General features: G+C 56.7%; 49 protein-coding genes and 1 riboswitch (2 of these 50 running past the window's edge). Of the genes, 27 read left to right on the top strand and 22 right to left on the bottom strand.

The annotated features are described in order from the left end of the window. The 9 genes from murE to leuO all read right to left on the bottom strand — a co-directional run. A protein-coding gene (murE, locus tag CRO87_RS10365; protein ID WP_097162863.1) for a UDP-N-acetylmuramoyl-L-alanyl-D-glutamate--2,6-diaminopimelate ligase crosses the window boundary here: on the bottom strand, nucleotides 1-1399 show its 5' portion. It extends 89 nt beyond the left edge of the window; the window shows 1399 of its 1488 coding nt (coding positions 1-1399); the start codon lies at nucleotides 1397-1399; its stop codon lies beyond the left edge, outside the window. Continuing rightward, nucleotides 1386-3152: a peptidoglycan glycosyltransferase FtsI gene (locus tag CRO87_RS10360; RefSeq protein WP_097162862.1), complete on the bottom strand. Its 1767-nt coding sequence runs from the start codon at nucleotides 3150-3152 to the stop codon at nucleotides 1386-1388. The genes murE and CRO87_RS10360 overlap by 14 nt, the downstream gene beginning before the upstream one ends. A 31-nt stretch (nucleotides 3153-3183) precedes the next feature. Next, on the bottom strand, nucleotides 3184-3549 hold the full coding sequence (gene ftsL / locus CRO87_RS10355) for a cell division protein FtsL (protein WP_097162861.1): 366 nt from the start codon (nucleotides 3547-3549) through the stop codon (nucleotides 3184-3186). Beyond that, nucleotides 3546-4487, bottom strand: a complete 942-nt coding sequence (rsmH, locus tag CRO87_RS10350) for a 16S rRNA (cytosine(1402)-N(4))-methyltransferase RsmH (protein WP_097162860.1) — start codon at nucleotides 4485-4487, stop codon at nucleotides 3546-3548. Before rsmH ends, ftsL begins: the two co-directional genes overlap by 4 nt. Nucleotide 4488: 1 nt before the next feature. Then, on the bottom strand, nucleotides 4489-4947 hold the full coding sequence (mraZ, locus tag CRO87_RS10345) for a division/cell wall cluster transcriptional repressor MraZ (RefSeq protein WP_097162859.1): 459 nt from the start codon (nucleotides 4945-4947) through the stop codon (nucleotides 4489-4491). 601 nt (nucleotides 4948-5548) lie between these two features. Beyond that, entirely contained in the window at nucleotides 5549-6553 is a 1005-nt protein-coding gene (cra, locus tag CRO87_RS10340; RefSeq protein ID WP_097162858.1) for a catabolite repressor/activator, read from the bottom strand. A gap of 180 nt (nucleotides 6554-6733) precedes the next feature. Next, nucleotides 6734-7225: an acetolactate synthase small subunit gene (gene ilvN / locus CRO87_RS10335; protein WP_097162857.1), complete on the bottom strand. Its 492-nt coding sequence runs from the start codon at nucleotides 7223-7225 to the stop codon at nucleotides 6734-6736. A 2-nt stretch (nucleotides 7226-7227) separates the two neighbouring features. Then, the gene (gene ilvI / locus CRO87_RS10330; RefSeq protein ID WP_097162856.1) at nucleotides 7228-8952 is read right to left on the bottom strand and encodes an acetolactate synthase 3 large subunit; all 1725 of its coding nucleotides are present in this window, start codon (nucleotides 8950-8952) and stop codon (nucleotides 7228-7230) included. 382 nt (nucleotides 8953-9334) lie between these two features. Beyond that, nucleotides 9335-10285, bottom strand: coding sequence for a transcriptional regulator LeuO (gene leuO, locus CRO87_RS10325; RefSeq protein ID WP_176504292.1), 951 nt, complete (start codon nucleotides 10283-10285; stop codon nucleotides 9335-9337). A 625-nt stretch (nucleotides 10286-10910) separates the two neighbouring features. On the opposite strand from leuO, the gene leuL reads away from it, so the two are divergent. The 5 genes from leuL (at nucleotide 10911) to leuD (ending at nucleotide 15771) form a co-directional block, all read left to right on the top strand. Then, nucleotides 10911-10997: a leu operon leader peptide gene (leuL, locus tag CRO87_RS22315; RefSeq protein WP_101706271.1), complete on the top strand. Its 87-nt coding sequence runs from the start codon at nucleotides 10911-10913 to the stop codon at nucleotides 10995-10997. Between the two features lie 92 nt (nucleotides 10998-11089). Further along, nucleotides 11090-12661 carry a 2-isopropylmalate synthase gene (leuA, locus tag CRO87_RS10320; RefSeq protein ID WP_097162854.1) on the top strand — a complete coding sequence of 524 codons (1572 nt, stop codon included), beginning with the start codon at nucleotides 11090-11092 and terminating at the stop codon, nucleotides 12659-12661. Next, nucleotides 12661-13752 carry a 3-isopropylmalate dehydrogenase gene (leuB, locus tag CRO87_RS10315; protein ID WP_097162853.1) on the top strand — a complete coding sequence of 364 codons (1092 nt, stop codon included), beginning with the start codon at nucleotides 12661-12663 and terminating at the stop codon, nucleotides 13750-13752. The genes leuA and leuB overlap by 1 nt, the downstream gene beginning before the upstream one ends. Before the next feature lie 2 nt (nucleotides 13753-13754). Continuing rightward, the gene (leuC, locus tag CRO87_RS10310; protein ID WP_097162852.1) at nucleotides 13755-15155 is read left to right on the top strand and encodes a 3-isopropylmalate dehydratase large subunit; all 1401 of its coding nucleotides are present in this window, start codon (nucleotides 13755-13757) and stop codon (nucleotides 15153-15155) included. A 10-nt stretch (nucleotides 15156-15165) separates the two neighbouring features. Then, nucleotides 15166-15771, top strand: coding sequence for a 3-isopropylmalate dehydratase small subunit (leuD, locus tag CRO87_RS10305; protein ID WP_097162851.1), 606 nt, complete (start codon nucleotides 15166-15168; stop codon nucleotides 15769-15771). Nucleotides 15772-15816: 45 nt separating this feature from the next. On the opposite strand, the gene CRO87_RS10300 is transcribed toward leuD, so the two are convergent. Continuing rightward, the gene (locus CRO87_RS10300; RefSeq protein WP_097162850.1) at nucleotides 15817-16995 is read right to left on the bottom strand and encodes a sugar efflux transporter; all 1179 of its coding nucleotides are present in this window, start codon (nucleotides 16993-16995) and stop codon (nucleotides 15817-15819) included. A gap of 101 nt (nucleotides 16996-17096) precedes the next feature. Further along, entirely contained in the window at nucleotides 17097-17252 is a 156-nt protein-coding gene (sgrT, locus tag CRO87_RS10295; RefSeq protein WP_097162849.1) for a glucose uptake inhibitor SgrT, read from the bottom strand. Nucleotides 17253-17339: 87 nt separating this feature from the next. On the opposite strand from sgrT, the gene sgrR reads away from it, so the two are divergent. The 4 genes from sgrR to thiQ all read left to right on the top strand — a co-directional run bounded on the left by sgrR (nucleotide 17340) and on the right by thiQ (nucleotide 22407). After that, a complete protein-coding gene (gene sgrR / locus CRO87_RS10290) occupies nucleotides 17340-18995 on the top strand; it encodes an HTH-type transcriptional regulator SgrR (RefSeq protein ID WP_097162848.1) in 1656 nt (551 codons plus the stop codon). Between the two features lie 35 nt (nucleotides 18996-19030). Then, nucleotides 19031-19126, top strand: a riboswitch (TPP riboswitch). A 32-nt stretch (nucleotides 19127-19158) separates the two neighbouring features. Next, nucleotides 19159-20142 (top strand): thiamine ABC transporter substrate binding subunit, encoded by a 984-nt coding sequence (gene thiB / locus CRO87_RS10285; RefSeq protein ID WP_097162847.1) that lies wholly within the window; start codon nucleotides 19159-19161, stop codon nucleotides 20140-20142. Further along, nucleotides 20118-21728 carry a thiamine/thiamine pyrophosphate ABC transporter permease ThiP gene (thiP, locus tag CRO87_RS10280; protein ID WP_097162846.1) on the top strand — a complete coding sequence of 537 codons (1611 nt, stop codon included), beginning with the start codon at nucleotides 20118-20120 and terminating at the stop codon, nucleotides 21726-21728. The genes thiB and thiP overlap by 25 nt, the downstream gene beginning before the upstream one ends. Next, nucleotides 21712-22407 (top strand): thiamine ABC transporter ATP-binding protein ThiQ, encoded by a 696-nt coding sequence (thiQ, locus tag CRO87_RS10275; protein ID WP_097162845.1) that lies wholly within the window; start codon nucleotides 21712-21714, stop codon nucleotides 22405-22407. Before thiP ends, thiQ begins: the two co-directional genes overlap by 17 nt. Before the next feature lie 44 nt (nucleotides 22408-22451). Here thiQ and CRO87_RS10270 read toward each other — a convergent pair whose 3' ends face one another. Then, the gene (locus CRO87_RS10270; RefSeq protein ID WP_097162844.1) at nucleotides 22452-23219 is read right to left on the bottom strand and encodes a DedA family protein; all 768 of its coding nucleotides are present in this window, start codon (nucleotides 23217-23219) and stop codon (nucleotides 22452-22454) included. Nucleotides 23220-23573: 354 nt separating this feature from the next. Here CRO87_RS10270 and CRO87_RS10265 point away from each other — a divergent pair, with 354 nt between their 5' ends. Beyond that, nucleotides 23574-24509 carry a reverse transcriptase family protein gene (locus tag CRO87_RS10265; RefSeq protein ID WP_097162843.1) on the top strand — a complete coding sequence of 312 codons (936 nt, stop codon included), beginning with the start codon at nucleotides 23574-23576 and terminating at the stop codon, nucleotides 24507-24509. A 3-nt stretch (nucleotides 24510-24512) separates the two neighbouring features. Here the strand turns inward: CRO87_RS10265 and araC are convergent, their stop codons facing one another. Next, nucleotides 24513-25358: an arabinose operon transcriptional regulator AraC gene (gene araC, locus CRO87_RS10260; RefSeq protein WP_097162842.1), complete on the bottom strand. Its 846-nt coding sequence runs from the start codon at nucleotides 25356-25358 to the stop codon at nucleotides 24513-24515. 215 nt (nucleotides 25359-25573) lie between these two features. Here araC and araB point away from each other — a divergent pair, with 215 nt between their 5' ends. The 6 genes from araB to rluA all read left to right on the top strand — a co-directional run bounded on the left by araB (nucleotide 25574) and on the right by rluA (nucleotide 35703). Then, a complete protein-coding gene (gene araB / locus CRO87_RS10255; protein ID WP_097162841.1) occupies nucleotides 25574-27271 on the top strand; it encodes a ribulokinase in 1698 nt (565 codons plus the stop codon). A 10-nt stretch (nucleotides 27272-27281) separates the two neighbouring features. Next, nucleotides 27282-28784 carry an L-arabinose isomerase gene (gene araA, locus CRO87_RS10250; RefSeq protein WP_097162840.1) on the top strand — a complete coding sequence of 501 codons (1503 nt, stop codon included), beginning with the start codon at nucleotides 27282-27284 and terminating at the stop codon, nucleotides 28782-28784. A gap of 83 nt (nucleotides 28785-28867) precedes the next feature. Beyond that, nucleotides 28868-29563: an L-ribulose-5-phosphate 4-epimerase gene (gene araD, locus CRO87_RS10245; protein ID WP_097162839.1), complete on the top strand. Its 696-nt coding sequence runs from the start codon at nucleotides 28868-28870 to the stop codon at nucleotides 29561-29563. 75 nt (nucleotides 29564-29638) lie between these two features. Then, nucleotides 29639-31996, top strand: coding sequence for a DNA polymerase II (gene polB / locus CRO87_RS10240; protein ID WP_097162838.1), 2358 nt, complete (start codon nucleotides 29639-29641; stop codon nucleotides 31994-31996). A 130-nt stretch (nucleotides 31997-32126) separates the two neighbouring features. After that, on the top strand, nucleotides 32127-35033 hold the full coding sequence (gene rapA / locus CRO87_RS10235; RefSeq protein ID WP_097162837.1) for an RNA polymerase-associated protein RapA: 2907 nt from the start codon (nucleotides 32127-32129) through the stop codon (nucleotides 35031-35033). Nucleotides 35034-35043: 10 nt separating this feature from the next. Further along, nucleotides 35044-35703 (top strand): bifunctional tRNA pseudouridine(32) synthase/23S rRNA pseudouridine(746) synthase RluA, encoded by a 660-nt coding sequence (gene rluA / locus CRO87_RS10230; protein ID WP_097162836.1) that lies wholly within the window; start codon nucleotides 35044-35046, stop codon nucleotides 35701-35703. Nucleotides 35704-35751: 48 nt separating this feature from the next. Here rluA and djlA read toward each other — a convergent pair whose 3' ends face one another. After that, on the bottom strand, nucleotides 35752-36570 hold the full coding sequence (djlA, locus tag CRO87_RS10225; protein WP_097162835.1) for a co-chaperone DjlA: 819 nt from the start codon (nucleotides 36568-36570) through the stop codon (nucleotides 35752-35754). Nucleotides 36571-36831: 261 nt separating this feature from the next. On the opposite strand from djlA, the gene lptD reads away from it, so the two are divergent. The 6 genes from lptD to apaH are packed head-to-tail and all read left to right on the top strand — an operon-like array spanning nucleotide 36832 to nucleotide 43568. Then, nucleotides 36832-39183 carry an LPS assembly protein LptD gene (lptD, locus tag CRO87_RS10220; protein WP_097162834.1) on the top strand — a complete coding sequence of 784 codons (2352 nt, stop codon included), beginning with the start codon at nucleotides 36832-36834 and terminating at the stop codon, nucleotides 39181-39183. 54 nt (nucleotides 39184-39237) lie between these two features. Next, nucleotides 39238-40524 carry a peptidylprolyl isomerase SurA gene (gene surA, locus CRO87_RS10215; RefSeq protein ID WP_097162833.1) on the top strand — a complete coding sequence of 429 codons (1287 nt, stop codon included), beginning with the start codon at nucleotides 39238-39240 and terminating at the stop codon, nucleotides 40522-40524. After that, nucleotides 40524-41513 (top strand): 4-hydroxythreonine-4-phosphate dehydrogenase PdxA, encoded by a 990-nt coding sequence (gene pdxA, locus CRO87_RS10210; RefSeq protein ID WP_097162832.1) that lies wholly within the window; start codon nucleotides 40524-40526, stop codon nucleotides 41511-41513. Before surA ends, pdxA begins: the two co-directional genes overlap by 1 nt. Next, a complete protein-coding gene (rsmA, locus tag CRO87_RS10205; protein ID WP_097162831.1) occupies nucleotides 41510-42334 on the top strand; it encodes a 16S rRNA (adenine(1518)-N(6)/adenine(1519)-N(6))-dimethyltransferase RsmA in 825 nt (274 codons plus the stop codon). The genes pdxA and rsmA overlap by 4 nt, the downstream gene beginning before the upstream one ends. Before the next feature lie 3 nt (nucleotides 42335-42337). Next, the gene (gene apaG / locus CRO87_RS10200; protein WP_097162830.1) at nucleotides 42338-42715 is read left to right on the top strand and encodes a Co2+/Mg2+ efflux protein ApaG; all 378 of its coding nucleotides are present in this window, start codon (nucleotides 42338-42340) and stop codon (nucleotides 42713-42715) included. 4 nt (nucleotides 42716-42719) lie between these two features. Then, on the top strand, nucleotides 42720-43568 hold the full coding sequence (gene apaH / locus CRO87_RS10195; protein WP_097162829.1) for a bis(5'-nucleosyl)-tetraphosphatase (symmetrical) ApaH: 849 nt from the start codon (nucleotides 42720-42722) through the stop codon (nucleotides 43566-43568). A gap of 98 nt (nucleotides 43569-43666) precedes the next feature. Here the strand turns inward: apaH and folA are convergent, their stop codons facing one another. From folA to CRO87_RS10155, 8 genes are all read right to left on the bottom strand, one after another. Next, nucleotides 43667-44146 carry a type 3 dihydrofolate reductase gene (gene folA / locus CRO87_RS10190; RefSeq protein WP_097162828.1) on the bottom strand — a complete coding sequence of 160 codons (480 nt, stop codon included), beginning with the start codon at nucleotides 44144-44146 and terminating at the stop codon, nucleotides 43667-43669. 113 nt (nucleotides 44147-44259) lie between these two features. Then, nucleotides 44260-46125, bottom strand: a complete 1866-nt coding sequence (kefC, locus tag CRO87_RS10185) for a glutathione-regulated potassium-efflux system protein KefC (RefSeq protein WP_097162827.1) — start codon at nucleotides 46123-46125, stop codon at nucleotides 44260-44262. After that, nucleotides 46118-46648, bottom strand: a complete 531-nt coding sequence (kefF, locus tag CRO87_RS10180) for a glutathione-regulated potassium-efflux system oxidoreductase KefF (protein WP_097162826.1) — start codon at nucleotides 46646-46648, stop codon at nucleotides 46118-46120. Before kefF ends, kefC begins: the two co-directional genes overlap by 8 nt. Before the next feature lie 104 nt (nucleotides 46649-46752). After that, the gene (locus CRO87_RS10175) at nucleotides 46753-46986 is read right to left on the bottom strand and encodes a YgdI/YgdR family lipoprotein (protein WP_097162825.1); all 234 of its coding nucleotides are present in this window, start codon (nucleotides 46984-46986) and stop codon (nucleotides 46753-46755) included. A gap of 191 nt (nucleotides 46987-47177) precedes the next feature. Beyond that, nucleotides 47178-50402, bottom strand: a complete 3225-nt coding sequence (carB, locus tag CRO87_RS10170) for a carbamoyl-phosphate synthase large subunit (RefSeq protein WP_097162824.1) — start codon at nucleotides 50400-50402, stop codon at nucleotides 47178-47180. Between the two features lie 18 nt (nucleotides 50403-50420). Further along, nucleotides 50421-51569: a glutamine-hydrolyzing carbamoyl-phosphate synthase small subunit gene (carA, locus tag CRO87_RS10165; protein WP_097162823.1), complete on the bottom strand. Its 1149-nt coding sequence runs from the start codon at nucleotides 51567-51569 to the stop codon at nucleotides 50421-50423. A gap of 455 nt (nucleotides 51570-52024) precedes the next feature. Further along, the gene (dapB, locus tag CRO87_RS10160) at nucleotides 52025-52846 is read right to left on the bottom strand and encodes a 4-hydroxy-tetrahydrodipicolinate reductase (RefSeq protein ID WP_097162822.1); all 822 of its coding nucleotides are present in this window, start codon (nucleotides 52844-52846) and stop codon (nucleotides 52025-52027) included. Nucleotides 52847-52978: 132 nt separating this feature from the next. Further along, nucleotides 52979-53986 carry a LacI family DNA-binding transcriptional regulator gene (locus CRO87_RS10155; RefSeq protein ID WP_097162821.1) on the bottom strand — a complete coding sequence of 336 codons (1008 nt, stop codon included), beginning with the start codon at nucleotides 53984-53986 and terminating at the stop codon, nucleotides 52979-52981. 187 nt (nucleotides 53987-54173) lie between these two features. On the opposite strand from CRO87_RS10155, the gene CRO87_RS10150 reads away from it, so the two are divergent. The 5 genes in view from CRO87_RS10150 to CRO87_RS10130 are tightly spaced (at most 10 nt apart) and all read left to right on the top strand, a layout consistent with a single transcriptional unit that may run on beyond the window. Continuing rightward, complete coding sequence (locus CRO87_RS10150; RefSeq protein ID WP_097162820.1) at nucleotides 54174-55919, top strand: class I mannose-6-phosphate isomerase; 1746 nt, start codon at nucleotides 54174-54176, stop codon at nucleotides 55917-55919. Nucleotides 55920-55921: 2 nt separating this feature from the next. Further along, complete coding sequence (locus tag CRO87_RS10145; RefSeq protein ID WP_097162819.1) at nucleotides 55922-56350, top strand: PTS sugar transporter subunit IIA; 429 nt, start codon at nucleotides 55922-55924, stop codon at nucleotides 56348-56350. 10 nt (nucleotides 56351-56360) lie between these two features. Beyond that, nucleotides 56361-56855: a PTS sugar transporter subunit IIB gene (locus tag CRO87_RS10140; RefSeq protein WP_097162818.1), complete on the top strand. Its 495-nt coding sequence runs from the start codon at nucleotides 56361-56363 to the stop codon at nucleotides 56853-56855. A gap of 10 nt (nucleotides 56856-56865) precedes the next feature. Further along, nucleotides 56866-57663 (top strand): PTS sugar transporter subunit IIC, encoded by a 798-nt coding sequence (locus CRO87_RS10135; RefSeq protein WP_097162817.1) that lies wholly within the window; start codon nucleotides 56866-56868, stop codon nucleotides 57661-57663. Continuing rightward, on the top strand, nucleotides 57663-57671 hold the start of the coding sequence (locus CRO87_RS10130; protein WP_097162816.1) for a PTS system mannose/fructose/sorbose family transporter subunit IID. The gene runs 807 nt beyond the window's last position; 9 of the gene's 816 nt are visible here — the first part of the coding sequence; its start codon is at nucleotides 57663-57665; its stop codon lies off the right edge, out of view. Before CRO87_RS10135 ends, CRO87_RS10130 begins: the two co-directional genes overlap by 1 nt.

Here is a 57671-nt window from a genome sequence, read left to right as displayed (position 1 = left end):
CTTTACCGGCCAGCAGCACCACGTCATTTTCTTTTGCCTGCATGATGGCTGCCGTGACAGCTTCCGCACGGCCTTCCATCACTCTGGCGTGACCCGCATCAAGCATGCCCGCCAGAATGTCGTTAATGATGGCGCGAGGCTCTTCAGTACGCGGGTTGTCATCCGTCACCACGGCGATATCGGCGAACTCCTCGGCAATGGCACCCATCAGTGGACGTTTGCCTTTGTCACGGTCACCGCCGCAGCCAAACACGCACCACAGCTTACCGGCACAGTGCAGGCGCGCCGCTTCCAGAGCCTTTTCCAGCGCATCTGGCGTGTGGGCATAATCAACCACCACAGTCGGCTTGCCTGGCGCGGTAAACACTTCCATACGGCCACAAACGGGCTGTAAACGCTCTGCGGTTTTCAGCAAATCCACCAACGGATAACCGAGCGCCAGCAGCGTGGCCAGCGCCAGCAGCAGGTTGCTGACGTTAAACGCGCCCATCAGGCGGCTTTCGATTTCACCCTGACCCCAGCTGGAGTCAAACTGAATGGTCGCGCCGCTGTCGTGATAGTTCACGGCGGTGGCTTTCAGCCAGCGGCCATGACAGTTCGGATTGATATGATCTTCCATTGCGACGGCGACGGCGTCCGGCAGCTTTGTCAGCCAGCGGCGGCCCACTTCGTCATCGGCGTTGATGATCGCCTGACCACAATGGTGCGTGGAGTAGAGCATCCATTTCGCGGCTTCGTAGTGTTCCATATCGCCGTGATAATCGAGGTGATCGCGGCTGAGGTTGGTGAACACGGATGCGACAAAGTTCAGCGCCGCCACGCGATGCTGCACCAGACCATGGGACGAAACTTCCATCGCCGCAAAGCTTGCGCCCTGCCCTGCCAGGCCGTTCAGCACATGCTGAACATCCACCGCAGAACCGGTGGTGTTTTCGGTTGGCACAACTTTGCCCAGCAGGCCATTGCCGACCGTCCCCATCACCGCGCTGGTTTCGCCCAGCAGCTGCGCCCACTGCGCCAGCAGTTGCGTGGTGGTGGTTTTGCCGTTGGTACCGGTTACGCCGACCAGACGTAGCTGTTCGGAAGGCTGGTTGTAGAAACGCCCCGCCAGCGCGGATAAGCGTTCGTTCAGTTGGCTGAGATAGATAACCGGCACGCCGTGCATTTCACGGATTTCGCCATCGGCGGCCTCATCTTTTGCTTCAGCAATAATGGCAGCAACACCTTGCGCTATCGCCTGCGGGATATAACGACGCCCGTCCGCCTGATGACCTGAAACAGCCACGAAGAGATCGCCCGACGCCGCTACACGGCTGTCGAGAGTCATCTCCCGCAGCGCCCGCTCCGGTGCGCCTGGCACCCACGGAGCAAGAAGGTCGCGCAAATTACGATCTGCCACCTGTTCCCTCGCCTTGATTAGTCACAAATTCACTTTTTTCGCCCGTCGACAGCGCATCCGGCTCGATGTTCATGGTGCGCAGCACGCCGCCCATGATGGCACCGAAGACCGGGGCTGAAACGGCACCGCCGTAGTATTTACCTGCCTGCGGATCGTTAATCACCACCACCAGCGCAAAACGCGGCTGGCTGGCTGGTGCGACGCCCGCGGTGTAAGCAATATATTTATTGATGTATTTGCCATCCGGACCCACTTTCTTTGCCGTACCGGTTTTGATGGCGATGCGATAGCCTTTAATCGCCGCCTTCACGCCGCCGCCGCCGGGCAGCGCCACGCTTTCCATCATGTGCACCACGGTACGTACAATCGGTTCCGGGAAGATGCGTTCACCCGGCACCGGAGGATCCACTTTAGTGATCGACAGCGGGCGATAGACCCCGTAGCTGCCAATCGTGGCGTAGACTCGCGCTAACTGTAACGGCGTTACCATTAGCCCGTAGCCGAAAGAGAAGGTGGCCCTCTCTATGTCAGACCACCGTTGTTTTTGAGGATATAAGCCACTGCGTTCTCCGACCAACCCCAAATTGGTCGCCTTTCCCAGCCCAAAACGAGAGTAAGTATCTACTAACGCTGAGGACGGCATCGCTAACGCCAGCTTGGAGACACCGACGTTACTCGACTTCTGTAGTACCCCGGTCAGGGTTAATTCGCTGTAGCGCGCCACGTCTTTGATTTCGTGGCCGTTAATTCGATAAGGGATGGTGTTCAGCACCGTACTTTCGCTGACGATACCGCGCTGCAGGGCGGTCATCACCACCATCGGTTTCACCGTCGAGCCCGGTTCGAAGACGTCCGTGATTGCGCGGTTACGCATTGCGTCTTTCGCCGTGCCGGTAAAGTTGTTCGGGTTGTAGGACGGGCTGTTCGCCATGGCCAGCACTTCGCCGGTGCTGACGTCCACCAGCACCGCACTGCCCGACTCCGCCTTGTTAAAGGCCACGGCGTTGTTCAGTTCGCGATAAACCAGCGCCTGCAGACGCTCATCAATGCTCAGCGCCAGGTTGTGCGCCGCCTGGCTGTCCGTGGAGGAGATATCTTCGATCACGCGACCGTAGCGGTCTTTACGCACGATACGTTCGCCTGGCTGGCCCGTCAGCCATTTGTCGAAGCTCTTTTCAACGCCTTCGATGCCCTGGCTGTCGACGTTGGTGAAGCCAATGAGGTGAGCGGTTACTTCCCCTGACGGGTAGTAGCGACGAGACTCTTCGCGCAGATAAATGCCCGGCAGTTTGAGCTTTTTGATGTAGTCGGCCAGATCGGGGTTCACCTGACGCGCCAGATAGATAAAGCGCATTCTCGGGTTGGTGTTAATGCGCGAGGCCAGCTGATCGAGCGGCATATTCAGCGCATCGGCCAGCGCCTTCCAGCGATTATCAATACTTACACCGCCCGCTTCGTGCAGCTCTTTCGGGTCGGCCCAGATGGCTTTCACCGGCACGCTCACCGCCAGCGGACGACCTGAGCGGTCGGTGATCATGCCGCGGGAGGTGGACACTTCCTGCACGCGCAGAGAACGCATGTCGCCCTGACGCACCAGCATGTCAGGATTGATGATTTGCAACCATGCCACGCGACCCAGCAGGAATGTGAGAGCCAGCAGAATGCAACCGCAAAGCAACGCAAAACGCCAACTGATAAAGTTGGCCTGACCTTCCTGACGTTTTGGTTTAAGCGTCTTTGCCGCTGCTTTCATTGCGTTACGATCATCCTTTTTTCTGTACCGTTTATTTTTGAACGACGATGTTTTCCTGCGAAGGATCGACATGCTGCATTTGCAGCTTCTCCGTCGCGATCCGCTCAACCCGGCTATGATCGCCGAGCGCATTTTCTTCAAGAATCAGGTTACGCCACTCGATATCCAGTGCATCGCGTTCCAGCACCAGCTGCTCGCGCTGAGCAGTTAACAGGCGCGTATGGTGCGCTGTGGTAACAACCGTAACGGCGGATAAAATGATGCAAATGAACAGACAGAGTGGCAGCTTCCCAAACCGCAAAAGGTCGTCGCCGATCACGCCAGGCAAGGCATGGCGCTCGTTGCTTCCTAACGACCCTTTCACTTTGCTTAAGGCTTCTGTCACTCTGCCGATCATGCGTTCGTCCTCTCTGCAATACGCAGCACTGAACTACGGGCACGTGGATTCTCTGCCACTTCATCTTCGCCCGGCATCAACTTGCCTAGTGCCCGCAGCTGACGGCCACCCAGTTTCCTGAGTTGCTCTTCGGTCATCGGTAACCCGGCCGGAACCTGCGGACCGCGGCTTTGCTCACGCATAAAGCGCTTCACAATGCGGTCTTCCAGCGAGTGGAAACTGATGATGGAGAGCCGCCCACCCGGGGCAAGCACGTCGAGCGAGCTTTTTAGCGCCTGCTCTATCTCCTCAAGTTCACTGTTCACCCAGATGCGCACCGCCTGGAAAGTACGGGTCGCAGGATGTTTGAATTTGTCCTTCACCGGCATCGCGGCGGCAATGACCTGCGCCAACTCTTTGGTGCGGGTCATGGGTTCAACGCGATTACGCTCCACGATGGCACGGGCAATGCGCTTGCCAAAACGTTCTTCGCCGAAGGTTTTGATCACCCAGGCAATGTCCGCTTCTTCCGCGTTCAGCAGCCATTCGGCTGCCGACTGACCGCGCGTTGGGTCCATGCGCATATCCAGCGGCCCGTCTCGCATAAAGGAGAAGCCGCGTTCTGCATCGTCCAGCTGAGGTGAAGAGACACCAAGATCGAGCAGAATACCGTCGATCTTGCCAATCAGATTGCGCTCGGCGACATAGTCACCCAGCGCGGAAAAAGGTCCATGCACAATGGAAAAACGAGGATCGTCAATGGCGTTCGCCACAGCGATGGCTTCTGGATCTCTGTCGATAGCCAGCAACTGCCCTTGCGCACCCAGCTGCGAAAGAATCAGGCGTGAGTGACCACCACGACCAAAAGTGCCGTCAATATAGATACCGTCGGGACGAATGTTCAGACCGTTTACAGCCTCGTCCAGCAGTACCGTTGTATGTTTAAAATTTTCCATCATTTTATAAGGACAAGTCCTGCAACCGCTCCGACAATTCTCCGGAGGCGGACTGCTCAGCGTCGATATCTTCCTTGACCCGTTGATACCAGATCGTTTCATCCCACAGTTCAAATTTATTGAACTGTCCGACCAGCATCACTTCTTTGGTCAGTCCGGCGTGTTGCCGTAAAACCGGCGCAATCAGCAAACGACCGGCGTTGTCCATTTGACATTCGCTGGCATGTCCCAGCAGCAGACGCTGTACGCGGCGTTCTGCGGGGTTCATGCTCGACAGTCGCGACAATTTTTGCTCGATGATTTCCCATTCGGGCAGAGGGTAAAGCAGCAGGCATGGGTGATGGATGTCAATGGTGCACACCAATTGACCAGCAGCGTTCTCAAGCAGCAAATCCCGGTAGCGGGTTGGAACGGCTAAACGCCCTTTGCTGTCGAGATTGACTAACGTAGCTCCACGGAACATGCCAGCCTCACCCCCTTTTCTCCACTTTCACCCACAAATTCCCACATAAAGGAGTTTACGGAGCGGAGGAAAAGCTTGTCAAGCCAGCACTGATGCTCAATGAGTCCTAAAACTCTATTGAGAGCACCAATATTCGCCCTGTTTAAATTCTGTCCAGCGAACGAGGCAAAATAACGTCATGAATAGTGGCAAGAAAAAAACCAACACCTTCGTAACGTTTTTGAACAACCCAATTTCACAAAAGTGAAAATATAAAGTGTCAGTTTGCGACGTGCGCGGCATTTTAGGACATTCTTTAGCGCGTTAATAGCCCTTGCAGGAACTGTTTCTGCCAGCCCGCGGCCCGGAAAGCGTGAGGAATTGTGAGATCGTGAATGAAGTGGCTGTTAATTCTGCAAAAGGCTGCCTGAATGTAACAAAACAATACAAAAATAGCCGTTCTTTACTTTTCATTAACCTAAATTAATATCGCTGAGCGCTTTTAAATGGGTAATTAATAGTTAACTTAAGAATTTTAAGGAATTGTCCGAATAAGATTTTTCGGTATATCCCATAAGAAAAGCGGAGAGGCCATTGAGAATATTGCCTCTCCAGCAGACGATTAGCGGCGGCTCAGGCTACCGCGGCGATAGAGGTTACGGCGGATCCGGCTGAGGCCTGGTTTTGGCTTACGCGGCTCGTCCAGGCTTGCCAGGACGATTTCAAGCACGCGCTCTGCCACATCGCGATGGCGCTGCGCCACCGCCAGCACCGGGCACTGGAGGAAGTCGAGCAGCTCATGATCGCCGAAGGTGGCAATCGCCAGTTCTGACGGCAATTTCCCTTCGCGACGCAGCGTGACGTCCATGACCCCTTGCAGAAGAGCAAAAGAGGTGGTGAACAGCGCCTGCGGCATCGGATGGGTTTCCAGCCATTTTTCGAACAGCTGCGCCGCTGCTTCTCGCTCGTAGCTGTTTGCATAAAGGAAATTCACCTCGCGCGGATCGTCTTTCCAGGCAGTACGGAAGCCCTGCTCGCGCAAGAAGCTGACCGAAAGCTCAGGCAATGCTCCCAGGTAGAGCACCGTTTCCGCAGGGAATTTACGCAGCTCTGCAGCCAGCGCTTCCGCATCGTCCTGATCGGCACCGACGACGCTGGTGAAATGTTCCCGATCCAGGGCACGATCGAGCGCCACGATCGGGAAAGGATCGTTGGCCCAGCGCTGGTAGAAAGGATGTTCCGGCGGTAACGACGTGGAGACGATAATCGCATCAACCTGGCGCTGGAGCAGATGCTCAATACAGCGCATTTCGTTATCAGGCTGGTCTTCTGAGCAGGCAATCAGCAGCTGATAGCCACGCTGGCGTGCCTGGCGCTCGAGATAGTTGGCAATGCGGGTGTAACTGGTATTTTCAAGATCGGGAATGACGAGGCCAATGGATCGCGTGCGGCCTGCGCGTAAACCTGCAGCGACGGCGTTGGGATGATAGTTATGCTCGCGCACAACGGCCATGACCTTTTCGACAGTTTTATCGCTGACGCGATACTGTTTTGCTTTTCCATTGATCACATAGCTCGCCGTGGTGCGTGACACGCCGGCAAGCCGGGCGATTTCATCCAGTTTCACAATTGCCCCTTGCTTAAAATGTACAATCCATAACCATTGTTAAATCATGGAATAAATTCCATAACATCTAAGCGCAGATTGCGCAGAGCGGCAACCGCTTTTATCCGCACTGACCGACGATTTTGCAAAAAAAAGCCCGACGTCTGAAGTCGGGCTGTGATTTTCGGATGAAGGCCAGGCTTAACGCATTATCTTGTCGCCGCGCGACAGCCCGACCACGCCAGAACGCGCCACTTCAACAATTCTTGCCACGTCACGCAGCGAGGCCAGGAAAGCATCGAGCTTGTCGCTGGTGCCTGCCAGTTGAACGGTGTAAATAGAAGGCGTGACGTCGATTATCTGCCCGCGGAAAATTTCGGTGTTGCGCTTCACTTCTTCGCGCCCGTATCCACTTGCCTGAACCTTCACCAGCATGATTTCACGCTCAACGTGTGCGCCCTGCCCCAGCTCGCTGACGCGCAGCACGTCTACTAACTTGTGCAGCTGTTTTTCGATCTGCTCGATCACCTTCTCATCGCCCACGGTCTGGATCGTCATGCGTGAAAGCGTGGGATCGTCGGTCGGTGCCACGGTGAGGCTTTCAATGTTGTATCCGCGCTGAGAGAACAGCCCGATCACACGCGACAGCGCGCCCGATTCATTCTCCAGTAAAACCGATAATATCCGGCGCATAATCAGGTTCTCTCCGTTTTGCTCAGCCACATTTCATCCATACCGCCCCCGCGAATATGCATCGGATAGACGTGCTCGCTGCCGTCGACGATAACATCCACAAACACCAGACGATTGTTTCGCACCTGCTCCAGCGCTTCGCCAAGTTTTGCTTCAAGCTCTGCGGGATCGCTCACGCGAATCCCCACGTGACCATATGCTTCAGCCAGACGCACAAAATCAGGCAGTGAGGACATATAGGATTGTGAGTGGCGGCCGGAATAAATCATGTCCTGCCACTGTTTCACCATCCCCAGATAGCCGTTATTCAGGTTCAACACCAGCACTGGCAGCTCGTACTGCAATGCCGTGGACAGCTCCTGAATGTTCATCTGAATGCTGCCATCACCGGTCACGCACACGACCGTTTCTTCCGGCAAGGCCATTTTAACGCCCAGCGCGGCAGGCAGGCCGAAGCCCATCGTGCCGAGGCCGCCGGAGTTGATCCAGCGGCGTGGCTTATCGAACGGATAGTAGAGCGCGGCAAACATCTGATGCTGGCCGACGTCCGAGGTTACGTAGGCTTCGCCCTTCGTCAGCTTCCAGATAGTTTCAATCACCGCCTGTGGCTTGATGTGTTCACTCTGGGTGTCATATTTCAGGCACTGACGCGCACGCCATTGTTCGATTTGCTGCCACCAGTCGCGAATATCATCGAGCGGCTGCGAAGTGGTTTCCTGGTCGAGCAGCTCCAGCATCTGTTCCAGCACATGACGCGCATCACCGACAATGGGCACATCTGCCGAGACGGTTTTAGAGATTGATGTTGGATCGATATCAATGTGCAGCACCGTCGCATTCGGACAGTATTTGGCGAGATTGTTGGTTGTGCGATCGTCAAAACGCACCCCGACGGCAAAAATCACATCGGAGTTATGCATCGTCATATTGGCTTCATAAGTGCCGTGCATACCCAGCATACCCAGCGCCTGGCGGTGGCTGGCCGGAAATGCGCCCAGCCCCATTAACGACGACGCGACCGGCAGGTTCAGCTTTTCAATCAGCGTTTTAAGCACGTCTTCGCAGGCAGAGTTAATCGCACCACCGCCCACGTAGACCACCGGTTTCTTTGCAGCAATAAGCGTTTGCAGGGCGCGTTTGATTTGACCTTTGTGCCCCGTCGTTGTCGGGTTATAAGAACGCATGCTGACTGATTCCGGCCAGCTGTAGGGCAGCTTATTGGCAGGATTCAGAATGTCTTTCGGCAAATCCACAACCACCGGACCCGGGCGACCGCTGGCGGCGAGCCAGAACGCTTTTTTCAGCACGCCTGGAATGTCTTCCGTCTGCTTCACCAGGAAGCTGTGCTTCACCACCGGGCGGGAAACCCCCACCATGTCACACTCCTGGAATGCGTCGTAGCCAATCAGCGATGTCGCCACCTGGCCTGAGAGGACAACCAGCGGGATAGAATCCATATACGCCGTAGCAATACCGGTGATCGCGTTTGTCGCACCCGGGCCGGAAGTCACCAAAACGACCCCCACTTCACCGGTGGCGCGCGCCAGACCGTCGGCCATATGGACGGCAGCCTGCTCGTGGCGAACCAGGACGTGATCGATTCCGCCCACGGTATGCAGCGCATCATAAATATCGAGAACGGCACCACCAGGATAGCCAAACACCTGTTTTACACCCTGATCGATAAGCGATCGAACGACCATCTCAGCGCCAGACAACATCTCCATGGTTTGCCTCCAGGCTTAGTTAATGACGGCGGAACTCATTTCCGCAGCGTCATACAACAGGGTTAAACCATCCTGTTGATTTCGGAATGACAGCATTTCCTTAACATAACCGCTCGCCATCGGGCAGGCAATCGGCAGCTGGACGACGCTGAAAATGCAGGACAGCAGAAAAAGGAGGTGTCAGGAAAGTTAATAGTGGATTACTTCAGAAATAAGAAAAGAGAATGAAAGAAATTCGAGAGAACAGAGACATCACAGGCAATCATGCATTTTTAGTCCCTGATGCATCGCCCCGCGGATCCAGAATTAGAGCAAAATATCGAAATGACTGAGATAACCAGAATAAACCAGATGCAAATGCACCTGGCTTAGGCTCTGGGGTTTAACGACGACAAACAGAAACCAGTAGCTCTTCCATCCACTGGTGTCCTTTATCGCGCCCCGCCGCTTCATGCCATGACAGGAAACAGGTCCTGCTGTTTAATTTCATCGGCAGGGGCAGCATTTTAACATTCAATTTTTCGGTAAATTCAGCTGCCAGCCGGCGTGGGGCAATAGCCACCAGCTCCGTTTGTGACACAACATTCAGCACGCTGATTAATGCCATTCCCTGATAGGCAATACAGGCCTGCTTTTCTGGCGTATCGTACCAGGGCTGGCTGAAAGAAGCATAACGATCCAGGGAAACCACCGCATGCTCTTCCTGATAAATATCGCTTTCTTTCAAGGGGCCCACCACTCGCGGATGGTTTTCGCTGACAACTAACACCATCTCATCGCGAAATAATGGCACACAGGAAAATTCAGGCCGACGAAACTCTTCATACCCAATAACAAACTCGAGTTCCTGGTAACGCAACTGATGCTCGGTATTTTGATTTAAGCTGGACTTAAATATTAAATGGATATTGGGCGCAACTTTATTCACATGATTAAGAATTAATGAGATCAGAGAATTATCCAAAGGGCTGCAAACACACAGGTTGAACACCCGCTCGCTGCTGACCGGTTCGAACCCCGAGCCCGGCAGTTCATTTTGCACAAGCTGCAGAGCCTGGCGAATAGAGCCAAACAGCTGTGACGCTCTGGCAGTAGGCTGAATACCCCGACCATAGCGCACGAACAACTCGTCATTGAACATCACTTTCAGGCGCGAAACTGCATTACTGACGGCGGGTTGTGACATGCCCAGAATATGTGCCGCGCGCGTAATATTCTGCTCCTGCATAACCGCATCAAACACGGTCAGTAAATTCAGATCAACTGAACGGAGTTGGGGGCGAACCGGCTCCTGACCTGAACCTGTTGGAGGGGCTTCTTTTTCGACGATCATAGTAGACTCCACTGTCACACGTAACTCCCTTTATCCGGCCACAGCTCTTAATACTGAAAACACGATTAACATGCATATTCCGTGAAGAACATATGCAAAGAAAATGAGACTGTTAAAAACTCGACGAGTCAGTCATGGATGAACAGCATGTTGCCCAAGGCTCACTTCATGGTCGAATCATAAACGATACTTTATAGACAAATTTTAATCATAAACCAGGAAAATAAACAACAGCACGTTGCATCAAGAATACTTTTAAAAATCTGATTTTTATTTTTAAAAAAGCCTAATCGCATAACAAAACAGCATCAATTATCTGTGAAAATTCTTAAATATGGAAAACATGCTAATTTAACCACCGCTATATCATCGCGTTAGCGCAGCGCCTGCAAAGTAAAAATGCATTACCAGATAAGAGTAATCATGAAAAGATGATTCATTTCATTAAGTCAATGAAGATGAGCTAAAACAATCTGCGAGAAAAAAAAGGTTAACCAGCACAATTAGCTAAGGAATATTCTTATTATGACAACCGCGCACGTGGCTTTTTCCTCAGAAAAGGTTGACATCGATCTGCGTATCCAGTACCACTAAAAGCATCACGAATTCATCTGGGGCATGACAAATGATCCGTACCACTCGTTTCACCGGTCTACTACTACTAAACGCATTCACTGTGCGCGGTAGACTGGTGGGCGACGTTTTACGTTAAGTCATCCTCTGGTAAGACTAAAAACCCGCGCCTTAGCGCGGGTTTTTTTATGCTCGTAGCAAGGCGACCTAAGACTGACAAGGACCAAAACCATGAGCCAACAAGTCGTTATCTTCGATACCACCTTACGTGACGGTGAACAGGCATTACAGGCAAGTCTGAGCGTGAAAGAGAAACTGCAGATCGCACTGGCCCTCGAACGTATGGGTGTCGACGTGATGGAAGTCGGTTTCCCTGTCTCCTCACCGGGCGATTTTGAATCCGTTCAGACCATTGCTCGCACCATTAAAAACAGCCGCGTCTGCGCCCTGGCACGCTGTGTCGAAAAAGATATCGATGTGGCCGCCGAGTCCCTGAAAGTGGCTGAAGCGTTCCGTATTCATACCTTTATTGCGACTTCTCCGATGCACATCGCCACCAAGCTGCGCAGCACGCTGGATGAAGTCATTGAGCGCTCAATCTATATGATTAAACGCGCCCGCAATTACACCGATGACGTTGAATTCTCCTGTGAAGATGCAGGCCGCACGCCGATTGAAGATTTGTCCCGCGTCGTCGAAGCCGCCATCAACGCTGGCGCGCGCACCATCAACATCCCGGACACCGTTGGCTATACCATGCCGTTCGAGTTCGCCAATATCATTTCGGGCCTGTACGAGCGTGTGCCGAACATCGACAAAGCGATTATCTCCGTTCACACCCATGATGATTTAGGCCTGGCCGTTGGCAACGCCATCGCCGCCGTCCACGCAGGCGCACGTCAGGTTGAAGGCGCGATGAACGGCATCGGCGAGCGCGCAGGTAACTGCTCGCTGGAAGAAGTGATCATGGCGATCAAGGTCCGCAAAGACATTATGAACGTGCAGACCCGCATCAATCACAACGAAATCTGGCGCACCAGCCAGACCGTCAGCCAGATTTGCAACATGCCGATCCCGGCGAATAAAGCGATTGTCGGCACCGGCGCGTTCGCACACTCCTCCGGTATTCACCAGGATGGCGTGCTGAAAAATCGTGAAAACTACGAAATCATGACCCCGGAATCCATCGGCCTGAACCAGGTCCAGCTGAACCTGACCTCCCGCTCTGGCCGTGCTGCTGTGAAGCACCGCATGGACGAAATGGGTTACAAAGAGACGGATTACAGCCTGGACAATCTGTACGACGCCTTCCTGAAGCTGGCCGATAAAAAAGGTCAGGTGTTCGATTACGATCTGGAAGCGCTGGCCTTCATCAATAAGCAGCAGGAAGAGCCAGAGCATTTCCGCCTGGACTACTTCAGCGTGCAGTCCGGCTCCAACGATATCGCCACCGCTTCTGTCAAACTGGCCTGCGGTGAAGAAGTCAAAGCCGAAGCGGCAAACGGCAACGGCCCTGTTGATGCCGTTTACCAGGCCATCAACCGCATCACTAACTTCAACATCGAACTGGTGAAATACGGCCTGACCGCCAAAGGCCACGGTAAAGACGCACTGGGCCAGGTGGATATCGTGGCGAACTATAACGGCCGTCGCTTCCACGGCGTGGGTCTGGCGACAGACATCGTTGAATCGTCCGCCAAAGCGATGGTGCACGTGCTGAACAGCATCTGGCGTGCCAATGAAGTAGAAAAAGAGTTGCAGCGCAAAGCGCAGAATAACGAGAACAAAAAGGAAACCGTGTAATGTCGAAGAATTACCATATTGCTGTGTTGCCGGGTGACGGTATTGGCCCGGAAGTGATGACACAAGCCCTGAAAGTCCTGGAAGCTGTGCGTAACCGTTTCGCTATGCGTATCACCACCAGCCACTACGACGTGGGCGGCATCGCCATTGATAAACACGGCCAACCGCTGCCGCAGGCGACGGTAGAAGGCTGTGAGCAGGCCGATGCCATTCTGTTTGGCTCCGTTGGCGGCCCGAAATGGGAAAACCTGCCGCCAGCCGAGCAGCCGGAGCGCGGGGCGCTGCTGCCATTGCGTAAGCATTTCAAACTGTTCTCTAACCTGCGCCCGGCGAAGCTGTATCAGGGGCTGGAAGAGTTCTGCCCGCTGCGTGCCGATATCGCCGCTAACGGCTTCGATATTCTGTGCGTGCGTGAACTGACCGGCGGCATCTACTTCGGTCAGCCAAAAGGCCGTGAAGGCAGCGGCCAGCACGAAAAAGCCTTTGATACCGAGGTGTATCACCGTTTTGAAATCGAGCGTATTGCACGCATCGCGTTTGAATCGGCTCGTAAGCGCCGTCACAAAGTGACCTCCATCGACAAAGCGAACGTGCTGCAGTCATCCATTTTGTGGCGTGAAATCGTCAATGAAATCGCCAAAGAGTACCCGGACGTCGAGCTGGCGCACATGTACATCGACAACGCCACCATGCAGCTGATTAAGGATCCGTCCCAGTTTGACGTGCTGCTCTGCTCTAACCTGTTCGGCGACATTCTCTCTGACGAATGCGCGATGATCACTGGCTCCATGGGCATGCTGCCGTCTGCAAGCCTGAACGAAGTGGGCTTTGGCCTGTACGAGCCAGCGGGCGGCTCAGCGCCGGATATCGCAGGTAAAAACATCGCCAACCCGATTGCGCAGATCCTGTCGCTGGCGTTGCTGCTGCGCTACAGCCTGGATGCAAACGACGCGGCAACTGCTATCGAAAATGCGATCAACCGCGCATTAGAGCAAGGCGTTCGTACCGGTGATTTGGCTCGCGGCAACGCAGCGGTCAGCACTGATGAAATGGGCGACATCATCGCCCGCTATGTCGCAGAAGGGGTGTAATCATGGCGAAGACGTTATATGAAAAATTGTTTGATGCGCACATCGTGCATGAAGCGCCAGAGGAAACCCCACTGCTGTACATCGACCGCCACCTGGTCCATGAAGTGACTTCCCCGCAGGCATTTGACGGCCTGCGTGCGCATCACCGCCCGGTGCGCCAACCGGGTAAAACTTTCGCCACGATGGATCACAACGTGTCGACGGAAACCAAAGACATTAACGCGTCCGGCGAAATGGCCCGCATTCAGATGCAGGAACTGATTAAAAACTGCAATGAATTCGGCGTGGAGCTGTACGACCTGAACCACCCGTATCAGGGCATTGTGCACGTGATGGGGCCTGAACAAGGCATCACCCTGCCTGGCATGACCATCGTTTGCGGCGATTCTCATACCGCCACCCACGGCGCATTTGGCGCGCTGGCTTTCGGTATCGGCACCTCCGAAGTGGAGCACGTGCTGGCGACGCAGACCCTGAAGCAGGGCCGCGCGAAGACCATGAAGATTGAAGTCAAAGGCAAAGCGGCACCGGGCATTACGGCGAAAGATATCGTGCTGGCCATTATCGGTAAAACCGGCAGCGCGGGCGGCACCGGGCACGTGGTTGAATTCTGCGGCGACGCCATTCAGGCGCTGACGATGGAAGGCCGCATGACCCTGTGTAACATGGCGATTGAAATGGGCGCCAAAGCGGGCCTGGTCGCGCCAGACGAAACCACTTTCAACTACGTCAAAGGCCGCCTGCACGCACCGAAAGGCGAGGACTTTGAAGCCGCAGTGGCTTACTGGAAAACCCTGAACACCGACGCCGATGCGAAATTTGATACCGTCGTCACTCTGCAGGCCGAAGAGATTGCCCCGCAGGTGACCTGGGGCACCAACCCGGGCCAGGTGATTTCCGTCAATGACAGCATCCCGGACCCGGCCTCATTCGCCGATCCGGTAGAGCGCGCAAGTGCTGAAAAAGCGCTGGCGTACATGGGCCTGAAGCCTGGCGTCCCGCTGACGGAAGTGGCTATCGATAAAGTGTTTATTGGCTCCTGCACCAACTCACGTATTGAAGATTTACGCGCCGCAGCAGAAATTGCCAAAGGCCGTAAAGTGGCACCAGGCGTGCAGGCGCTGGTCGTGCCAGGGTCCGGCCCGGTCAAAGCGCAGGCGGAAGCGGAAGGTCTGGATAAGATTTTCATCGAAGCGGGCTTTGAATGGCGTTTACCGGGCTGCTCTATGTGCCTGGCAATGAACAACGATCGCCTGAATCCGGGCGAGCGCTGCGCCTCCACCAGCAACCGTAACTTTGAAGGCCGTCAGGGCCGCGGGGGCCGTACGCACCTGGTGAGCCCGGCGATGGCCGCTGCGGCAGCCGTGACCGGCCATTTTGCCGATATTCGTGGAATGAAATAAGGAGACCATCATGGCAGAGAAATTTACCCAACACACCGGCCTGGTTGTCCCTCTGGATGCGGCTAACGTCGACACCGATGCCATCATTCCGAAGCAGTTTTTGCAGAAGGTGACCCGCACAGGTTTTGGCGCGCACCTGTTCAACGACTGGCGCTTCCTTGATGATAAAGGTGAGCAACCTAACCCTGAATTTGTGCTCAACTTCCCGGAATACAAAGGCGCGTCCATTCTGCTGGCACGTGAAAACTTTGGCTGCGGCTCTTCTCGTGAGCACGCGCCCTGGGCACTGACCGATTACGGCTTCAAAGTGGTGATTGCGCCGAGCTTCGCCGACATTTTTTACGGCAACAGCTTTAACAACCAGCTGCTGCCGGTGACGCTGAGCGATGAGCAGGTCGACGAGCTGTTTAAGCAGGTGCAGGCAAATCCAGGAATGAAGTTTGAAGTGGACCTGGAAGCGCTGGAGGTGAAAGCGGGCGATAAAGTTTACCGCTTTACCCTCGACGCCTTCCGCCGTCACTGCATGCTGAACGGCCTCGACAGTATCGGCCTCACGCTGCAGCATGAAGACGCGATTTCAGCTTACGAAAGTAATCAACCTGCATTTATGGGTTAATCCTTCTACCCGGCGGAGGCGACGCCACGCCGGGCATCTCATCAATTAAACGTCCTTCACTTTACAGGTCAGTCCAAACGCCGCCAGCGAAATCGCCGCAATCACCCAGTAAACATAATGGTGTCCGAAACTCTGCGATACCGCACCCTGAATCACCCCCGCCAGAATCACGCCAGTCGAAATACTGTTCGTAAACAGCGTCGTTGCCGCTCCTGCGCGCCCTGGCATCAGATCCTGGAACCACAGCATGCCGATCCCGGCGACAATCCCGATAAACACCGCGTTGAACAACTGAAGGATCAGCAGCGCCTCGCGGCTGTGAAACAGAATGAGCCCAATGTAAAACAGCACACCCGCAGCCACGGCGGTGATCATCATCCGACGCTTGCCGAAATGTTTGACGTAGTAGCCCGCGAGGATCATCGCCGGGATCTCAAGCCCCGCCGCCGTGCCCATCAAAATGCCCGCGAGGCTGTCCGGTAGCCCTAAATCGCTGCTGATCCACAACGGCATGTCGATGATATACATGGTGTTGCAGGTCCACATCAGCGTGGAAGCGATAAACAGCATGCGCACGTTTTTATCACCCCAGCCGCTGACTTCGGTCAGCGCCACCGTGGCAGGCTGTTCCACACGCGCCACCGACGGTAGCGCAAAAGCAATCAGCGCCAGGCCGAGCACAAAAATCCCGGCGGCAATGGAAAACATCACGGTGAAGCCGTAATTCAGCGCCAGCATAAAGGCCAGCGGCGGGCCAATCACCCACGCCAGCGATAGCTGCGCACGCATGACCGAGCTGAACATCACCACTTCGCGGGCGGAGCTGTCGGCATATTCACGCGCCAGGGCAAAAAGCTGCGGCATCGCGGTGTTGGCAAGTGAAGCCAGCAGCACACCGCAGGTTATCAGCGTCAGATAGTGACGATTAAAGGCGAACAGCAGCGCGTTGCCCACAGCCATCAGGCAGCAGAACATAATGAGCTTACGCCGGTCGCCCTTGCGGTCCGAACGTTTCGCCAGGCCGAGGCTTACGGCGATCCCGGCGATGGCGTTAACGGTGTAAAACAGGCCGACCCAGAACGGCTGCGCACCAACTTCACGGCTGAGAAAAAGGCTCAGCGTCGGCGCCTGCAAAGCCCCGGCCACGCCAATCATGAACGCCACCAGCATAAAAGCCGCGTACACCCCGTTCAGGCGTCGTCCCATCGTCATCAGCCAGAGCATGATCCTTCCTTATGCACAAAAGAGAAACGAAAAAAGCCAGCAGAAGCTTTCTGCTGGCGGGTGATTTTACACCAATACTCAGTCACACATGATTTGGCAAGTTAATGAGATCCAGAAGCCGGGTTCGTAACATCCCACTGCATCAATTCTTCCAGCATTTTCAGGCGCAATCCTGCGACCAGGCGGGCCAGCCATGACGCTCCCTGCGTCGCCAAAAAGTACTGTTGGTAAAACTGACGGACAGATGGCTTCGACATATTCACCTCCTCACTTCATCGGAGTTGATTATTGGCTTAATATGAGGATTAATAAATTGCTGAGTTTTTACCGGGAGTTCCTCTTTTATGTCCTCTGGTCGCCTGCAACAACAGTTCATCCGCCTGTGGCAATGCTGTGACGGAAAATCCCAGGACACCACGCTCAACGAGCTGGCGGAACTGCTTAGCTGCTCACGCCGCCACATGCGCACGCTGCTAAATACCATGGAGTCACGTGGCTGGCTGACCTGGCAGGCAGAGGCTGGGCGAGGTAAGCGCTCGCACCTCACCTTCCTCTACACGGGCCTCGCGCTCCAGCAGCAGCGGGCTGAGGACTTGCTCGAACAGGACAGAATCGATCAGCTTGTGCAGTTGGTTGGCGACAAGGCCACGGTGCGCCAGATGCTGGTGTCGCATTTAGGGCGCAGCTTTCGCCAGGGGCGGCATATTCTGCGGGTGCTCTACTACCGGCCAATGCGTAACCTGCTGCCCGGCACGCCGCTGCGCCGCTCGGAAACCCATATTGCCCGGCAGATATTTAGCGCCCTGACGCGCATAAATGAGGAAAACGGGGAACTGGAAGCGGATATCGCCCACCACTGGCAGCAAATTTCCCCTTTACACTGGCGCTTCTACCTCCGCCCCGGCATCCATTTCCACCATGGTCGGGAGCTGGAAATGGAGGATGTTATCCACACCTTGCAGCGCATCAACACCCTGCCGCTTTATGCGCACATCAGCCAGATTGTTTCCCCGACGACCTGGACGCTGGATATTCACCTGGCGCGCCCGGATCGCTGGCTGCCCTGGCTGCTTGGCCACATCCCGGCGATGATCCTGCCGTGGGAGTGGGAAACCATGCACAATTTTTCCAGCCTGCCGGTGGGCACCGGGCCTTACGCCGTCGCGCGCAACAACCAGAATCAGCTCAAGATCCATGCCTTCGACGATTTCTTTGGTTTTCGGGCACTTATCGATGAGGTGAACGTCTGGGTGTTACCGGAAGTGGGTGATGAGGTCACCTGCGGCCTGACGCTGGAAGGCTCCACCGAAGGTGAAAAAGCGGTGGAAAGCCGCCTTGAAGAGGGCTGTTATTACCTGCTGTTCGACGCCCGCAGCCAGAAAGGCTTATCGGACGACGTCCGCCGTTGGGTCAGCGAGATCCTCTCCCCGGCCAATCTGCTCTATCACGCCGACGAGCAGTATCAGGGCTACTGGTTCCCGGCGTATGGCCTGCTACCGCGCTGGCACCACGCCCGCCCCGGCAAAGGGGACAAGCCCGCCGGGCTGGAAACGCTCACCCTCACCTATTATCGGGAACATCTGGAACATAAAAACATAGCGCTGATCATGAGCCGCCTGCTGGCTGAGCATCGGGTGAAACTGGAAATTCAGGAACTCGACTACGATGAATGGCACCGCGGTGAAGCGCAAAGCGATATGTGGCTCAACAGCGCCAATTTCACGCTACCGCTGGACTTCTCGCTGTTCGCACACCTGTTTGAAGTCCCGCTGATTCAGCACTGCATCCCGCTGGACTGGCAGCAGGCCGCCGCCGACTGGCAGGCGGGTGAAATCAACCTCGCCAACTGGTCGCAGCAGCTGATCGCCCAGCGCGCCATCGTGCCGCTGATCCACCACTGGCTGCGCATCCAGGGACAGCGCAGCATGCGCGGTCTACGCATGAATACCCTCGGCTGGTTTGACTTTAAGTCAGCCTGGTTTGCGCCGCCCGATCCGTAGGACTTCCTGAAAAGTCACAAACTCATTACAATGGCGCGTTCTCAACGGGGTGCTGCGTAACGCGGCTGAGATAATACCCGTCGAACCTGATCCGGATAACGCCGGCGAAGGGATTTGAGGCTCACTCAAAATCCTTTGCCACCCCTAATTTTTGAGGTGCAAAGTGCTGAAAAAACTCCTGCCGTTACTGGCGCTGGTTAGCGTGCCTGTTTTCGCCAAACCTGTTCTCACCGTTTATACCTACGACTCTTTCTCTGCCGACTGGGGCCCTGGCCCGGCGGTGAAAAAAGCCTTTGAAGCAGACTGCAACTGCGAGCTGAAATACGTGGCGCTGGAAGACGGCGTATCGCTGCTCAACCGTCTGCGTATGGAAGGCAAAAACAGCAAAGCCGACGTAGTGCTTGGGCTCGATAACAACCTGCTGGAAGCGGCGACCCAGACCAAACTGTTCGCCAAAAGCAACGTTCAGGCCGATAACCTGACGGTCCCTGGCGGCTGGAAGAACGACACCTTTGTGCCGTTCGACTACGGTTACTTCGCCTTTGTGTATGACAAAAACAAACTGAAGAACCCGCCGAAAAGCCTGAAGGATCTGGTGGAGAGCCCAACCAAATGGCGCGTGATCTATGAAGATCCGCGCACCAGCACCCCGGGCCTTGGCCTGCTGCTGTGGATGCAGAAAGTGTACGGCGATAAGGCACCGGAAGCCTGGCAGAAACTGGCGGCGAAAACCGTCACCGTCACCAAAGGCTGGTCTGAGGCCTACGGCCTGTTCCTGAAAGGGGAAAGCGACCTGGTGCTGAGCTACACCACTTCTCCGGCCTACCACATCATCGAAGAGAAAAAGGATAACTACGCCGCCGCCGATTTCGCCGAAGGGCATTATTTGCAGGTGGAAGTGGCCGCACGAACCGCCGCGAGCAAACAACCCGCGCTTGCCGAACAGTTCCTGAAATTTATGGTCAGCCCTGCGTTCCAGAAAGCGATCCCGACGGGCAACTGGATGTACCCGGTGACGCAGGTTGAATTACCAGAAGCATTCAACAGTCTGGTGAAACCGCAAACCACGCTGGAATACACCCCGCGCGAAGTCGCCACCGAACGTCAGGGCTGGATTGCCGCATGGCAACGCGCCGTCAGTCAGTAATCCCCGGCTGGCTGCTGCCGGGCGTCACGGTTGCCACGCTGATGGTGGCCGTGGCGCTGGCCGCCTTTCTGGCTTTATGGCTTAACGCCCCGGCGGGAAGCTGGGGCGAATTCCTGCACGACAGCTATCTGTGGCACGTGGTGAGATTCTCCTTCTGGCAGGCATTTCTTTCCGCCCTGCTGTCGGTTATTCCTGCCATCTTCCTTGCCCGTTCGCTCTATCGCCGCCGCTTTCCCGGGCGACAAATCCTGCTGCGGCTGTGCGCGATGACGCTCATTCTGCCGGTGCTCGTGGCGGTGTTCGGCATCCTCAGCGTTTACGGACGCCAGGGCTGGCTGGCGCAGCTGTTTGCGCTGCTTGGCTGGCACTGGTCATTCTCGCCCTACGGTTTAAAAGGCATTCTGCTGGCCCATGTCTTCTTCAATATGCCGATGGCTACGCGTCTGCTGCTTCAGGCGCTGGAGCAAATCCCTGGTGAACAACGCCAGTTAGCGGCGCAGTTAGGGATGCGCGGCTTCGCCTTTTTCCGCTTCGTTGAATGGCCGTGGATGCGGCGGCAAATTCCCGCCATCGCCGCGCTGATTTTCATGCTCTGCTTCGCGAGCTTCGCCACCGTGCTGTCGCTGGGCGGCGGGCCGCAGGCGACCACCATCGAACTGGCCATCTATCAGGCGCTGAACTTTGATTACGATCCGGGCCGCGCGGCGATGTTGGCGATCGTCCAGATGGTCTGCTGCCTCGGGCTAATGCTTACCAGCCAGCGGCTGAGCCAGTCACTCGCGCCGGGCAATACACAACATACGGGCTGGCGCGATCCGGACGATCGTCTGCACAGCCAAATTATCGACACGATGCTTATCGCTTGTGCGCTGCTGTTGCTGCTGCCACCGCTCCTGGCAGTGATCGTCGATGGTCTGAATCGCAATCTGCCACAGGTGCTGACGCAGCCCGAACTGTGGCAGGCCATCTGGACTTCGCTGCGCATCGCCGTTGCCGCCGGTTTCCTCTCCGTCGCCCTGACGCTGATGCTGTTGTGGAGCAGCCGCGAACTGCGCGCCAGAAACCGGCATCTCGCCGGGCAGGCGCTGGAGCTGAGCGGCATGTTGATCCTCGCCATGCCGGGCATCGTGCTGGCGACCGGCTTCTTTTTACTGCTCAACAGCAGCGTCGGGCTGCCCGCTTCCGCCGACGGCATTGTGATATTCACCAACGCGCTGATGGCCATTCCCTATGCGCTCAAGGTGCTGGAAAGCCCAATGCGCGATGCCACGTCGCGCTATAGCCTGCTTTGCCAGTCGCTGGGGATGCAGGGCTTCACACGTTTCCGCGTGGTGGAGCTGCGGGCGCTGAAGCGTCCGCTGGCCCAGGCGCTGGCATTTGCCTGCGTTTTATCGATTGGTGATTTTGGCGTGGTGGCGCTGTTCGGCAATGAAGATTTCCGCACACTGCCGTTCTATCTTTATCAGCAGATTGGGGCCTATCGCAGCCAGGACGGGGCGGTCACCGCTTTTATTCTGCTGCTGCTCTGCTTCCTGTTATTCACCCTGATTGAAAAACTTCCGGGCCGCGATGCTAAAACTGAATGATGTCACCTGGCTGTACGAGCATCTGCCGATGCGTTTCACCCTGTCCGTTAAGCAGGGCGAGCAGATTGCCGTGCTCGGCCCAAGCGGCGCGGGTAAGAGCACCTTGCTGAACCTGATTGCCGGTTTTTTGACACCCGAAAGCGGCACCATTTCTATTGAAAATCAGCCGCATACCCGGACGCCCCCTGCCAGACGTCCGGTGTCGATGCTGTTTCAGGAGAACAACCTGTTCAGCCATTTGACGGTGCGTCAGAACATTGGTCTCGGGATGCATCCGGGACTGAAGTTGAACGATGCTCAACGGCACAAGTTAAGCGTGATCGCCAGCCAGATGGGCATCGAGTCGCTGCTGGAACGTCTGCCGGGTGAACTATCGGGAGGCCAGCGCCAGCGTGCGGCACTGGCACGCTGTCTGGTGCGGGAGCAGCCGGTGCTGCTGCTCGATGAACCGTTCTCCGCCCTCGACCCGGCGCTGCGTCAGGAGATGCTGGAGTTGGTCAGGGACGTCTGTCGTCGTCAGCACTTAACGTTGCTGATGGTATCCCACAGCGTGGAAGATGCGGCCCGCATTGCGCCACGTTCGCTGGTCATTGCCGACGGGCGTATCGTCTGGGATGGCGCCACCGATGAACTGCTGAGCGGTGAAGCGACCGCGTCGCATTTGTTGGGGATCGGTTAAGGTTTCCTCCCTCTCCCTTTGGGAGAGGGCCGGGGAGAGGGAAATTACCGACTCACAACCTTACCTAAAATATCCAGATAGACCGGCATCAGCGGGTGTTTAAACAGAACATACAGTGACACCACCGTCCCGAGAGTGAGCACAGGCGTCAGCCAGATAAGACACGCGCGCGGCAGATAGCGCGTCAGCCTGTCGGTTCCTGATTTGCCGCTGCGCCACAGTCGCCAGCCGAGCCACGCCGTCAGCCACACCAGCCCCACCGCCAGCAACAACAGCCATTTGAAGCTGCCGCTTTGCGCATCGGCAGGAATGTCGATCGCCGCCCCGGCAAGGATCCCCGGCAGGAAATAGACCGGCGGCCAGAGCAGGCAGCCAATAAGATTCGGCACAATGAATTTGGAAACGGGCAGGTCCAGCATCCCGGCGACCATCGGCACCAGAGGCCGCGTCGGGCCAACAAAGCGGCCAATCAGCACGGTAATCATGCTGTGCTGGTGCAGCGCATGTTCGGTTTTATCGAGCAGCGCTTTGTTTTTCTTCATAAACGACCAGCGGTGCAGCGGCTTTTTGAAGCGCCAGCCAATCCAGAAGGAGATCCAGTCGCCCAGCAGGCAGCCGATGATGCCTGCCAGCCACGCCTGCCAGAAGTTCACTTCCCCGCTGCCGATGAGCGCCCCAAGCGCGGACATCATAATGGTGCCCGGCAGGATCAGACCCACCAGCGCCAGCGATTCCAGAAACGCCACCAGCGCGACGGCAATCAGTGAATACATCACCGACTGGGTAATGAAATGTTCCAGTAACGCTTGCATAGAGTATCCGGTCAGATAATGAGTCAGGGATTCTCAGAGGGTCCCGATCGGGAGTCAAGAAAACAGATAACGAACCTGTAACAAAATGATACACCATTGGCGCCGTTTTTTGCGCCACGCCCTCTTCCGTGGGTATACTTAAAACGCCAGCAGCAGAAGCAGCTTTCCCGGTTGAAACAACTGGCGGAGCGGCGAGTCGCCGTTCTGTACTGACTACCTGCAACGCTGACCCTAAGGTGCTCCGGAGTACGGCTGTACACGTTGTGTACCCGCTTCGCGAATGTACACCTTCGCACCTTAAGGAATCATTTTGTGGTGCTCTGCTGCTGGCACAGATAAGGAGCATCGCCAATCATGAACGCTGCACAGCTAAGCCTGATATCACTGGAACTGACCGGTCACCCGCACTGGAGCCCCGCTAAACAGCTGCGTTGCCTGTACGCGCTGAGCAACCACAGCGACCGTCATTACCGTGAATTACAGCTGCCGAAACGCAGCGGCGGGATCCGCACGATTCATGTGCCCGCTCCTCTGCTGAAAAGCGTTCAGCGCAACATCCTTCGCCATGTGTTAAGTCTGCTGCCGTTGTCCGATTACGCCACCGCCTGGCGGCCTGGCTATACCCTGCTGAACAACGTGTTGCCGCACGTCAGACAGAAGCAGGTGCTCAAGATGGACATAGACAATTTCTTCCAGCGGATTATTTTTCCTCAGGTTTGGCAACAGGCGTTTGCCAAAACCCGCCTGCCGCAAGCCACCATCACGCTGCTCAGCCATTTATGTTGTTATCGCGACAGGCTGCCGCAGGGGGCCCCCACTTCACCGACCATCGCCAATCTGGTGCTGCGTGATTTTGATAATTACATAGGACGCTGGTGCGCTGAGCAGGAGATTGCCTATACCCGCTACGGCGACGACATGACATTCTCCGGGGATTTTGACGCTCGCAGAGTCAGGAATAAGGTGAAGGGTTTCCTTGCGGAACTGGGGTTCGAACTTAACCACGATAAGACCCGGCTGATGAGCCAGGGACAGCGACAGATTGTCACAGGTATAGTGGTCAATGGCCCCTATCCGCAGGCGCCAGCCACGCTGCGTCGGGAGCTACGTCAAACGCTCTACTATTACGAAAAATTTGGCTGGTCCCCTGCGCACAGCGAGATGACAGAACGGCACTGGCTGCAGACCATGCAGGGAAAAATTGAATTCATTCTGCAAATTCGCCCTAACGACAGCGAATTCCTGCATGCGCGACACAACGTGCGCCGCTGGCTTAAACGCTGCGCCTGAGCCCTATTCACATCCGGCCCGGAACTCGCTGGGGCTCGCGCCTGTGCATTTTTTGAATACCCGGGAGAAGTAGAGCTGATCTTCGAAGCCTACGTTCCGGCCGACGCTGGCAATCGGCATTCTCGTGGTGCTCAGCAGGAGCTTCGCCTGGCTGATTCGCTGATCTTCACGCCAGCTCAGCACGCTGACGCCGAGCTGCTGGCGGAACAGGTGCGAAAGCCGCGACGGCGACAGGCAGACGTGCTGGGCCACGCTTGCGATATCAAACTGGCTGTCGGCGAGATGGTCACTAATATACTGACAAGCGTCGCGCACCCGGTTATCCATCGGCGGATGCAGCGATGCGTTGATGACCTCCATGCGCCGCAGCAGTAACTGCTCCAGCAGGTTGATTGCTAACAGTTCGGAATAGCGCCCCACGCCCTGCCCGGCGTCGATAATCTGTCCGAACAGCTCGGCGAACAGCGCCTGATGCGCTTCGTCCGGGCGATAAAAACCGGTTTGGGCGAACAGCGTCGGCCAGCTCAGCCACTCATGCCAGTAGGCGCGAGGGCGGAAATAAACCCACTGGTGATACCATTCGCTGGCCTCGGGATGGCGACCATAGTGATGAATTTCACCTGGCGGAAACAGCACAATATCCCCGGGGCGACAAACAAACTGGTGCCCATGATTGTTGATCACTCCTTCCCCACGCACCGTCAGGTTGAGGATATAGCCCTTCATACCGAGCGGGCGATCGACAAAAAAATCGAGATACCCTTCGGCCTCGATAGGCGTCAGTCCCGCCACCAGGTGGGCATTAAAAGAGTAGCCAGGTAACAGCGGATCGTTCTGGAGTTCAGGCATAAAAAACGCTCGCTCAGCAGGTCTGTCAGGAAAGCATTTGTCCATATTGCCAGCGAAGCGAAAAAGCAGAAAATGGCCTGTGAGAATATTTGCACGGCGTCACACTTTGTTATGCCACAGCATTATTATCCATAAGATTAGCGCTTCACGCCTGACGCTTTTTTTCGCCAAAAACTACTGTTGCTCCATACCCGATACTCTTATGGAGCAACACGATGGCAATAACAATTGGCCTCGACTTTGGCAGTGACTCAGTGCGAGCGCTGGCGGTGGACTGTGCCAGCGGAAAGGAAATCGCCACCCGCGTGGAGTGGTATCCGCGCTGGCAGGAAGGTCGCTACTGCGACGCGCCGAACAACCAGTTTCGCCATCACCCGCGGGATTACATGGAATCCATGGAGTCTGCGCTAAAAGATGTGCTGAACGATCTGGGCGAACGCCGCGCAGAAGTCGTCGGCATCGGCGTCGACAGCACCGGTTCCACTCCGGCACCCATTGATTCTGACGGCAACGTGCTGGCGCTGCGCCCGGAGTTCGCCGATAACCCCAACGCCATGTTCGTGCTGTGGAAAGATCACACCGCGGTTGAAGAAGCCGAAGCCATCACTCGCCTGTGCCACCAGCCCGGCAAAACCGACTACTCCCGCTACATCGGCGGCATTTACTCCAGCGAATGGTTCTGGGCCAAGATCCTGCATGTCACCCGCGCAGACAGCCGGGTAGCGCAGGCTGCAGCCTCGTGGATTGAATTATGTGACTGGGTTCCCGCCCTGCTCTCTGGCACCACACGTCCGCAGGATATTCGCCGCGGGCGCTGCAGCGCAGGACATAAATCCCTGTGGCATGAGAGCTGGGGCGGCCTGCCACCCGCCAGCTTCTTCGACGAACTCGATCCGCTGCTCAATAAACATCTGCCGAATCCGCTCTTCACCGACACGTACACCGCTGATATTCCCGTTGGCACGCTGAGCGCCGAATGGGCGCAGCGCCTGGGTCTGGCGGAAAACGTGGTGATTTCAGGCGGCGCGTTCGACTGCCATATGGGCGCGGTTGGCGCAGGCGCACAGCCAAATGCGCTGGTGAAAGTCATCGGCACCTCCACCTGCGACATTCTGATTGCGGACAAAAACAGCGTCGGTGAGCACACCGTGCAGGGCATTTGCGGCCAGGTGGACGGTAGCGTCACGCCAGGCTTCATCGGCATGGAGGCGGGCCAGTCCGCCTTTGGCGATATTTACGCCTGGTTCGGCCGCATCCTCGGCTGGCCGCTGGAACAGCTGGCGGCGCAGCATCCTGAACTGAAAGAACAGATCAAAGCCAGCCAGAAGCAGCTTCTTCCGGCGCTGACCGCCGCCTGGGCGCGGAACCCCTCGCTGGAACACCTGCCGGTGGTGCTCGACTGGTTTAACGGCCGCCGTACGCCGAATGCGAACCAACGCCTGAAGGGCGTGATTACCGACCTGAACCTGGCTACCGATGCGCCCGCGCTCTTCGGGGGACTGGTGGCGGCCACCGCGTTCGGGGCGCGCGCCATTATGGAGTGCTTCACCTCGCAGGGCATTCCGGTGAACAACGTGATGGCCCTTGGCGGCATCGCCCGTAAAAACGTGGACATCATGCAAGCCTGCTGCGACGTGCTCAACCGTCCATTGCAGATTGTGGAGTCGGATCAGTGCTGCGCCCTGGGTGCAGCCATTTTCGCCGCCGTGGCCGCGGGCGTTCATGCCGATATTCCTGCGGCTCAGCAAAAGATGGCCAGCCGAGTCGAACACACCCTCGAGCCGCGACCTTTGCAGGCCCAACGTTTTGAACAGCTTTATCAGCGCTACCAGCAATGGGCAAAAAGCGCCGAACAGCATTACCTCCCTTCCGCCACTCGCACGGAAAAACCGGCGGCAGTACTGACGCATTAAGGAAATGACGATGACGATTTTCAACAATTATGAAGTGTGGTTTGTGATTGGCAGCCAGCATCTGTACGGCCCGGAAACCCTGCGTCAGGTGACGCAGCACGCTGAACACGTGGTCAATGCGCTGAACGCCGAGGCCAAACTGCCGTGCAAACTGGTGCTGAAACCGCTCGGCACACGTCCTGACGAAATTACCGCTATTTGCCGCGACGCTAACTACGACGACAAATGTGCCGGGCTGGTCGTCTGGCTGCACACCTTCTCGCCTGCGAAGATGTGGATTAACGGCCTGACGATTCTCAATAAGCCGCTGCTCCAGTTCCACACCCAGTTCAACGCCTCCCTGCCGTGGGACAGCATCGACATGGACTTTATGAACCTGAACCAGACGGCACACGGCGGCCGCGAGTTCGGCTTCATCGGCGCACGTATGCGCCAGCAGCACAGCGTGGTGACGGGCCACTGGGAGGACAAACGTGCCCACGAACGCATCGGCTCGTGGATGCGTCAGGCGGTGTCAAAACAGGATACTCGTCATCTGAAAGTGGTGCGCTTCGGCGACAACATGCGCGAAGTAGCAGTGACCGACGGCGATAAGGTTGCGGCGCAAATCAAATTCGGCTTCTCCGTAAATACCTGGGCCGTGGGCGACCTGGTGCAGGTGGTCAATGAGGTCAGCGACGGCGACGTCAGCGCACTGGTCGATGAGTATGAAAGCAGCTACCGCCTGACAGACGCCGCGCAGGTTCACGGCGACAAACGTCAGAACGTACTTGATGCAGCCCGCATTGAACTTGGCATGAAGCGCTTCCTCGAACAGGGCGGCTTCCACGCCTTTACCACCACCTTTGAAGATTTGCATGGCCTGAAGCAGCTACCGGGCCTGGCGGTGCAGCGCCTGATGCAGCAAGGTTACGGCTTTGCGGGCGAAGGCGACTGGAAAACGGCGGCGCTGCTGCGAATCATGAAGGTGATGTCCACCGGACTTGCGGGCGGCACCTCCTTTATGGAGGACTACACCTATCACTTCGACAACGGCAACGATCTGGTGCTCGGCTCGCACATGCTGGAGATCTGCCCGACCATCTCCACGGCTGAGAAACCGATCCTCGACGTGCAGTACCTCGGCATCGGCGGTAAAGCCGACCCGGCCCGCCTGATCTTCGACACCAAAACGGGCCCGGCGCTGGTGGCAAGCCTGGTCGATCTCGGAGATCGTTTCCGCCTGCTGGTCAACACCATTGAAACGGTGAAAACGCCTCACAACCTGCCGAAGCTGCCAGTTGCCAATGCGCTGTGGAAGGCTCACCCGAGCCTGGAAGTGGCTTCGGAAGCCTGGATTGTCGCAGGCGGCGCGCACCACACCGTCTTCAGCCATGCGCTGACCCTCGATGACATGCGCCAGTTCGCCGAACTGCACGATATTGAACTGACCGTCATCGACAACGACACGCGCCTGCCGGCCTTCAAGGACGCGCTGCGCTGGAACGAAGTGTATTACGGGTCAAAACGCTAAGCATTGCCCGGCGACACTCCGCTTGCCGGGCCTACGGTTTTGTAGGCCGGATAAGCGAAGCGCCATCCGGCAGGGAGACACGAATGTTAGAAGATCTCAAACGTCAGGTGCTGGAGGCCAACCTCCAGTTGCCAAAGCACAACCTGGTGACGCTGACCTGGGGCAACGTCAGCGCGGTTGACCGCGTAACGGGCCTGTTTGTCATCAAACCGTCCGGCGTGGATTATGACGTGATGACGGCAGAAGACATGGTGGTCGTCAGCCTCGCCACAGGTGAAGTGGTGGAAGGCAGTAAAAAGCCCTCCTCCGATACGCCCACGCATCGTCTGCTGTATCAGGCGTTTCCGACCATTGGCGGCATAGTCCACACCCACTCGCGCCACGCGACTATCTGGGCGCAGGCCGGGCAGTCGATTCCGGCCACGGGCACCACTCACGCGGACTATTTCTACGGCAACATTCCCTGCACCCGCAAAATGACGGATGCCGAGATCAACGGCCAGTACGAATGGGAGACCGGCAACGTTATCGTCGAAGCCTTTGAAAAACAGGGCATTGATGCGGCTCAGATGCCCGGCGTGCTGGTGCATTCCCACGGGCCTTTCGCATGGGGGAAAAGCGCCGAAGATGCCGTGCACAACGCCATTGTGCTGGAGGAGGTCGCCTATATGGGCATCTTCTGTCGCCAGCTCGCCCCGCAGCTGCCGGACATGCAGCCCACGTTGCTCGATAAGCATTACCTGCGCAAGCACGGTGCAAAGGCCTATTACGGGCAATGACAACTGTATAAAACCACAGCAATTCAGAGCAAACCAGGCTATACTCAGGCCTGGTTTTCTTTTTAGGTAGAGCTGGTGGCACAGGCGCGAGAAGGTTTTTTGTTAACCCGTCACTGGCGGGACACCCCGCAGGGCACGGAAGTCACCTTCTGGCTGGCAACCGATGAGGGCCCGTTGCAGGTGACGCTCCCGCCTCAGGAGTCGGTGGCGTTTATTCCGGAGTCGCAGCGCCCGCAAACCGAGCGCCTGCTGCGGGGGGAAAAAGACGCACGTCTCGCCCCGCTAGCCCTGAAGGATTTTCACCGTCAGCCGGTATTCGGCCTTTATTGCCGCTCGCACCGCCAGCTCATGCGCCTTGAAAAACTGCTGAAAGCCGACGGCATTACCGTCTATGAAGCGGATATCCGCCCGCCGGAGCGCTATCTGATGGAGCGTTTCATCACCGCGCCCGTTTGGGTCGAAGGCGAAGCGCAGGGCAATGGACTGACAAACGCCCGCCTCAAACCGAGCCCTCACTACCGCCCACCGCTGAAGTGGGTGTCGCTGGATATCGAAACCACCCGCCACGGCGAGCTGTACTGCATCGGTCTTGAAGGCTGTGGGCAGCGCGTTGTCTATATGCTCGGGCCTGAAAACGGCGATGCTTCACAGGTCGATTTTCAGCTGGAGTATGTTTCAAGCCGCCCACAGCTGCTGGAAAAGCTCAATACGTGGTTTGCCGAACACGACCCCGATATCATCATCGGCTGGAACCTGGTGCAGTTTGACCTGAAAGTGCTGCAAAAGCATGCCGAACGGTATCGAATTCCACTGATGCTCGGGCGCGGCAACGTCGAAATTGAATGGCGCGAGCATGGCTTCAAAAACGGCGTGTTTTTCGCCCAGGCCAACGGGCGGCTGATTATCGACGGCATCGAAGCGCTGAAGTCCGCCTTCTGGAACTTCTCCTCCTTTTCGCTGGAAAACGTGTCGCAGGAGCTGCTCGGCGAGGGCAAGGCTATCGATAATCCGTGGGACAGGATGGACGAAATTGACCGTCGTTTCGCCGAAGATAAGCCCGCCTTAGCGAAATACAACCTGAAAGACTGCGAGCTGGTGACGCGCATTTTCCACAAAACGGAAATTATGCCGTTTTTACTGGAACGCTCGACGGTAAACGGCCTGCCCGCCGACCGTCACGGCGGTTCGGTCGCGGCCTTCGGCCACCTCTATTTCCCGCGAATGCATCGCCTCGGCTACGTCGCGCCCAATCTTGGCGAAGTGCCACCGCAGGCGAGCCCCGGCGGCTACGTGATGGATTCGCAACCCGGTTTGTACGACTCGGTTCTGGTGCTGGATTACAAGAGCCTGTATCCGTCGATCATCCGAACTTTCCTGATCGATCCTGTCGGCCTTGTCGAAGGCATGGCACAGCCGGATGCAGAACACAGCACCGAAGGGTTTTTAGGGGCCTGGTTCTCGCGGGAAAAGCACTGCCTGCCGGATATCGTCGGGCAGATCTGGCACGGGCGGGATGAAGCCAAGTTGCATCATAATAAACCGCTGTCGCAGGCGCTGAAGATCATCATGAATGCCTTCTACGGCGTGCTCGGCACCAGCGCCTGCCGCTTTTTCGATCCTCGCCTTGCCTCGTCGATCACCATGCGCGGACACGCGATCATGCGCCAGACCAAAGCGCTGGTGGAGTCGCAGGGCTATAACGTCATTTACGGCGATACCGATTCCACCTTCGTGTGGCTGAAACGCGCCCACAGCGAAGAAGAAGCGGCGAAAATTGGCCGCCAACTGGTTGCGTTCGTCAACGAATGGTGGACAGAAGAACTGCAAAAACAGGGCCTGACCAGCGCCATGGAGCTGGAGTTTGAAACCCATTTCTGCCGCTTCCTGATGCCGACCATTCGCGGCACCGAAACGGGCAGCAAAAAGCGCTACGCCGGAATGATCCAGACTGGCAACGAGCAGCGCATGGTGTTCAAAGGGCTGGAGACTGTGCGCACAGACTGGACGCCACTGGCGCAGCAGTTCCAGCAGGAATTGTACCTGCGCATCTTCCGCAACGAGCCGTATCAGGATTTTATTCGTGAAACGGTTGAGAAGCTGATGGCGGGCGAACTGGACGACAAACTGGTCTATCGTAAGCAGCTCAGGCGGCCGCTGGCGGAGTATCAGCGCAATGTGCCGCCGCACGTTCGCGCCGCACGGCTGGCCGATGAGCAGAATGCAAAACTGGGGCGTCCATTGCAGTATCAGTCACGCGGCAGCATCAAATATGTCTGGACCACCGGCGGCCCGGAACCGCTGGCCTATCGGCAGTCGCCGCTGGATTATGAGCACTATCTGTCCAAACAGCTCGAACCGGTTGCCGATGGAATTTTACCCTTCGTCCACGACGATTTTGCTACACTACTGACAGGACAACTGGGGCTATTTTGACAGGTGACTAACACCCTGGCTTCCAGTACCATAGCGCCCTTTCCATTCCTGGACCCCAATTTTTCCTCTCCGTGGTTTTTTCCGCGGAGGACGATTATTGCCTGCAATTGAAGAATAGAGCTCAGAATATATGCCTTTTACACTTGGTCAACGCTGGATCAGCGATACAGAAAGCGAACTGGGATTAGGGACAGTCGTAGCGCTGGACGCGCGCATGGTCACTCTTCTCTACCCGGCAACGGGTGAAAACCGACTGTACGCCCGCAACGATTCCCCAATCACTCGCGTAATGTTCAATCCGGGTGACACCATCACCAGCCACGAAGGCTGGCAGCTGCGCGTTGACGAAGTAAATGAAGAGAAGGGTCTGCTGGCCTACACCGGCCTGCGTCTGGACACCGAAGAAGAAGGCGTGGTGCTGCGTGAGATCTTCCTCGACAGCAAGCTGATTTTCAGCAAGCCGCAGGACCGCCTGTTCGCCGGTCAGATTGACCGCATGGACCGCTTTGCCCTGCGTTATCGCGCACGCAAATACCAGAGCGAAGAGTACCGCATGCCGTGGAGTGGCCTGCGCGGCCAGCGCACCAGCCTGATCCCACATCAGCTGCATATTGCCCACGACGTTGGCCGTCGCCATGCGCCACGTGTGCTGCTGGCGGATGAGGTCGGCCTCGGTAAAACCATCGAAGCCGGGATGATTCTGCATCAGCAGCTGCTCTCCGGCGCCGCCGAGCGCGTGCTAGTTATCGTGCCGGAAACCCTGCAACACCAGTGGCTGGTCGAAATGCTGCGCCGCTTCAACCTGCGCTTCGCGCTGTTTGACGATGAGCGCTACGCTGAAGCTCAGCACGACGCCGACAACCCGTTCGAAACCGAACAGCTGGTGATTTGCTCGCTGGACTTCGTGCGCCGCAGCAAGCAGCGCCTGGAGCATCTGTGCGACGCCGAGTGGGACATTATGGTGGTCGACGAAGCGCACCATCTGGTGTGGAGCGAAAACGCGCCAAGCCGCGAATATCAGGCGATTGAGCAGCTGGCCGAGCGCGTCCCTGGCGTGCTGCTGCTGACCGCTACGCCGGAGCAGCTGGGCCTCGAGAGTCACTTTGCGCGCCTGCGCCTGCTCGACCCGAACCGCTTCCATGATTTCGAACAATTCGTTGAAGAACAACAGAATTATCGCCCGGTAGCCGATGCAGTGTCGCTGCTGCTGAGCGGCGAAAAGCTTAACAACGAGCAGATGAACGCCCTGAGCGAACTTATCGGCGAGCAGGACATCGAGCCATTGCTGCAGGCCGCTAACAGCGGCAGCGACGATGCCGAAAGCGCACGTCAGGAGCTGATCGCGATGCTGATGGACCGCCACGGCACCAGCCGCGTGCTGTTCCGCAACACTCGCCACGGCGTAAAGGGCTTCCCAAAACGCGAACTGCACACCATTAAGCTGCCGCTGCCGACCCAGTATCAGACCGCAATCAAAGTCTCCGGCATTATGGGCGCGCGTAAAACTTCTGAGGAACGTGCCCGCGACATGCTCTATCCTGAGCAAATTTATCAGGAATTTGAAGGCGATACCGGCACCTGGTGGAACTTCGACCCGCGCGTTGAGTGGCTGATGGGCTACCTGACTGCTCATCGTTCCCAGAAGGTGCTGGTTATCTGCGCCAAAGCGGCCACAGCGCTGCAGCTGGAGCAGGTTCTGCGCGAGCGTGAAGGCATCCGTGCCGCCGTGTTCCATGAAGGCATGTCTATCGTGGAGCGTGACCGCGCTGCCGCCTGGTTTGCCGAAGAAGATACCGGCGCACAGGTTCTGCTGTGTTCCGAAATCGGCTCCGAAGGGCGTAACTTCCAGTTCGCCAGCAACCTGGTGATGTTCGACCTGCCGTTCAACCCGGATCTGCTCGAGCAGCGTATCGGCCGTCTCGACCGTATCGGCCAGGCGCACGACATTCAGGTTCACGTGCCGTATCTGGAAAAAACCGCTCAGTCCGTGCTGGTGCGCTGGTTCCACGAAGGTCTGGACGCTTTCGAGCACACCTGCCCGACGGGCCGCACTATCTATGACAGCGTCCACGGCCAGCTGATTGAGTACCTGGCCGCGCCGGAAAATACCGACGGCTTCGACGATCTGATCAAAGCCTGCCGCGAACAACACGACGCGCTGAAAGCCCAGCTGGAACAGGGCCGCGACCGCCTGCTGGAGATCAACTCCAACGGCGGCGAAAAAGCGCAGGCGCTTGCCGAAAGCATTGAAGAGCAGGACGACGACACCGGGCTTATCAGCTTCTCGATGAACCTGTTCGACATCATCGGCATCAATCAGGACGATCGCGGCGAAAACCTGATCGTGCTGACGCCAGGCGACCACATGCTGGTACCGGACTTCCCGGGCCTGCCGGAAGATGGTTGCACTGTGACCTTCGAGCGCGACGTGGCGCTGTCGCGTGAAGATGCGCAGTTCCTGACCTGGGAGCATCCGCTGATTCGTAACGGCCTGGATCTGATCCTCTCCGGCGACACCGGCAGCAGCACGATTTCGCTGTTGAAAAACAAAGCGTTGCCGGTTGGCACGCTGCTGCTGGAGCTGATTTACGTGGTGGAAGCTCAGGCGCCAAAACAGCTGCAGCTCAACCGCTTCCTGCCGCCAACGCCGGTGCGTATGCTGGTCGATAAGAACGGCAACAACCTCGCGGCGCAGGTGGAGTTTGAAACCTTTAACCGCCAGCTGAGCGCGGTGAATCGTCATACCGGCAGCAAGCTGGTGAACGCGGTCCAGCAGGACGTCCACGCCATTCTGCAACAGGGCGAAGCGCAGGTCGAAAAAGCGGCGAAAGCGCTGATTGACGCGGCGCGCCAGGAAGCGGATGAAAAGCTGAGTGCGGAGCTGTCGCGCCTTGAAGCCCTGAAGGCGGTCAACCCGAACATTCGCGATGACGAACTGGAAGCCATTGAAAGCAACCGCCAGCAGGTGATGGAAGCCCTGGCGCAGGCTGGCTGGCGTCTCGATGCGCTGCGACTGATCGTCGTAACGCATCAATAAGGAAAAGGCTATGGTTCTGGAGTCCTACAATCCGCCGCAGGATCCCTGGCTGGTGGTGCTGTATCAGGATGAGCACATCATGGTGGTCAACAAGCCGAGTGGCCTGTTGTCCGTGCCGGGTCGCCTGGAGGAGCACAAAGACAGCGTCATGACGCGCGTTCAGCGTGATTTTCCGCAGGCCGAATCTGTGCATCGTCTCGATATGGCGACCAGTGGTGTGATTGTGGTGGCGCTGACCAAAGCCGCGGAGCGGGAGTTGAAGCGCCAGTTCCGCGAGCGTGAGCCGAAAAAGCAGTATCTGGCGCGCGTCTGGGGACATCCGGAAAAAGCGGAAGGGTTAGTCGATCTGCCGCTGATTTGCGACTGGCCGAACCGTCCGAAACAAAAAGTCTGTTTCGAAACGGGTAAATCTGCGCAGACGGAATATGAGGTTCTGGAGTATGCCGATGACAACACTGCGCGGATCCAACTGAAGCCGATCACCGGGCGCTCCCATCAGCTACGCGTGCACATGCAGGCGCTGGGGCACCCGATTCTTGGGGATCGCTTCTACGCCACGCCGGAAGCCTTAGCGATGGCACCGCGCCTGCTGCTGCATGCAGAAATGCTGACCATTACTCACCCGCAGTTCGGCAACAGCATGACATTTAAGGCACCGGCGGATTTCTGACTTCGTGTGGCCTGCCGCCCTCTCCTTATGGGAGAGGGCAATCACCTTCTATTTAAAACCTTTCTGATCTTTCACTAACTCGTACGCACGCTGGATTTCCTGCGCTTTCTGCTTCGCCATTTCCATCATTTCTGGCGGTAAGCCTTTGGCAACCAGCTTATCCGGATGGTGTTCGCTCATCAGCTTGCGGTAAGCGCGTTTGATAGTTGTCGCATCATCCGTAGGTTTAACACCCAGCACATTACAGGCGTCTTCCAGGGTCGGGCCCCGTTGTGCCTGCTGCCAGCCGCCGCCCGACTGCGACTGCTGCTGATAGCCGCCGCCAAACTGTGCGCCGCCCTGCATCATTCTCAGGAACTGTTCGAACTGGGCGCGAGAGATACCCAATTCATCTGCAATGACAAACAGTACTTCACGCTCGTTGGGATGCAGAGAACCGTCAGCAAACGCCGCCTGAATCTGAATTTCCAGAAACATCCGAATCAAATCGAAGCGGCCAAAACAGACGCCGCGGAACTGGCGCATCTTCTCGCGCAGCGGGTAGTTATCGGCTTTGCCCACGCGGAAAGCCTGCTGTGCCGCGGTGCGTGAAGCCCCATGCAGGTTCATCCTGTCCATTAACACGCTGGCGACCTGAATGTCCGCCTCGGTCACGCGCCCTTTGGATTTAGTCAGATGCCCCATCACCTCAAAGGTGGTGGCGAAAAAGAGCGACTGGCGCTCCTGCTGGTTGGCAAAAAAGTTGAGCCTGCGGCTACGCGCCTTGTCAAACATGTGGCCAATCAGCAGGCCCAATACCGCGCCCCAGAATCCGCCGCCCATCATGAGCGCCACGCCAACACCAATCACTTTACCCCAATACTGCATAGACTCCCCGGATAGTCATTATCATCTTGCCGCAGGTAATGGCTTGCGCCTTGATAAAAGGCGATTTTCGCAGCACCAACCTTATGGTGAGTGCAGGACATAACCTATAATTTGCTTTATCATACTCGCCATTCAACACAGTGCCTAACGCCACTGGCTCGAAGCGGCAGGATTAACACTGGCGCGTTAACGATGAGTACGTTAGTCTCTGACCGTTTGCAAGCCGCGAAGCAACAGATGACGGAACAATAAATACAACGTATGAATAAACGTATTCCCACCCTTCTGGCTACCCTGATCGCCAGCGCCCTGTACAGTCAACAGAGCGCGGCCGCCGACCTCGCATCACAGTGTATGCTGGGGGTACCAAGCTATAACCGTCCGCTGGTTCAGGGGGATACTAATAGCCTGCCTGTCACCATCAATGCCGATCATGCCAAAGGGAATTACCCTGATGATGCCGTATTTACCGGCAATGTCGATATTAATCAGGCAAACAGTCGATTACAGGCGGATGAAGTACAGCTGCACCAGAAGCAGGTGCCAGGCCAGGCCGATCCGGTTCGCACCGTCGATGCCGTGGGCAATGTGCACTATGACGACAACCAGGTAATCCTCAAAGGTCCTAAAGCCTGGTCGAACCTGAATACCAAAGACACCAACGTCTGGAAAGGCGACTACCAGATGGTCGATCGCCAGGGTCGCGGGACCGCCGACGTGATGAAACAGCGCGGCGAAAATCGCTATACCATTCTGGATAACGGCACCTTCACCTCTTGTCTGCCAGGGTCGAATACCTGGAGCGTGGTGGGCAGTGAAGTCATTCACGACCGCGAAGAGCAGGTTGCTGAAATCTGGAATGCCCGCTTTAAAATTGGCCCAGTGCCAGTGTTCTACAGCCCTTATCTTCAGCTGCCGGTCGGCGACAAGCGCCGTTCAGGTTTCCTGATCCCGAATGCCAAGTACAGCAGCAATAACGGCTTTGAGTTCTATCTGCCGTACTACTGGAACATTGCGCCAAACTTTGATGCCACGATCACGCCACACTATATGGATAAGCGTGGCGGCATCATGTGGGAAAACGAATTCCGCTATCTGACCCAGGCAGGTTCGGGCCTGTTTGAGTTTGATTATCTGAATAAAGACAACGTCTACGAAGACGACTATCCCAAAGAAGATAACAGCCGTCGCTGGCTATTCTACTGGAAACACTCGGGCGTAATGGACCAGGTCTGGCGTTTCAATACCGACTACACCAAAGTCAGCGATCCGCATTACTTCAATGACTTCGACTCCAAATACGGTTCCAGTACCGATGGCTATGCGACGCAGAAATTCAGCGTGGGTTACGCCGTTGAGAACTTTAACGCCACGGTTTCGAGCAAGCAGTTCCAGGTTTTCGACACGCAGAACAGCAACTCCTATGCGGCGCAACCGCAGCTGGACGTTAACTTCTATCAGAATGATGTCGGCCCGTTTGACACCCGTATTTATGGCCAGGCGGTGCATTTTAAAAACACCAACAACAACATGCCTGAAGCGACGCGTGTTCATTTCGAACCCACCATCGATCTGCCGCTGTCAAACGGCTGGGGAAGCATCGATACTGAAGCAAAACTTCTTGCCACGCACTATCAGCAGGATGATGTTGACCAGTACAACACGACACATGGCACCCATCTGAAAGAGAACGTCAACCGCGTGCTGCCGCAGTTTAAGGTTGACGGCAAAATGGTCTTCGAGCGTGATATGGACTGGTCACAGGGCTATATCCAGACGCTCGAACCACGCGTGCAGTATCTTTATGTGCCTTACAAAGATCAAAGCGACATTATGGAGTATGACTCCACGCTACTGCAGTCGGACTACAGCGGCCTGTTCCGTGACCGCTCATACAGTGGCCTGGACCGTATAGCATCAGCCAATCAGGTCACCACTGGGGTCACTACCCGCGTTTATGATGAAAATGCCGTTGAACGTTTTAACGCATCCGTGGGTCAAATCTACTACTTCACGCCGTCCCGTACCGGTGATGAAAGCGATGACTGGTCTTCAAGCGATCAAAAAGGGTCCCTGGTATGGGCAGGTGATACCTACTGGCGCATGACCGACCAGTGGGGCCTGCGCGGCGGTATTCAGTACGATACGCGTCTGGATAACGTCGCCACCGGTAACGGTACGATTGAATACCGCCGTGATGAAAACCGTCTGGTTCAGTTTAGCTACCGCTATGCAAGCCCGGAGTACATTAAAGCGACATTACCGTCGAATTACTCCACTGCGGCTCAGTACAAAGATGGGATTTCTCAGGTGGGGGCGATGGCAAGCTGGCCAATCGTCGACAGATGGTCAGTGGTGGGTGCGTATTACTATGACACCAACGTTAGCAAGCCGGCGGATCAAATGTTGGCCGTGCAGTATAACTCCTGCTGCTACGCCATCCGCGTCGGCTATGAGCGTAAGCTCAACGGCTGGGATAGCCAGAACGTGCAAGGGAAATACGACAACGTCATTGGCTTCAATATTGAACTGCGCGGCCTGAGTTCGAACTATGGTCTGGGGACTCAGCAGATGCTGCGTACGCCAATCATGCCGTACCAAAACTCTTTGTAACGCCACAATTTAGAAACGTAATCCGCCTTTGCGGTTAATTGAAATGGAAAGAGTATGAAGAACTGGAAAACGCTGCTTCTCGGTATCGCCATGGTCGCGAATACCAGTTTCGCTGCCCCGCAGGTTGTCGATAAAGTAGCAGCCGTCGTAAATAACGGCGTTGTACTGGAAAGCGACGTCGACAATATGATGCAATCCGTTAAAGGCGGCGCCGGCCAGGCAGGGCAACAACTCCCGGACGACGCCACGCTTCGCCACCAGATTCTGGAACGTCTGATCATGGATCAGATTGTCCTGCAGATGGGCCAGAAAATGGGCGTCAAGGTTTCTGACGAACAGGTCGATCAGGCGATTGCCAACATCGCGAAGCAGAACAACATGACCACGGATCAGATGCGCAGCCGTCTGGCCTACGATGGCATGAACTACAACACCTATCGCGCCCAGATCCGTAAAGAGATGCTTATCTCTGAAGTGCGCAACAACGAAGTGCGCCGCCGCGTGACCGTTCTGCCACAGGAAGTGGATGCGCTCGCTTCCCAGATTGGCAACCAGAACGATGCCAGCACTGAACTTAACCTGAGCCACATCCTGATTCCTCTGCCGGAAAACCCAACTTCCGACCAGGTAAACGAAGCTGAATCTCAGGCGCGTTCTATTGTCGATCAGGCCAAAGGTGGCGCTGACTTCGGTAAGCTTGCTATCACCTATTCTGCAGACCAGCAGGCGCTGAAAGGCGGCCAGATGGGCTGGGGCCGCATTCAGGAACTGCCGTCCATCTTCGCACAGGCGCTGAGCACCGCGAAGAAAGGCGATGTGATCGGTCCAATCCGTTCCGGTGTCGGCTTCCACATCATCAAGGTCAATGACCTGCGCGGCCAGAGCCAAAGCATCTCCGTGACAGAAGTCCATTCTCGCCACATTCTGCTGAAGCCGTCGCCAATCATGACCGACGACCAGGCGCGTGCGAAGCTTGAGCAGGTAGCAGCAGACATCAAGAGCGGCAAAACCACCTTTGATAAAGCAGCGAAAGAGCTCTCCCAGGATCCAGGCTCTGCTAACCAGGGCGGTGATTTAGGCTGGGGTACGCCGGACATGTACGATCCTGCCTTCCGTGATGCGCTGATGAAGCTCAGCAAAGGCGAAATGAGCGCCCCGGTTCACTCCTCGTTCGGCTGGCACCTGATTCAGCTGCTGGATACCCGCAACGTTGACCGTACCGACGCCGCACAGAAAGACCGTGCTTACCGCATGCTGATGAACCGTAAGTTTGCTGAAGAAGCGGCTGTCTGGATGCAGGAACAGCGTGCCAGCGCCTACGTCAAAATTCTGAGCAACTGATGACACAACCCCAACGTGTGGTTATCACTCCCGGCGAACCCGCCGGGATTGGTCCAGACCTCGTAGTGCAGCTGGCGCAGCTCGACTGGCCCGTTGAACTGGTGGTGTGTGCCGATGAAAAGCTTCTAACAGACCGGGCAGCAATGCTCGGTTTGCCGTTAACGCTCCTGCCCTACCTTGCTGGTAGCACGCCTGTGCCGCAAAAGGCCGGTACCCTTACCCTGCTTTCCGTCCCGCTCCATGCCTCTGTTACCCCTGGCACGCTGAACGTGCAAAACGGGGCCTACGTTGTCGAAACCCTGGCCCGCGCCTGTGACGGAGCAACGAACGGCGAGTTTGCCGCGCTGATCACCGGCCCGGTGCAGAAGAGCATTATCAACGATGCCGGGATCCCGTTTATTGGGCACACCGAATTCTTTGAAGAGCGCTCCGGTACGCAGAAAGTGGTGATGATGCTGGCGACGGAAGAGCTTCGCGTGGCGCTGGCGACAACGCACCTGCCGCTTAAAGCGATCAGCGAAGCCATCACCGCCGACCTGCTGCGCGAAGTTATCGCTATCCTGCATGGCGATCTGCAAACTAAGTTTGGGATCCAGGCGCCGCACATTCTGGTTTGCGGCCTGAATCCTCACGCAGGCGAAGGCGGGCATATGGGTATGGAAGAGATCGACACGATCATTCCTGTGCTCGAAGAGATGCGCGCAAAGGGCATGAATCTGAGCGGCCCGCTGCCTGCGGATACCCTTTTCCAGCCAAAATATCTCGACCATGCCGACGCGGTGCTCGCGATGTACCACGATCAGGGCCTCCCCGTGCTAAAATACCAGGGTTTCGGCCGCGCAGTGAACATTACGCTCGGTTTACCTTTTATCCGTACGTCCGTTGACCACGGCACCGCGCTTGAACTGGCGGGCCACGGTATAGCAAACGTCGGCAGTTTTATTACGGCGCTTAATCTCGCCATCAAAATGATTGTTAACTCTCAATGAATAATCGAGTCCATCAGGGCCACTTAGCCCGTAAACGCTTCGGGCAAAACTTCCTCAACGATCAGTTTGTGATCAACAGCATTGTCTCGGCCATCAATCCGCAGAAAGGTCAGGCGATGGTTGAAATCGGTCCCGGCCTCGCCGCGCTGACCGAACCCGTTGGCGAACGTCTGGACAAGCTGACGGTTATCGAGCTCGACCGCGACCTGGCAGCTCGCCTGCAAACGCATCCGTTCCTTGGGCCAAAGCTCACTATTTTTCAGCAGGATGCCATGACCATGGACTTCGGCAACCTGTCGAATGAGATGGGCCAGCCGCTGCGCGTGTTCGGCAACCTGCCGTACAATATCTCTACCCCGCTGATGTTCCACCTGTTTAGCTATACTGATGCCATCGCCGACATGCACTTCATGCTGCAAAAAGAGGTGGTGAATCGTCTGGTTGCAGGGCCAAACAGTAAGGCGTATGGTCGATTAAGCGTCATGGCGCAGTACTACTGCAACGTGATACCTGTGCTGGAAGTGCCGCCGACAGCCTTTACGCCGCCGCCAAAAGTGGATTCCGCCGTTGTTCGTCTGGTGCCACACGGCAGCAATAAGCCTTACCCGGTTAAAGACGTACGCGTGCTAAGCAGAATCACCACTGAAGCGTTCAACCAGCGCCGTAAAACCATTCGCAACAGCCTCGGCAACCTCTTCTCTGTCGAATTGTTGACCGAACTCGGCGTTGACCCGGCAATGCGTGCTGAAAACATCTCTGTTGAGCAGTACTGCCGTTTGGCGAACTGGCTGTCAGAGAATGCGCCTACGAAGGAGAGCTAAACCATGATCAATTCGCCCCGCGTCTGTGTCCAGGTCCAAAGCGTCTACATTGAGGCACAGTCCTCACCGGAAGATGAACGCTATGTGTTTGCCTATACGGTCAGCATTCGCAATCTGGGGCGAGGATCGGTGCAGCTGCTTGGCCGCTACTGGCTGATTACCAACGCCCACGGTCGTGAAACCGAAGTTCAGGGTGAAGGCGTGGTCGGCGTACAACCGCACATCGAGCCAGGTGGCGAATACCAGTACACCAGCGGTGCCGTGCTGGAAACGCCGCTCGGCACCATGCAGGGTCACTATGAAATGATCGATGCTGAAGGCAATCCGTTCAGCATCGATATTCCCGTTTTCCGTCTGGCCGTGCCAGCACTCATCCATTGATAAAATGAGTACATACCTAATTGGCGACGTTCACGGCTGCTACGATGAACTGATCGCGTTATTAAAGCAGGTTGCGTTTCAGCCGGGACAGGACGAATTATGGCTGACGGGCGATCTCGTTGCGCGTGGCCCAGCCTCGCTTGACGTGCTGCGCTACGTGAAGTCTCTGGGCGACAGCGTGCGCCTGGTCCTCGGCAATCACGATCTGCATCTGCTGGCGGTCTTCGCCGGGATCAGCCGTAACAAGCCGAAGGACAGACTGACGCCGCTGCTGGAAGCACCCGATGCCGACGAACTGCTGAACTGGCTGCGTCGCCAGCCGCTGTTGCAGGTGGATAAAGAGAAAAAGCTGGTGATGGCCCACGCGGGGATCACCCCACAGTGGGATCTGGAAACCGCAGAGCTGTGCGCCCGCGATGTCGAAGCGGTTTTGTGCAGCGATTCTTATCCTTTCTTCCTCGATGCCATGTACGGCGATCTGCCAAACCACTGGACGCCGGAGCTCTCAGGCCTTGCACGCCTGCGCTTCATCACCAACGCGTTTACCCGCATGCGTTACTGCTTCCCCAACGGTCAGCTCGACATGTACACCAAAGAGTCGCCGGAGAATGCACCTGCGCCGCTGAAGCCGTGGTTCGCCATTCCAGCCCCGGTCACGGAAGCGTACAGCGTCATTTTCGGTCACTGGGCATCGCTTGAAGGTAAGGGTACGCCGGAAGGCGTTTATGCGCTGGATACGGGTTGCTGCTGGGGCGGAGAGCTGACGTGCCTGCGTTGGGAAGACAAACAGTACTTTGTCCAGCCATCAAATCGCCATCTGGATTTGGGTGAAGACGAGGCGGTTGCTTCTTAAGAAAAGGTTTTCTGTAGGCCTGATAAGCGTAGCGCCATCGGGCAATAACCCCGGTGGCGCTACGCTAACCGGGGCTACAACATCAGCTCTGACGCAGTTTAGCGACGCTCAAGGATCTCAAAGCAGTAGCTGTGAGAGTTCTGCTCATCGGCATCGTGAAACTCGCTGAAGGTGGATTCCCAGTCGTCGGGATCGTAATCCGGGAAGTGGGTGTCGCCTTCCACTTCGGCATCAATGTGCGTCAGATACAGGCGCTGCGCTTTCGGCAGGAACTGCTCGTAAACGCGTCCACCACCGATCACCATGATCTCTTCCGCGTCGCCGCAGGCAGCAATGGCTTCATCGACCGATTTCACCCACTGAACGCGATCGTCAGTACCGGGCTTGCTGCTGATGACGATGTTTTTACGGCCCGGCAGTGGACGACCGATGGATTCCCAGGTCAGACGCCCCATTACCACAGGTTTGTTTAGCGTTGTACGCTTGAACCAGGCGAGATCGGCAGGCAGGTTCCAGGGCATGGCGTTTTCCATGCCGATAACGCGATCCACCGCTAACGCCGCAATCAGACTGATCATTGAAAATTTCCTGGATGCAAAAATTGCCGCCACTATACGGAAAGCATAATCTTTCGTCGACTGGCGGCAGAGTAAAGAAGACGAAATATTTTCGCCTTCTTTCTAAGTGCCCGTTAAACCGAAGGTTTCGTTTCAGGTTCGTCTGCCGGGTTTCCGGTGTGCTTCCCCTCTTCCGTCCCTTGCCAGCCGTGGCGCTGGATAATAGACATATTACTGCGGTCTTCGTTGATGATGTCGGTCAGCATCGCGCTGGTGCGCTTGAACACCGCCGCGAAGGAGGCATCATCCTCTTCTGCCATATCCACCATCTCTTCGACCATGCTTACGTTAAAGCGGCGGAAGACATCCGCACGCTCGCGGGCCTCATATGCCCCAAGCCCCAGCGCTTCCAGCGCCAAACGGCCTGACTTCAACGCACCCTCAAAGGTTTCACGCTCCGGTGCCTCGATGCCTGCCTGGCGCAGCTGAATATAGTGATCGATATCGCGGGCGCGGGCGATGATTCGCAGATGCGGGAAGTGCTCTTTCGCCAACTCCGTCAGTTCGAGGTTGGTTTTCGGATCGTCTATCGCGTTGATTAATACTTCTGCCCGCGCAGCACCTGCCGATTCCAGCATATCGACTCGCGTGGCATCCCCATAAAACACTTTCATGTCGAACTTGCGCAGCGTATCCACATGATCCGGATCGTGATCGAGAATCACCATTTTGACGCCGCTGGAGAGCAGCAGTCGCCCGGTGATCTGGCCGAAGCGGCCAAACCCGGCAATGATCACGCGCGGCTGTTCTTCATCGATTTCATCGGCTTCGCGCTCGTCGCCGCTTTTGGATTTATCCAGCCGCGACAGCAGCACCAGCAGGATTGGCGTGGACGCCATCGACAGCGCGACGGCAAGCGTCAACGCCTTCGCCCACTCGGGATCGAGCACGTTGGCCATCTGTGCTGCACCAAAGACCACGAACGCAAATTCACTCCCTTGCCCTAACAGCACGGCAAACCAGCGGCGTTGTGCTTTTGGCACCCCCAGTGGACGGGCGATAAGCCAAAGCATAGCGGCTTTAATGAGCAGGAAGCCCGCCAGCAGGATAAGAATGCGTAACGGGTGCGTCACCAGCGTACCGAAGTCGATAGACATCCCAACGCCGATAAAGAACAACCCCAGCAGCAGCCCCTTGAAAGGCTCGATATCACTTTCAAGCGCGTGGCGATACTCGGAGCTTGCCAGCAGCACGCCCGCTAAAAACGCGCCCATCGCCATCGACAAGCCTACTTCTTCGAGCAGCAGACCGAAGCCGAAAACCAGGAACAGCGCGACGGCACTGAACACTTCACGCAGGCCGGAGCGGGCCACAAAGCGCAGCACAGGGCGAGTCACATAGCGGCCCAGCAGGATGACCAGCACCAATGCGCCCGCCACTTTCAGCGCCGACAGACCGAATGCCGCAAGCGTGGTAGACGCGCCGCTCGCGGCCAGCAGAGGGATCATCGCCACCAGGGGGATCGCGGCGATATCCTGGAACAGCAGCACCGCAAAAGCACTGCGTCCGAGTTGGGAAACCGTCAGGTTACGTTCGTTCATCGCCTGCATGGCGATGGCCGTTGAGGAGAGCGCCAGCGTCATGCCGATAAGCTCCGCTATCTTCCAGTCGAGGCCGAGCAGCATACAAAAAACGCCAATCAGCGCGCCGCAGGCCACCATCTGCAAAGCACCGCCGCCAAATACCGAGGCACGCAGCTTCCATAAACGCTGTGGATCAAGCTCAAGGCCAATCACAAACAGCATCAGCACCACGCCGATTTCAGCGAAGTGCAGGATGGATTCGGCGTCCGTCACCAAACGTAACCCCCAGGGGCCGATAATGCAGCCCGCGATCAGATAGCCGAGCACGGATCCCAGCCCAAGGCGCACCGCAATTGGCACAATCAATGCTGCCGAACCAAGATAGATCAGAGCCTGAATGAGCGTATGGCTATCCATGATGCACCTCCTGCCACTCCAGCAGACGTTGTTTATAGTGACGGGCCTGCGCGACCAGGGTTTCGTCGTCGCAGATAAAGGTGCAGTGCATGGCAAAAGGCGGCAGCCAGTTCAGGCCGCAGTAAAGTGCAGTCGCCTGTAGCGGCTGAGCAAGGATGTCAAAGCCCGGGAAGTCGCCAATGGCAAAATGATCTTCGCCGCCGCCGGTGGTGACCGCCCACATCAGGCTTTTGCCGCGCAGCGCCGTGCCGCCGTGCCCGTAGGCCCAGCCGTGAGAAAGGACTTTGTCGATCCAGAGTTTGAGGAGCGGCGGTACGCTGTACCACTGCATCGGATGCTGCCAGATAACCAGGTCGGCGCGGGAAAGCGCTTCCTGCTCAGCGGCGATATCGATATTGAAATCAGGATAGAGATGATAAAGCGAACGGATTTCTACCCCGTCGATTTCCCTTGCCTGCTCAAGCATCCGCTTATTCGCATGCGAATGCTGCGGATAGGGATGTGCATAAATAATCAAAATCATCTGTTAGCCTGTTTTGCCCTGCTTTGTGTTATCAGCAAAGTGTAGACAGTTCAGCCCCAGGCTAACAGTGAAGATTTGTGCCGTTAACGGTCGATAAAACTGAATTAGTTATCTAATTCGCCCATCGATTTCACCTGGTCACGGTTAATTTGCTCGGTTTTACCCGTTTCAGCGTTTTTGTAGGAGACCAGACCGGTGTCGCCATCGACTTCAGGTTTGCCGTCGGTGACGATGGTTTTGCCGTCGGTGGTTTTCACCGCCTGATTGGACGAACAGCCTGCTACGGTAAACAGAGCTGCGGCAGTGAATAAAGAAGTAAAAAGAAGGTTGGTACGCATGGTGTTCTCCCGTGCTATGCATTAATAGTTTTCTCGCTAACCATTTTAGGCTAACTGACTGAGCACAGATGGAAAACCAGAAGGTTCTGAAGATGTAAGGCGGGAGTTGTGGTGTTTTGTGGGCCCGGCAAGCGTCGCGCCGCCGGGCAAATTGCCGGATGACGCTAACGCTCATCCGGCCATCAGGAGGATTACTTCCCGATTTGCGCGTGCATTTCCTGCACTGAAATCACCTTCTCGGTGGCGTCCGCGTTCAGCGCCATGGCTGTTGCGAAACCGCCGTTTAGGGTGGTGTCATAATGTACTTTGTACTGCAGCGCGCTGCGGCGAATCAGCTTGGAGTCTTCAATCGCCTGGCGGCCTGCGGTGGTGTTAATGATGTAGGTGTACTCGCCATTCTTGATACGGTCCTGAATGTGCGGACGACCCTCATGCACCTTGTTCACCAGACGCGGGTTGATACCAGCTTCGCCCAGCACCACTGCGGTACCGTGAGTGGCATCCAGTTCGAAGCCCTGCTTCAGCAGCTTCGCGGCCAGGTCCACCACGCGCTCTTTGTCACCTTCACGCACGGAGAGCAGCGCACGGCCCTGCTTCTTCATGGTGGAGTTACTGCCGAGCTGCGCTTTGGCAAAGGCTTCTGCGAAGGTGCGGCCCACGCCCATCACTTCCCCGGTAGAGCGCATTTCTGGCCCTAACAGTGGGTCAACGCCCGGGAACTTGTTGAACGGCAGCACAACTTCTTTCACTGAGTAGTACGGCGGAATGATTTCTTCGGTGTGGCCCTGCTGCTTCAGCGACTGACCAACCATCACGCGCGCCGCCACTTTCGCCAGCGGCAGGCCGGTGGCTTTAGAGACGAACGGGACAGTACGCGCCGCACGTGGGTTCACTTCAATCAGGTAGACTTCGTTGTCTTTCACCGCGAACTGCACGTTCATCAGGCCACGTACCTGCAGCTCGAAGGCCAGTTTCTGCACCTGCTCGCGCATCACGTCCTGAATCTCTTTGCTCAGGGTGTAGGCTGGCAGAGAGCACGCGGAGTCGCCCGAGTGCACGCCCGCCTGCTCGATGTGCTCCATGATGCCGCCAATCAGCACGCTTTCGCCGTCGCAGATAGCGTCCACGTCCACTTCTACCGCGTCGTCCAGGAAGCGGTCCAGCAGCACTGGTGCATCGTTGGACACGCTGACTGCGGTCTGGAAGTAGCGACGCAGGTCAGCTTCGTCATAAACGATTTCCATCGCACGGCCGCCCAGCACGTAGGACGGGCGAACCACCAGCGGATAGCCGATGTCTTTCGCTTTCTCTACCGCCATTTCGATGGTGGTGACGGTGGCGTTAGCAGGCTGCTTCAGCTTCAGACGGTCAACCGCCTGCTGGAAGCGCTCACGGTCTTCTGCACGGTCGATAGCGTCCGGGCTGGTGCCGATAACTGGCACGCCAGCGGCTTCCAGCGCACGCGCCAGCTTCAGCGGAGTCTGGCCGCCGTACTGCACAATAACGCCCTTAGGCTTCTCGATACGCACGATTTCCAGCACGTCTTCAAAGGTGACAGGCTCGAAGTACAGGCGGTCGGAGGTGTCGTAGTCGGTGGAGACGGTTTCCGGGTTACAGTTGACCATGATGGTCTCGTAGCCGTCTTCGCGCAGCGCCAGCGAGGCGTGTACGCAGCAGTAGTCGAACTCGATCCCCTGGCCGATACGGTTCGGGCCGCCGCCGAGAACCATGATTTTGTCACGGTCGGTGGACGGGTTCGCTTCGCACTCTTCTTCATACGTGGAGTACATGTACGCGGTGTCTGTCGCAAATTCTGCGGCGCAGGTGTCCACACGTTTGTAGACCGGGTGCAGATTGTACTGGTCACGCAGCTTACGCACTTCGGACTCGCGCACGCCGGCCAGTTTCGCCAGACGCGCATCGGCAAAGCCTTTACGCTTAAGCTGACGCAGGAAGTCAGCGTCGAGGCCGGTGATGCCGACTTCTGCCACTTTCTCTTCCAGACGAACCAGCTCTTCAATCTGTACCAAGAACCAGCGGTCCACGTTGGTCAGGTTGAAGACGCCGTCCACGGAGAGGCCTGCGCGGAACGCATCGGCGATGTACCAGATACGCTCGGCACCAGCATCTTTCAGCTCGCGACGGATTTTAGTCAGCGCTTCCGGGTCATCCAGGCTCACTTTCGGGTCGAAACCGGTGGCGCCCACTTCCAGGCCGCGCAGCGCTTTCTGCAAGGATTCCTGCTGAGTGCGGCCAATCGCCATCACTTCGCCGACGGATTTCATCTGGGTGGTCAGACGGTCGTTCGCGCCAACAAACTTCTCGAAGTTGAAGCGAGGGATTTTGGTCACAACGTAGTCGATGGACGGCTCAAAGGAGGCCGGAGTGCGCCCGCCGGTGATGTCGTTCATCAGTTCGTCGAGGGTGTAACCCACCGCCAGCTTCGCCGCCACTTTAGCAATCGGGAAGCCGGTTGCTTTGGAAGCCAGGGCTGAAGAGCGGGAGACGCGCGGGTTCATTTCGATAACAATCAGACGACCGTTTTTCGGGTTCACGGAGAACTGGACGTTAGAGCCGCCGGTTTCCACGCCGATTTCACGCAGTACCGCCATCGAGGCGTTACGCATGATTTGATATTCTTTATCGGTCAGCGTCTGGGCCGGAGCCACGGTGATGGAGTCACCCGTGTGAATGCCCATAGCGTCGAAGTTTTCGATGGAGCAGACGATGATGCAGTTGTCGTTTTTATCACGCACCACTTCCATCTCGTACTCTTTCCAGCCGATGAGGGATTCGTCAATCAGCAGCTCGTTGGTCGGCGACAAATCCAGGCCGCGGGCGCAGATTTCTTCGAACTCTTCACGGTTGTAGGCGATGCCGCCGCCGGTGCCGCCCATGGTGAAGGAGGGACGGATGATGCACGGATAACCCACGTCAGCGGCAACCGCCAGCGCTTCTTCCATATTGTGCGCGATACCGGAACGGGCGGTATCGAGGCCGATTTTCTTCATCGCCACGTCGAAACGGCGGCGGTCTTCAGCTTTATCAATGGCGTCGGCGGTGGCGCCAATCATGGTCACGCCGAACTCTTCCAGCACGCCCTGACGCTCCAGCTCCAGCGCGCAGTTCAGCGCAGTCTGGCCGCCCATGGTCGGCAGGACCGCGTCCGGACGCTCTTTTTCGATGATTTTACGTACCACTTCCCAGTGAATTGGCTCGATATAGGTCGCATCGGCCATTTCCGGGTCGGTCATGATGGTGGCCGGGTTGGAGTTCACCAGAATGACGCGGTAGCCCTCTTCGCGCAGCGCTTTACACGCCTGGGCACCGGAGTAGTCGAACTCGCAGGCCTGGCCGATAACAATCGGGCCAGCGCCGAGGATCAGGATGCTTTTTATGTCTGTACGTTTTGGCATGGTCTTCTCGGCTCCTGATTATTTAGCGGTCTTACGGTATTGCTCGATAAGTTCGATAAAGTGGTCGAACAGCGGCGCGGCATCGTGCGGGCCCGGGCTTGCTTCAGGGTGACCCTGGAAGCTGAACGCCGGCTTGTCGGTGCGATGAATGCCCTGCAGGGTGCCGTCGAACAGCGACTTGTGGGTCACGCGCAGCGTGGCAGGCATCGACGCTTCATCAACCGCAAAACCATGGTTCTGCGCGGTGATCATCACGGTGTTGTTATCGATGTCTTTCACCGGGTGGTTGCCGCCGTGGTGGCCGAACTTCATCTTGATGGTTTTGGCTCCGCTCGCCAGCGCCAGCAGCTGATGACCGAGGCAGATGCCAAACACAGGAATGTCGGTGGAGAGGAACTTCTCAATCGCGGTAATCGCGTAGTCACACGGAGCCGGGTCACCCGGGCCGTTGGAGAGGAAGATACCGTCCGGGTTCATCTTCAGCACGTCTTCAGCAGGTGTCTGCGCCGGAACAACCGTCAGACGGCAACCGCGATCCACCAGCATGCGCAGGATGTTGCGCTTCGCACCGTAGTCGTAAGCCACCACGTGGAACGGCAGCTCTTCTTCTTTCTTCGCTTCTGGCAGTTCGCCTGCCAGCGTCCAGCTGCCCTGTGTCCAGCTGTAGGCTTCCGCCGTGGTCACTTCTTTTGCCAGGTCCATGCCGTTCAGGCCCGGGAAGGCTTTCGCTTTCTCCAGCGCGAGTGCCGCATCGAGGTTGTCGCCCGCGATGATGCAGCCGTTCTGCGCGCCTTTTTCACGCAGCAGGCGGGTCAGCTTGCGGGTGTCGATATCGGCAATCGCCACGATGTTGTGACGCTTCAGGTAGGTCGAGAGGTCTTCGGTGCTGCGGTAGTTGCTGGCAATCAGCGGCAGGTCGCGAATGATAAGGCCCTGAGCGTGTACCTGGGAAGATTCTTCATCGGCAGCATTGGTGCCGACATTACCGATATGGGGATAAGTGAGAGTGACGATTTGGCGGGAATAGGAAGGATCAGTGAGGATTTCTTGATAACCGGTCATTGAAGTATTGAAAACGACTTCCCCAACCGCCGAACCCGTTGCCCCTATGGCCCGACCGTGAAACTGGGTTCCGTCTTCCAGAACCAAAAGCGCTGACTTAATCAAAACATCCTCCAGAGAATATTCACTCAGTTTATTTGCATATTAATTCACTCAGTATGATGAATCAACGCAAATCTGCTGCCCGCGAATTTCGTGCAAACGGCGGCATTCTGGAGATTAACGAGGAGAAAGTCAACGTAAAGACGGGTATTTTTTATGTTATTTCACGCCACTGGGCAATACGTCGCTGTAAAGCAGGCAAAAAGATCAGCTAACAGCCTTTCAGGAAACGCTTGCGCACCAGGATAAGTGTAAAACAGCCGGAGGGGAAGTGAAAAAGTGGACCATATGGTCAAAATTTACATTTACTCAACATCAAAACAAGAGATTGCTTCCAATTTCATGGATAAAACAATAAAAATATGATGGAAGCAATAAAATAAAAGGGCAATAAAATATTGCCCCTTGCAATCAACAAATTATGATTGCCACAACCACATCACGATGGGGTAAAATCGTTATAAACTGTTCAAATCAAGCACGTCACGCATATCAAAAAGACCATTACGCTTCTCTTTAAGCCACAAAGCCGATCTTACTGCGCCATTTGCGAAGGTCATGCGGCTTGAAGCCTTATGCGTGATTTCAACTCGTTCGCCGATATCCGCGAACATCGCCGTATGTTCCCCGACTATATCGCCCGCACGCACGGTGGCAAAACCGATCGTGCCCGGCACTCGCTCACCGGTATAGCCTTCACGGCTGTACACGGCACACTCTTTCAAATCTTTGTCCAGCGCGTGGGCAATCGCTTCACCCATCGCCAGCGCGGTGCCAGATGGGGCATCGACCTTGTGACGATGGTGCGCTTCGATAATTTCGATATCGGTGTAATCGCCCATCACCTTTGCCGCCTTCTCAAGCAGCTTGAGCATCACGTTTACGCCGACGCTGAAGTTCGCCGCAAAGACAATGGCGATGCTTTCAGCCGCTTCGCGAATAGCCTGTTTGCCCGCGTCATCAAACCCTGTGGTGCCAATCACCATCCCTTTGCCGTGCTCACGGCAGAAAGACAGATGGTTCAGCGTGCCTTCCGGGCGGGTGAAATCGATAAAGACGTCGAAATCATCCTTCACCGCGTCCAGGCTGCTTTGCACCTTCACGCCCGTTGCGCCAATTCCCGCCAGTTCACCGGCATCTGCGCCCAGCAAAGAAGAGCCTTCGCGTTCTAACGCCGCCCCGAGCTTTACGCCTTCCAGCTGCGCGGCGGCCTGAATCAGTTGCCGTCCCATACGGCCGCCCGCGCCGGCAATGGCGACGCGGATGTGTCCATCATGCATATCTATTCTCTTCGTTAATACAATGTAAATCGTTTTCAGAGTAACCAGCAGCTGAACACCTCGCCACCCAAAAACACCGATAATTAGAATTTAACGTGAAACCGCGACCAATATCAGTAAAAAGCATAGCGATTAGCGAAAGCCGCAGGACTCCCGAATCACCAGCGCGGGCGGCAGGATGATGCGTTTGGGCGGTTCATCGTTGCCCTGAATACGGCTGAACAGCAGCTCCCCGGCCTTGCGACCAATCTCTTTGGCTGCCACCGACACCGTCGTCAGCGCAGGCTGCACCAGTGCGGCTTCGGTAATGTCGTCGAACCCGACGAGGGCGAAATCACGCCCCGCTTCGCGCCCGGCTTTGCGCAGCGTCTGCATGACGCCTAACGCCACAATGTCCTGATAACAGACAGCGGCAGTAATTTCCGGATAGCGACTTAAAAGTGCTTCCGCGACGCGCGCACCGTCACTCTGGCTGGCCTGCGAGGTCACAATCCACTCCGGCTTTGGTGAAACGCTACTCTCCAGCAGCTTGCTGGTAAAGCCGCCTATGCGCTGCGCTCGCGTACCGGAATTCTGGCTACCGCCGATAAAAGCGATATTTTTGTGGCCGAGCTTCAGCAGGTGCGACGTTGCCATTTGCGTGCCGAGAAAGTTATCCGTACCGACAAAATCAAAATCCGGATCGTCGAGGGGCCGCACCACCATAATCGCCGGAATGTTGCGGCGCTTCAGGCCATCGAAAAAGGCCTGCGGCGTGCCGCGCGCGGCGCAGAGCACCATCCCGCAGGCGCTGTTGCGCATCAGCGAATCGACAAACTTCTGCTGCCGCTCCTCCGATTCTTCGCTGTTCGCCAGAAAAAGCAGCATCTCGTGGCGCTCCATTTCATGGCTCAAGCCCGCGGTCATTTCACCGTAAAACGGGTTGGTGATGTCATGCAGCAGCAGGCCGACCTGGTTACTGCTACGGTTGCGCAGATTCGCCGCGGTCTGGTTGTAGACGTAACCGGACTCATCGAGCGCCTTCAGCACCCTCTCCCGGGTTGCCTGCGAGATCCGCCCGCGATTGCGCAGCACCATCGACACCGTTGCCGTAGATACCCCGGCTCGCTCGGCGACCTGGGCAAGCGTAATTGTTGTCATGGTTTCTCCTCCGTTTTTCAAAGATTAATCGAATAACCTGATTTTTGCATTATCCCCTGTGAGTTACCTCACAGCTTAAAACGGCAATTGGAGGTTATTGCCCGTTTTGCCGGGTTAATCGCGTTAACCACTCTTTTTTATTACGGTTAATCGATTAATCTTTAAAGACGCATTCAGGGAGATAAACATGACCGTAACTACCTATGACAAATTCCCCGAAGTCCCGATTAAGGGCTTCGACAACCAGGCCTGGCAGGGCTGGCGGAACATTCTTACCGCGTTGAAACCACGGCTGACGCAGAAGCCTAAAACCGTGCTGGTGATTGACTGCTACCCGGGCGTCCGGCTGGCAGAGCTTGAGCGGGAAATCGCTTCGCTCAGCCCAGCGCTGCTCATCAGCGCTGAAAATGCCCGTCGTGATGAACAGGCATTGCATGAGCTTCTGGCGCGCAACCTGACCGACGATCGCGTGTTCGGCGTGCTCTCCTGCCATCAGCTTCCGGAGTTTTTCGAACCTGATCGCCTTGAAGCCCTGCGCCAGCAGGTGGCCGACGCACAAAGCGGCCTGGTGATTGTCTATGGCCCTGGCGCTTCCTTAGTCCACGCCGGTGACGTGCTGGTGTATGCCGACCTGCCGCGCTGGGAAATCCAGATGCGGATGAGAAGCGGCGAGCTCGGCAACTGGGGCGTGGAGAATCAGCACGAAGATATTCTGCGCCGCTACAAACGCGCCTTTTTCATCGAGTGGCGGGTGTTCGACAAACACAAAACGCCCCTGCTTAAACGCGCCGACTTCCTGCTGGACACCACCGTTTCCGATGAGCCCGCGATGGTCAGCGGCGAAGCGCTGCGCGCGGGCCTGGCGCAAACCGCCGAACAACCTTTCCGCGTGGTGCCCTTCTTCGACCCTGGCGTCTGGGGCGGCCAGTGGATGAAAAACCAGTTCGATCTCGATCCCTCGAAGCCTAACTACGCCTGGTGTTTTGACTGCGTGCCCGAGGAAAACAGCCTGTTGCTACGGTTTGGCGACGTGCGGATCGAGATCCCTTCCCTCGACGTGGTGCTGCTGCATCCACGCGAACTGCTCGGCGAGAAAGTTCACGCACGGTTTGGCGCAGAGTTTCCAATCCGCTTCGATTTTCTCGACACCATTGGCGGGCAGAACCTCAGCTTCCAGGTCCATCCGCTGACCGAATACATTCAGCAGCAGTTCGGCATGCATTACACCCAGGATGAAAGCTATTACATCCTGGAAGCGGAACCGGGCGCGGTGGTGTACCTCGGTACCAAAACGGGCACCGATCCTGCGGCCATGATTGACGATCTGCATCAGGCGGCGCAGGGGGAAAAAGCCTTCGATGATGAACGCTTCGTGAACCAGATCCCGGCCCGCAAGCACGATCACTTCCTGATCCCGGCGGGCACCGTTCATTGCTCAGGTTTCGGCACTATGGTGCTGGAGATCAGCGCCACGCCTTACATTTTCACCTTCAAGCTCTGGGACTGGGGCCGCCTCGGCCTCGACGGCCTGCCGCGCCCGGTACATCTGGCGCACGGTGAGCAGGTGATCGACTGGCAGCGCGATACTCAGTGGGTCCATAAGCATCTGGTCAACCGCATCGAACCTGTGGCCGAAGGCGAAGGCTGGCGCGAAGAGCGCACCGGGCTGCATGAACGTGAATTTATTGAGACACGCCGCCACTGGTTTACCACTCCGGTAACGCACCACACGGACGGCGGCGTCAACGTGCTGAATCTCGTGGAGGGCGCGGAAGCCCGCGTGGAAAGCCCCACGGGTGCCTTTGCGCCGTTCGTGGTGCATTACGCCGAGACCTTTATCGTTCCCGCCTCCGTCGGGGAATACCGTATTTCACCGTGGGGCAAAGGCATCGGGCAGCAGCTTGCCACCGTCAAAGCCTGGGTAAGGGGATAGAGATGATTTCCGTGATTGTTGCTTCACACGGTCCGCTGGCCTGCGCCTTGCTGGAAAGCGCCAAAATGGTTTACGGCGAACTGCCGCACGTCCACAGCGTGACGCTCGACGAAACAGCTGGAATAGAAGGCTTCCGCCAGGAATTCGCCCGCACGCTGGCCTCAGCCAGTAAAGGCGCAGATGGCGTGCTGGTGCTGTGCGATATGCAAAGCGGCACGCCGTGGAACGTGGCCTGTGAACACGCCTTTTCCCCTCAAACCACGCCGCCGGTGGCGGTGCTGGCCGGGGTGAATTTCCCGATGCTGCTGCAAACCGATGACATCCTGGCGCTCCGGGACGTCCACGCCGCAGCCGCTCAACTGCTGGAGCTGACCCGGCCGACGCTGGTGATTGCCGCCCCGGTGTCGGTTACTCAATCTGATGATTTTTAAGGAGTCCACCATGAGTCTTTCCTTTGTTCGTATCGACGACCGCGTCATTCATGGGCAGCTCGTCACGCGCTGGGCCAAAGAGCTGCCCTGCGACGGTATCGTGGCCATTGATGATGCCGTCGCGGCCGATCCGCTTCTCTCTTCAGTGATGAAAGGGGCCGTTTCCGACACCAAAGTCTGGCTGTTTGACACCGCCACTGCTATCGAAAAGCTGCCAAAAGTGATTGCCAGCGACAAGCGCTACTTCGTGATTGGCAAATCGCCCGTCACCCTGCAACGCATTGAGCAGGCGGGGATTAGCCTGAAAAACAACAACGGCAAAATCAACGTCGGACCGATGAGTGCCCGCGCCGGGACCACCACCATCGGCCCAAATCAGTCGGTGAGCGCCGATGAGATTGCCGCCTTCGAGTGGCTCAGCAATCACGGCCACCACGTTGAGTTTCGCCTGGTGCCGGATGCCAGCAGCTACAGCTGGCAGGATGCCCGGCAGAAGCTGAAATAAGGAGCCGATGATGATTTTTGAAGCCACACTGATTGGTCTTCTGTGCTACCTCGGCGCGCTGAGCAGCCCCTGGCTGTTCGGCCTGACCGGCGGCTGGTATCTGATCACCCGCCCGCTGGTGTCGGGCATGCTGGTTGGCCTGATTCTCGGCGATCTCAAAACCGGGATCATGATTGGCGTTGCGGTCCAGGCTGTCTACATCGCCATGGTCACGCCGGGCGGTTCCATGCCCGCCGATTTAAACTTTGTTGCTTACCCGGCCATTGCGTTAGGCATCCTGTCTGGCAAAGGGCCGGAAGTCGCGGTGGCGCTGGCGGCAACCATCGGCATTGCCGGAACCATTCTCTTCAACACCATGATGGTACTGAACTCATTCTGGAACCACCGGGCTGATAACGCGCTGGATCGAGGCGACGAGCGTGGGCTCTACCTCAACAGCGCCATCTGGCCGCAGGCCACTAACTTTCTTCTGCGCTTTGTGCCGACGTTTATCGCAGTCTACTTCGGTGCCCAGTACATCAGCGGTTTTATGGACAGCCTGCCGAAAGCGGCCATTTCGACGATGGGCGTGCTCGGCGGCATTTTGCCCGCGGTCGGGATCGCTATCCTGCTGAAGCAAATCATTAAAAATTACACCATGCTGATCTACTTCCTCGTCGGCTTTATCTGCATTGTGTTCCTGAAGCTGAACATGGTGGCGCTGGTAATCGTCGGCGCGCTGCTGGCGCTGATCCACTACAACTACAAGCCGGAAGCGCCGCAGCCAGCGGCTGCCAGAACGGCTGCGGATGATGAGGATGAATTCTGATGGAAGAA

The sequence above is a fragment of the Enterobacter sp. CC120223-11 genome, assembly GCF_900215375.1.
GTDB lineage: Bacteria > Pseudomonadota > Gammaproteobacteria > Enterobacterales > Enterobacteriaceae > Scandinavium.
This window is presented reverse-complemented; position numbering and strand designations above follow the sequence as displayed.

What these genes read in the sequence shown, in the direction of transcription:
- araB (WP_097162841.1), top strand. Translation starts at nt 25,574, where the DNA reads ATGGCAATAACAATTGGCCTCGACTTTGGCAGTGACTCAGTGCGAGCG.
- CRO87_RS10155 (WP_097162821.1), bottom strand. Translation starts at nt 53,986, where the DNA reads ATGACAACAATTACGCTTGCCCAGGTCGCCGAGCGAGCCGGGGTATCT.
- leuC (WP_097162852.1), top strand. Translation starts at nt 13,755, where the DNA reads ATGGCGAAGACGTTATATGAAAAATTGTTTGATGCGCACATCGTGCAT.
- ftsL (WP_097162861.1), bottom strand. Translation starts at nt 3,549, where the DNA reads ATGATCGGCAGAGTGACAGAAGCCTTAAGCAAAGTGAAAGGGTCGTTA.
- araC (WP_097162842.1), bottom strand. Translation starts at nt 25,358, where the DNA reads ATGCCTGAACTCCAGAACGATCCGCTGTTACCTGGCTACTCTTTTAAT.
- CRO87_RS10150 (WP_097162820.1), top strand. Translation starts at nt 54,174, where the DNA reads ATGACCGTAACTACCTATGACAAATTCCCCGAAGTCCCGATTAAGGGC.
- araA (WP_097162840.1), top strand. Translation starts at nt 27,282, where the DNA reads ATGACGATTTTCAACAATTATGAAGTGTGGTTTGTGATTGGCAGCCAG.
- apaG (WP_097162830.1), top strand. Translation starts at nt 42,338, where the DNA reads ATGATCAATTCGCCCCGCGTCTGTGTCCAGGTCCAAAGCGTCTACATT.
- thiQ (WP_097162845.1), top strand. Translation starts at nt 21,712, where the DNA reads ATGCTAAAACTGAATGATGTCACCTGGCTGTACGAGCATCTGCCGATG.
- apaH (WP_097162829.1), top strand. Translation starts at nt 42,720, where the DNA reads ATGAGTACATACCTAATTGGCGACGTTCACGGCTGCTACGATGAACTG.
- leuO (WP_176504292.1), bottom strand. Translation starts at nt 10,285, where the DNA reads ATGATCGTCGAAAAAGAAGCCCCTCCAACAGGTTCAGGTCAGGAGCCG.
- folA (WP_097162828.1), bottom strand. Translation starts at nt 44,146, where the DNA reads ATGATCAGTCTGATTGCGGCGTTAGCGGTGGATCGCGTTATCGGCATG.
- carB (WP_097162824.1), bottom strand. Translation starts at nt 50,402, where the DNA reads ATGCCAAAACGTACAGACATAAAAAGCATCCTGATCCTCGGCGCTGGC.
- dapB (WP_097162822.1), bottom strand. Translation starts at nt 52,846, where the DNA reads ATGCATGATGGACACATCCGCGTCGCCATTGCCGGCGCGGGCGGCCGT.
- rluA (WP_097162836.1), top strand. Translation starts at nt 35,044, where the DNA reads ATGGTTCTGGAGTCCTACAATCCGCCGCAGGATCCCTGGCTGGTGGTG.
- sgrR (WP_097162848.1), top strand. Translation starts at nt 17,340, where the DNA reads ATGTCCTCTGGTCGCCTGCAACAACAGTTCATCCGCCTGTGGCAATGC.
- kefC (WP_097162827.1), bottom strand. Translation starts at nt 46,125, where the DNA reads ATGGATAGCCATACGCTCATTCAGGCTCTGATCTATCTTGGTTCGGCA.
- djlA (WP_097162835.1), bottom strand. Translation starts at nt 36,570, where the DNA reads ATGCAGTATTGGGGTAAAGTGATTGGTGTTGGCGTGGCGCTCATGATG.
- CRO87_RS10360 (WP_097162862.1), bottom strand. Translation starts at nt 3,152, where the DNA reads ATGAAAGCAGCGGCAAAGACGCTTAAACCAAAACGTCAGGAAGGTCAG.
- CRO87_RS10300 (WP_097162850.1), bottom strand. Translation starts at nt 16,995, where the DNA reads ATGCTCTGGCTGATGACGATGGGACGACGCCTGAACGGGGTGTACGCG.
- leuB (WP_097162853.1), top strand. Translation starts at nt 12,661, where the DNA reads ATGTCGAAGAATTACCATATTGCTGTGTTGCCGGGTGACGGTATTGGC.
- CRO87_RS10140 (WP_097162818.1), top strand. Translation starts at nt 56,361, where the DNA reads ATGAGTCTTTCCTTTGTTCGTATCGACGACCGCGTCATTCATGGGCAG.
- sgrT (WP_097162849.1), bottom strand. Translation starts at nt 17,252, where the DNA reads ATGTCGAAGCCATCTGTCCGTCAGTTTTACCAACAGTACTTTTTGGCG.
- CRO87_RS10145 (WP_097162819.1), top strand. Translation starts at nt 55,922, where the DNA reads ATGATTTCCGTGATTGTTGCTTCACACGGTCCGCTGGCCTGCGCCTTG.
- leuA (WP_097162854.1), top strand. Translation starts at nt 11,090, where the DNA reads ATGAGCCAACAAGTCGTTATCTTCGATACCACCTTACGTGACGGTGAA.
- ilvN (WP_097162857.1), bottom strand. Translation starts at nt 7,225, where the DNA reads ATGCGCCGGATATTATCGGTTTTACTGGAGAATGAATCGGGCGCGCTG.
- kefF (WP_097162826.1), bottom strand. Translation starts at nt 46,648, where the DNA reads ATGATTTTGATTATTTATGCACATCCCTATCCGCAGCATTCGCATGCG.
- CRO87_RS10265 (WP_097162843.1), top strand. Translation starts at nt 23,574, where the DNA reads ATGAACGCTGCACAGCTAAGCCTGATATCACTGGAACTGACCGGTCAC.
- leuD (WP_097162851.1), top strand. Translation starts at nt 15,166, where the DNA reads ATGGCAGAGAAATTTACCCAACACACCGGCCTGGTTGTCCCTCTGGAT.
- mraZ (WP_097162859.1), bottom strand. Translation starts at nt 4,947, where the DNA reads ATGTTCCGTGGAGCTACGTTAGTCAATCTCGACAGCAAAGGGCGTTTA.
- thiP (WP_097162846.1), top strand. Translation starts at nt 20,118, where the DNA reads ATGGCAACGCGCCGTCAGTCAGTAATCCCCGGCTGGCTGCTGCCGGGC.
- araD (WP_097162839.1), top strand. Translation starts at nt 28,868, where the DNA reads ATGTTAGAAGATCTCAAACGTCAGGTGCTGGAGGCCAACCTCCAGTTG.
- rsmH (WP_097162860.1), bottom strand. Translation starts at nt 4,487, where the DNA reads ATGATGGAAAATTTTAAACATACAACGGTACTGCTGGACGAGGCTGTA.
- rsmA (WP_097162831.1), top strand. Translation starts at nt 41,510, where the DNA reads ATGAATAATCGAGTCCATCAGGGCCACTTAGCCCGTAAACGCTTCGGG.
- ilvI (WP_097162856.1), bottom strand. Translation starts at nt 8,952, where the DNA reads ATGGAGATGTTGTCTGGCGCTGAGATGGTCGTTCGATCGCTTATCGAT.
- leuL (WP_101706271.1), top strand. Translation starts at nt 10,911, where the DNA reads ATGATCCGTACCACTCGTTTCACCGGTCTACTACTACTAAACGCATTC.
- lptD (WP_097162834.1), top strand. Translation starts at nt 36,832, where the DNA reads ATGAATAAACGTATTCCCACCCTTCTGGCTACCCTGATCGCCAGCGCC.
- pdxA (WP_097162832.1), top strand. Translation starts at nt 40,524, where the DNA reads ATGACACAACCCCAACGTGTGGTTATCACTCCCGGCGAACCCGCCGGG.
- rapA (WP_097162837.1), top strand. Translation starts at nt 32,127, where the DNA reads ATGCCTTTTACACTTGGTCAACGCTGGATCAGCGATACAGAAAGCGAA.
- surA (WP_097162833.1), top strand. Translation starts at nt 39,238, where the DNA reads ATGAAGAACTGGAAAACGCTGCTTCTCGGTATCGCCATGGTCGCGAAT.
- CRO87_RS10270 (WP_097162844.1), bottom strand. Translation starts at nt 23,219, where the DNA reads ATGCAAGCGTTACTGGAACATTTCATTACCCAGTCGGTGATGTATTCA.
- CRO87_RS10175 (WP_097162825.1), bottom strand. Translation starts at nt 46,986, where the DNA reads ATGCGTACCAACCTTCTTTTTACTTCTTTATTCACTGCCGCAGCTCTG.
- CRO87_RS10135 (WP_097162817.1), top strand. Translation starts at nt 56,866, where the DNA reads ATGATTTTTGAAGCCACACTGATTGGTCTTCTGTGCTACCTCGGCGCG.